Source organism: Enterobacter cloacae complex sp., from assembly GCF_900322725.1.
Classification (GTDB): domain Bacteria; phylum Pseudomonadota; class Gammaproteobacteria; order Enterobacterales; family Enterobacteriaceae; genus Enterobacter; species Enterobacter quasihormaechei.
This window is the reverse complement of the sequence record NZ_LT991958.1, coordinates 170,679-228,349: the sequence shown is the minus strand read 5'-3', so window position 1 is coordinate 228,349 and position 57,671 is coordinate 170,679. Positions and strand designations below refer to the sequence as shown.

Genomic DNA, 57,671 nt, shown 5'->3' with positions numbered 1-57,671 from the left:
CTTTGAACTCACCGGCCGTAAGGGGCTCATTCTTGACGCCTACTGTGCTCATGATCTCTGACAGATTCCAGTGGTCCATACGCACACCGATAGAACCGATCAGGGCATTACTGTCGGCATAAATTGCATCAGCGGGCGATACCGCGTAATAGCATGCGGATGCGCATATGCCTTTCACACTAACGATGATTGGTTTATATGAGTCTGCGATATCAGAGAAAAAACGACCGGTACCGCTGGAGAGTACTTCGAGGGAGTTTTGCTTCGACCGTGCTTCATCGCCACGTTCTGTGCTCCCGGTTTTGTTACTCTTGTCAGCGGCTACAGATGAAAGAGAGCCACCGGCATCTGATACGCGTTCAATCTGTGGCTGGTGGTTTTTAAGCGCGTTTATCTGGCGGTAAATAATGATGGCGTCAGAGGGACCACCACCACCTGACTCTGCCTCGATAATAACTGCTTTGGCATGGGGATTATTGTAAGCTTTGGCAAGAGCTGTTGCGATCACTGTTCCATCGCCCGTTTCCGAGCCGGTACCCATCTCGCCAGAAATCCGTATTACAGCTATATGGTCTTTCTTCCCTTCAGCGTCCTGCCATTGTTCGTAAAGATTGTAGAAAGAAAACCCTACAGCGGTCATGGCAATTAGCGACATAGCAACTTTTGCCGTGGTATGAATGCGAAACATCTTATAAAAACGGTCAGCGTTATCATTGAGCGATTCTTTGATATTTGTAGGGGACTTCCTTTTTTTACTGCTTAACATCTGACCACCTTTACATGAGTTTTTGAAAGTTAGACCACAAGCGATTCAATGCAATTCCCAGTATCAATAAAGCGACTGGTGGGAAAAGTTGAGCGATATTGTTAAATAGTGACATATTTGGCATGACCAGGTAGACCATCGTTAAAGCACTGATCACCCAAAATGCTCGAAACCAAATACGATAAAACTGAACTGTAACCTTACCAAATACGTACCTCTTCAATTTCCACTGGTACATTCCATCTGCTAGCATGGCAAATAGATAGGGCAGAAAAACGATTAGCCACCCCAGGATTAAGTTCCACCGGAAAATGGACTGATAAAGTAAGAGGGGTATGTTTTTGGCCATAGTGTAATTAATAGAGGTAAATTTTTCAGCAACAATGTTAATACCTCTGGCTGGTTTTTTGGTGTCAGGGATCAGAATAGTATTCAGATAGTCAATTAACTTATAGTCATGTACCAACCAATTTAAAGTCGCTTCACTATTTGCAATGACAGACTTCCAACGGTCATTTGATATGATGGACCGGCTTGCATTAACCTCCTGAGTAATCTGATATTTGAGCTCCTCAGTATTCTGGAAAGCCAAGCTGTAACCAAAATAAATGACCATGCCAAAAAAAAGCATTGTTCTGAGCACTGCTGCCCTGCTTGTATTATCCGCAGCCATTGCTTTCCCTCCATTCACGAAAAAGAGCTAGCCTCTGATCGTGATTGCAATAGTTGTTACGCCACATCGTCGGGATACCCAGGAGCCAGTGGTACTGTTTAGGTATGATTTGGTCGATGAGGCTTAACTCCGCCAGTTCTTTATGCTCTGCGCTTTTCCACTCGATCTGTCCCACATCAGGAACAAATACAGCGGTCCTTGCTTTTGCGGCCTGGCGGGAAAATTCTATAAAGTTGATGCCCCACGGCGTCCAGTATCTGTACTGCTCGTTTAGGCCGATGTTAAACACCGGCAGAGAAAGAGTTGAGTCGGCAAAAGCCGAAATCACATTTTTGCAGACTCTTGGACTATCTATTTTTTCCTGTTCGGTTTTGAGATGAGTCAGCAGTGCACGGTCAATAATGCTGTTAAAGGTGTTTGTATAAAGGCCATTAGGGTCAGGAAGCTGATCTATGGCAGTAATGATTTTAAATTTTAACCGAGAAAGAAAGGGAGAGTCCTCAATAGTAACTATATGACTATGTGTTGTTTCTGGATGAATCTGGGGTTTGATGCGCTGTACTTGTTTAAAAGAGACACTACCTGGCAAATTAATGAATGCGCCCACCGTGCGTGTTAAATCGACGAAATAAGGCAAAAGATAACAACCAAGCATACGGGCATTCTTTTTTACAAGATCACACCGTACGTCATTGTTATCGAAAGAAATACGGAAACTAACGAATTTACGTTCAGGACCTTCGCTGGTGGTCAGTGATTGAATCCATTCATGGCATGATCCTTGTGGTACCGACCAGTAGCTGGTTTCACGGTCCCCAAAGGGATCAGTCGTGATCAACTCTCCCTTTAAAAGGAAAAGCTCAGACAGGGTATTTGCCATGGAGAATAGGGAATCGATATCGTTGCTCTGACAAAATTTTCCCAAATGATGAAACGCGTTTTTTTCTATCATAGTTAGCCGATCTCGAACTTCCTGAGAATCTGCGTACTTTAAACCCAAAGACTGAAAGCGCCTTTTTACGAGCGAGCGACATTTGCTGACTTTTAGTGCAGAGCTTAAAATTTGCTGGCGCGTCAGGACAATTTTTTCATCCATCAATGCAACTTCCTTAGAAATTTATTAAGATTTTTGATATCGAGATTTTGACGCAAAGTAACTTTTCCGGCCTTCTTGAAAAGCATTTCCGACAGAGTTGTGTTTGGCTTCATTTGTTTCTCAGCAACAGCAATAGGGATTTGGCCTACAACCTTCCTGCCATCTTGAAGCCTGGCAACTATGTGAAACATAGGGACCTGACCCAAGAGATCCTTTGGAATACTCTCTTCTAAAGTTGTCTGCTTTCTTTCTGAGATTGAACCTGAGAAGTTATTATGCGGCAAAGATGTTTCTGAACCGGTCGTATAAGTGACCATATTTGTGCTTATCGCACTCTTACCAAAGTTCTCTACAACAAGCGTCTGAGTAGGAGTATCGTTGACTCGCAAGCTTATATAATTGTTGCAGAGCCCCGTAATTCGATTGGCAGTTTCAACACTTGCCGCAGCAATAAAGTCGGAGATGGTTTGGGTGCAAATAAACAGTGCAATTTTCGCTGCACGACCCTGCGCCAGAAGGTTAATCATAGGGTTGTTAATGGCTGAGTGTGCCTCATCAACAAAAATACTTATCCTGGAATTAGCTGACATATCACCATCTTGAGCGTTGTAGCGACTACCGGCACAGGAGGTCAGATCTGACATTATTAATTGAGAAATAGCAGCTGCTGTATCGGGGTTTGAAAGGCCATCAAGCGAAATGTATAGCACCCCGCCAGTGCTGAACATCCCTTCGCTTGTTACAATTTCTCTTGATGATACTGAGTTCGGGTTAGGAGATAAAAGCTCATTTAAAGGTTTTTCAATGAGCATATCGAAAACAGGCATAATACCTGCGGTCATTTTAGCCATATGCTCTGGGTCGGACATTGAGTAATCAATAAGCTGGGAAACAGTATCTAACCAGTCTATTTGTTCGGACCCCTCGTAATTCATGAAATGAGCCGTAAACCATTCAGCGAGACGCTTGAAACGTACCGGCAAGGTATCGTTAGCGACGTACTTAACTTTTTCGGTCCAGACATCGTAACCATAATATCTCGCGTAACATGACTCCATTACCTTGACTGTAAGATTCACAATAGACATGTGGCTTTTCATGTTCTTGTGAATCAGATAAATAGAAGGCTTTTTCTCTATGTAAGAAAGCCCGGAAATCACATTGGAAACGAGAGCCTTGGCATACTGAACGAATGGGTTAACCTCACCGGGAACTGTCACCAAGCTCAAAAGACGAGATGTTAGGTCAGAAACATTAGTATAGGTGTTGCAGACATCAATACAGACCGAAGATGCTGGCTGGCCAGGATGAAATTTATAGAAAGGAAGACCGAGGGTCTTAGCCTCTTCCATTAGAGATTCTCGCCACTCTGCATCGTTCTTTGGATCTATGACAACAACAACATGACCAAGATGAAGCATGCTAATGCTTAGTAAACGCTGTAGCACCGTTTTCCCGGTACCCACGTTTCCGGTTATCAGAGTATGACCAAACCAATTGTCTTCAGTTACAAATATGGGTTCCCTACGTTCCACAGCAAAAATTGCATTGCTGCCGCCCATCTTACGAGCCATTGCGTCAAAATGTCTCTTAATTGGGTTGAAGACGAATGGCAACTCGATCTCACGTTTATCACTGGAGAGGTTAGCTATTTGATATGCCCGATCCGCATGTTCCGGACCCCACTCAAACCCATCACAAAAATAGGACTTTCGCTCGGGTATATCCTTATTTTTATTTTGATAATCCTGAACCAGTTGACGATACTTTCGCTCATTGGAGAAAAAGTTACTTTTGTTAATTACACGCAGTGAATCAAGACTAACGAACATGAAATGTCGCTTGAATACACGCCAATGAGCCATCAAAAATGGCGCTGCTGTTTTGCAACGATAAAGGCACAGCAAAAAAAGCAATATTGAGGTGAACAGAACTATTGGGGCGATGTCCAGTCCGTCTGAAGAAAGTCCCATATAAAGCATAGAAACCGAACAAATCAAAAGTATTGAGGCACTACGATACTCAAGAATAGGCCGATAAAAATTCTCTTGTGCATGGAGGTTAGTCCTCTTCGAATCTGACATTATAGGTTCCCAGCCTCTTTCAGGTTATTGATAATTCGTTCAATGTCCACTTTCGCCCGGTCTGATGCGGCCAGCAAAGTAGGCATGTTAAATGCATGGCATTTTGTATTGATCACAGCACCAGAATTAACGAGGTACTGAGGAAGCTTATTGAAAAGATCTTGAGCCTCTAACTGCGACCCAAATTTTTCCACGCAAGATTGGGTCAGATAGAGAGTATTAGGAGTACTTACCATAAATCTGTTTTTGCGCTTTCTTTTAAACGCCACCTCCATTTTGGACAGAATTTGATGCAGTACTAACGCAATTTCTACAAATTCAAGCTCTGTAACGTCACCTTCGCTTATAAGCGAGAATTCACCATTTTGGTCTGATTCAGTAGATGCAAAGACTTTACTGTTCAGATTGTGACCAGAAACAGGTGATGCTGGTTTTTGTACTTCTGCTTTGTCCGATGATTTATTCCGGTTGCGCTTGGGATTTTGTTTTTCTACCGGTGCTGTTGGGGCGAACAGTCTGGCCAGTGCTGGCGAAAGATGATGCCCCTTAGCGTCTGTGGGCGCATGCTCTCCATTTGATTCTTCAAGTACAGGAGGTAAGGCGGGCTCTTCACTTGCCATCACACTGGTTGCGGCTGCTTCGGTCTGGGAATACACAACTTCAGCTGGTGGTGGGCAGTTACCCTCAGTATCTGGTTCTGAGTTTTCTTGTCCTACAGAAACATCCATAGAGCGTTCATTCGTACCCTGGGGATCAGCGTTCTGTTCTCGGTTAAGTTCTGGTAATTCTGACGGCTCGGAGAGAAGCTTTTCATTATGGACCGAAGAGCTTGTTGCACAACTACCGACTTCTGGCCGAGAAACACTAAGCTGTGAGAAATCGGTATAATCAATGATCTCATGCTCTTCATCTTCTTTCTCAAAAAGATGTTGATAATGTTCATATTCCACAGCCTCAGTTTTCAGCGGACCAGTCGCGGATGCACTATCGGTTCCATGATATTCCACGTCGCCAGAATGTTCTTCGACTGCATTTACACGTGGGGGAGGCAGCTCAAGCGTTTGCTTTGGACGTGGGGCAGAGTTTTCAACAGAAGACTCATCATTAATCACTAATGCCTGATACATAGAAGTATTGAAAAGTGACTTTAAAGTTGTTGGCCTTCTTGGCTCATGATAGGTGAGCTGGAACCCGGCGCAGTTATCGCCGAGCTGGACTAAACGCAGATCGTCAATGTCCCTTACTATCCACATTCCATCGAGAGAGCCTTCTCTGAATGTCAGTTGGAAATAGGGCTCTTCACTGAATGCTTTTTCATCTAATCCCGGCAGCAATGCCATAGTGGTATCTATGTTGAGGTAGGGGACAGCATCAACACACACTATATAGTCATTGGAAAGTGGAGCGCTTAAAAGGAGTTCATGAAGTTGGTTGACCAGGACATGGGATTCCGTGTCCTTTGCCGATTCATCTTCACTTTCTTCTATATCAGGAATGACAGGATCAGCTGCTTCCTCACCCTCAGATTTAACTATCTGCGTGTCATTATCAATTTCATTATCACTTTCGGCTTTCTTCTCAAAATCGTCGGATGAGCCTTCATTTTTCTTAGAATGTATATCAACATCAATAGAGGCAGAGGAGCGGCCTAAATCATTAACCTTAAGAACAGCCGTCTCAACAGTATCAGTAATTTTAGTTATAACGTCCCGACCGGGCACTGGTCTTCTGTATTCAGTAACTGTTTTTTGCTCGTCAATGTAAATAAAGTCTTTATTGGCATTAACGCTAAAAAGACCCGGCACTGAGTCAGGGATTTTATAAGAATCAAAGATTAAACCAATCCACCTTAGCTTAAGAAGGTTATAGAATTCTAGTTTCCCTATCCCATTTCTAAAGATGTTTGATATTTCGTTTTCCGAATAGATACCCGGAATGAAGTAGTGAACGACACGCTCATCATCATAGGGCTCGACGTAACCACGTTGAACTAGGGATTCTACCAATACGGTCTTACCAGCCTCTCCCTGAGGGAAGTTATATTTATGTAATTCGAAATCATTGAGAACAAAATCAAGGAATGCGTTCTCGTTAAGGTATACCTCACCATTTACGATAATGATGTGCATAGGCTTAGCATTGTAATTGTTGATATTGATACTGGTAAAGTTGTGCTTGATGGTACTAATGGCCCTTGCTGCTGCATCATTAGAACGCAGACCCATGATAGGGTCACGTAAAACATTAAGGTCTGTACCAGTAGAATAGAAATCAGCGGTCCTCACGCATTTAGACAAAAAGTCATTCCCATCAGTATAAACGTTTAGGGCGGTGATCATTTTTGAATAAACACGTTCTTTATTTACCCGATCCAAAAATGCAAGACATACCGGGTTTAGGATTCGCTCAAGGAAAACGCTGGACCAGATATTATGTTGATTATGAATACGCTTTCGCCAGTGGATTTCGTATTCAACCACGTCATTTTCACGTGCCCAGTCAAGAAGACTTTGTGAGCTTGGCGTCCAAATGATCGGACTAGCTAAATTCAGGCTTACAATGTCGAGATCGTAAACCTTTCCGGCATCATGGACTAAACCACAGATAAACGCAGCATAGAGATATACTTTTCTACGGACTACTTCTTCATCTTGATATCCGATTGGTCTCAGTTCTGAGTGATGCGCATTTTTTAAAGAGAGTATGGCCACTTCCAGGCTGTGAGAAAGTAACCCACCAATACCATTATGATGATGATTTTCGGAAGCTGGCAAAAGATGTATCCAGCGAACATATTCAACCAAGGGCTTTAAAACTAAATTAGTAAATGTATATGCATCGTCCCTGATGTCGCTATCGCTGATAGCTAACATCATTGAAATTGAGTGCAGCTTTTCCCGATACAGAGACAGGATTGACTGTTCATTAAATGTCTGTATGCCCGTCGGACGAGTTGGATACTCGATGAATTTCAGGACTTCTGGATTTGGATGATCAGGAACAGTGTACTTCTGATCTCCTAGAATCTGCGCAAAAGGAGAGAGGCTTGATATATCCTCAATCATTACAGAGGTTGCATCATTCTCCTGAGATGAGAATATCCCCAAAATCCGTTTAATACATAAATACAGCGCCCTGAAATTCATCATCATACCTTATCGACGTTTGCCTGACAGTTCGGCTGCAATGTATGCCTGCACACTTTTATATTGCATTACTTTGGTGATGAACTCTGCTGGACTGTATGGCCCATCCTTACGGCGAGAAACATTCAGAGTCTTTTTCACATTCTCAACATATAAATTAATACTCTTTATAATGTTGTGAGACATAACCGGATAGTCGCTTACAGCCAGTAAACCCAATGAGTTGTACTCATACATTGTGTTCATGAGCTGGTTCATCTCGAAGATGTACTTGTAAAACCTCATGGTGTTGTGGTTATTGAAGTTGAGTTGTACTGGTTCAAAACTGAAAGGTACAAACTGAGTTGATGACATGAATGAGTCATTCTTGTCGAACTCAATTGACTTAATATAAGCAACAAGATTTTCTTTCATCTTATTGTTTTCTTCATGCAGCTCGTTGAACCAATCCTGAATAGCCTGAACAAGGTCAGGATGTTTAACTGCATCAACCGTTTTAAAGAGAGAGGAAATAGCGATACTCACATCATCAAAACCTCTGATGACTGCTCCATTTCTGGCAGTTAAAAACCGGTTAAAGTCTGGGGTGCCGGGGTTAATAATAACTTTGGCCATACCCTGGTGCTCTGGTCTACGTTGAGTAGAAGTTTGAGCGTTTACGCCTTGCTTTTTATTTGAACCTTTTACCATTACATCTTTTGGTTCAATGTTAATACGCTCATTGTCCGTGATAATTGCGTCGTTCATTGTGCCACCTTAGTTTTTGAGTATTGACGGATTTTTCGTCCAAGTTCGATATATGCTGAATGATAGAGCTCAAGCATTTCTCTGTAAGGCTCCAGCAATGCTTCCGTTTCAGAAATCATTTCGTATTCCCAGCTGGCATGGTTTACAAAACAGTTCTTAGAATATTTTCCACTTTTCATTGGTTGCACCCGTTTTGACATGTGGCTAGGCGCTCTTGTTTTATAAGGGCTGAACTGATGCCAAGTGATCGTTACTTTTCTGGCATTACCAATTAGCTCAACTTTTGGTGCGTAAGAACCCAGGTACTCCCTCTTTGGAACTTTGCTATGTCGGGTAAGGTTAATCTCTTGGTGGTTTCGTTCCTTCCACTTGATCCAGTATTTTGTAATGAGATCTTCAGCCTCAACACGCAAACCTTCAATCTGAGCACGTAAATTTTTACGTGTTAGCTCTATAGAACTTATAAGATTTGAATTACTCATGACGCCTCCTGATGTGAAATTACTATACCGGAGGAAATTTCCGTTTTTTTTCACGAACAGAAGATTTTTGAATGCTCTTTGATGAGGGAATTGAACAGATGTAATGCACTCGCTGTTTCCCCCATTCGGGAGGGGCCTTCAGAAACAGTAACAGCGAGTTTAGCCTCACTTCCATCGCTACCCCCTAAAGTTACTTTTGACAGAATGACCATTGTGGATTATTGCTTTTGATAATGTGCATTGCTCTATTAAAGTTATACATATATCTAGTGCCACTTTTCCAAAAAAAATGACCCTATGGAACTTTGTCCATAGTGACACTTTTATAAAAAGTGACCCTATGACGACATTACATAGGGTCACTTTTCAAACATAAGTGACCCTATGTGAGGCATTCATAGGGTCACTTTTCTTTGTTTAGTGATCCTATGTAAGCATGAGGTTGATGAAAAGTAAAAATGTCAGTTTATGACGGTCAGTGAAAGACGTCGTTATTCTAATCCAACGTTGGGAGGGGCTGGATTTAGGTTTTTTTTTAATCGCTTCACATTTCGTTAGCATGCGCAGGAATTTTTGATAAAATTCTGGTTAGTTTGGTTAAAAAGTGTTACAAGTAAGCGGTGTGGTTGAAGGGATAGATTTAAGGCTTATTCAAGCCTTAAGAAAATACTAAAAGTTACTTTTCACCCTACCGAACACCTAACAAAAAATCCATGTTGAAGATTTGAACAATTGTAATGGCGCAAGGACAATCAGCACATGTCAGAATCTGATAATTTAACTCGTAGCTTACTCGGTAAACTTTTCCGCACTGAGATTTCGCTTATTCGTAGTTACCGTGCATTTTTAATGTTATTGCCTGTGCATGGATCTTCTGCATATCAAACTGGGACTCCTCTTCTCCAGCGTCGCCTATTTGGGAAAGGATTTAGTACAGCCGCTGATTTAGCTTTTGAAGTGGAAACACGTCCAGGTAGTTTTTTGGTTCCGCGTACACTCGGAAAGGAAATTACATGGGAGAGGTTTTTTTCTGCGGTCTTGGACGGTGATTCCAATGTAATTCGTGAATATGATACAAATGATATTGACTATGGTATTTACGATGCCGGTGAAAAAGTGACTTTTCTGAATGGTACAGTGGATATCTATAATCCCAAGAAGATTCATGAGTTGCGTTCTAAATGTGTTGATATACAGAATGACTACTTTATGCAGGTGTTCTTTATCTCAATGCTCGCACCAGAGTTTGTAAGTATTTTCTTTGGTTTAAAACCAACTACAGCTGATGCTATTAAAGACATTGGTTATTCATCGTTAAAAACAATTAACGATGTCGTTCTTTTCCCACGTATAATTGCTTTCTCACAAGGGCATATTGAAGAGAGTGTTTCACTTAAAACGAAAGTTTTTGCCTGGGCTTATGAATTGTCTGCTGACATCCGGTTAGGAAAAGTTAGTGATGATTTGATGGAACTATTACGTTATGACACTATGTTCACCAGTCACCGTCAGGATGTGTTCAACACTTTAACAAATAAAGTTATGTTAAAGGATTATTGATATGGCAAAGGTCGATCAAACAAAAGCTAATGCTCTATTGCGAGCAGCAAGAACTATGTCGCTTGGGGCAAATAAAAATACAATACGAATTTTGTACGGTAATCATGTTGCTGAAAATATCGATTTTGAGCCTGGTGCAAAAACAAAACTCAAAAAAGGTATCCGGGGCTGGAGCAAACGCACAGATAACCGCCGAGCCTTTTCTGCTGTTATTGATGTCGCAGTTAACTATTTTGGTTTTGATCCAATAAATCCGGAAGCGAGTTTTCGGCAAATTGACTTCAACCGAATAATGAGTGTCCTTCATAATCTGGGATACTTTGTATGCGCACCGGAAGTTAATAAAATAATAGAAATCCTTACTTCTATGAAAGAAATTGAAGAACTAGGTGCCTGCGAAAAATGTAAACGCCCATACATTGTGCCAGTGACAAATGATGCTCATTGTCCACGTTGCAGATTATCTTCAACTGCTTCAGCCATAGAGAGGTATTCTCAAGAAGAATTAGATTAAATTTAAAAAAGATATCGCGAAACTTGCCTTGTCTGAATCTAAATATTGACTTAAGTCAAATTCTGTTGTTTGCTTTACAATCAAATATTAGTTACAACTTAAATATCAACTCTTGACAAGTAAAGATATAATTTGATTTTTCTTTATTCAGTTTTTCTTCGTTCCAAAAATGTGCACCTTTTTTTCTGTTGAAAACGTAAAACTACTTAGGTTCTCAAAACCTTCTATGCATGACGACTTCTTAATCGCTTTCAATTAATATATTTTATATTCTTGTCTAAGTTCGCTTCTTTGATCCTTAGCTATTCCTTTTTTGAAATATAGAAACAGCATTACTTGTGATGATTTTTTTCAGCTCTAAATACACCTGTTTTCAAAGCAATATTTGCTTTTAGATATTCGATAAAACCATGTTTTTGTTACACCGGATTTTTGACAACGTGCAAGATGGATGATCTTTCCATCACCGAGACTATCTTCTTAGTCAGCACTCCTTTTCCGTCCTTTTCAACATAAAAACGACCATGCTATACGAGCTCTAACCTTTTTTTTGTATGCCATCATAACCGCATCAGAAAAGGAGAACGGTCTATGACTCGTATTGCATTAGCGCCTTCAAAGATGGTTTTGCTTATGTCTTTGGTAATTACTGGTGCCCACGCCAGCCCTGAGCAACCCCTAATAAAAGATACGCCCTTTGTATCTGGCCAGGCTTATAAGAAGGGTTTCTTCTGGTATGACGATCCTGCTAAAAAAAGCGAAGCTGAAGAAGAAGAGGTTTTGCCACCAACCGGTGCTGCTAGCTCGCCTTCAAAAGAGGAAATGGTAGATTTAAATTCAAAATGGCTAAAAGAGAATATGCCTCGACTGTTAACGCAGGCAATGGATAACCCTACCGCAGAAAATCTATCACGTTATTACACGGCGCAAAGGTTAATGCTGGATATCAGTACGCGTTTTTCTGACAAATCAAAAGATTATTTTCTTAAAAACCCGATGATGTCTGAAAAACGCAGGCAACCAGTGGAAAAGGTGGCACTGGATGCTCACCGCACTGTTGTTGAAAAAAATCAGCAAACGGTAATGAAAGATATCTTTACTAAGTCAGGTTTATTTTTCTTTTTCCAGAGTACTTGCCAGTTTTGCCACGAAGAAAGCCAAATACTTCAATTTATGCAGAACTATTATTCGGTAGATATTCTTCCAATCAGTATGGATGGAAGGCCATTGCATAATGGCCTTTTTCAGGATTTTAACATCCCCAACGCACAAATTATTGATCAATTTAAAATTCGAGAGGTACCTACAATTTTCCTGGTTTCAAAGGATGGGACATCAGCTCAGCGCATTAGTGAAGGCATGATCTCCGCTGATGAATTAAAGAACACTATTATACTTGCCGCGAAGGGCATGAATCTGATCGATGACGCTTCGTTCCAGTCAACTCTAGATATTAAAAGGCAATATACCATCGGCGATGATGGCGTTATTACCGTTAATAAATCCGAAATGGAATCAGACCCATTCCTACTTCAAAAAATAATGGACCAAAAACTCGAAGGCTATGACATGCCTACGGCCGATCCGGTCAATTATCTCAATGCTGGCGGCAGTTTTGGAGGCACTTATGCGCAGTAATGCCGTTTTCAACTTCAAAAAGTTACTTTTGTCTCTTTCTGTTTGTGCTGCAATTTTAGCCCCGACTGCAAATGCAGACAACGCAATGCGTAACATTTTCAATGGCATGATGACGTCTACCAGCCCGGCCACCTTTTCCACAGCAACCCGTACAGGCATAGTTGGCGGGTCAATGTCTTACCGAACAACAAACGTTAATACCAACCTTGTTTCCATGTCGTTTCCAAAAGCTTCTGTCGGTTGTAACGGTATTGACGTTTTTCTTGGGTCCTTCAGCATGATCAACGGGGACCAGCTTGTGCAGGTGGCCCGTGGTATTGCCCAGGGTGCGGCTATCTATGCTTTTAACGTTGCTGTTTCAGCTATTTGTGCTGACTGTGCTGCAACGATTAATGACATCCAAAACAAACTGCAAGCGCTAAATAAATTTGCGAAAGATTCATGCAATGCAACTTACTCTTTCCTTTCTGAAAACGTGGGTACGCCAAGCCAGTTCGCTAACTCAGTTAGCTCTGGACCAGCCTCAATTCTGGGATCGATTAATGGTCTTATTCCTGATTTTGGCTCATCGATGACAAAGTCACCTGAAGCTGTCACTTCTCAGGTTAAAGCAAAGGATCCCGAAGAGTTCGCTGAAAAATTCAGTGGTAACCTCTTCTATATGTCGTTCATGGATATTGATAAGGGAACGATGAACATCGGAGGGGTAACGGAGTTATCCGGTTATAAACTGGCAGAACAACTTATGTCTCTCGTAGGTACTGTCATTATCAACTGGGATAGCAAAGGCGAAAAAGCGGGAATGGAAGTCCGCCCGTCTACCATGACTGTCACGGATTACATCATGGGGCCACCAGCTGGCGGATCAATTAAAATGCTCAAGTGTTCTCCGGCACCAGATCCATCATCCCCACGAAAGGCTCAGTGCCTTGTCATGTCAGAAGTTAATGACGGTGGTTTTAAGGGATTGAAGGATACCATTTCTGATCTTCTTTTAAACGTACAGAAAAAAATCATCAACGACGTTCGTGTTTCAGATGATGAATTACGCATTATCTCCTATATCGGCATCCCGACCATTATCGACTCTTTGCAAACATTCGAAGCACCGGAAGGGTACGCATACATTCAGGACATCAGCACTATTGCTGCGACGAGCCTCGTAATCAACATGTTGCGCCAGGTTGAGGCCAAAATTTCAACCATGAGCATACCGAGTGAGTCGCTGTCGGGTAAAAGGGATGATCTCAACCGATTAACAGACAATCTCTCAAAACAGGTTAAAGCCGCCTATGAGCTATCGCACAGCCAGGTCGGTACCAGCTCGGACGTCATTTCAACCTGGGATAACCGTCGCCTGCAACGGAAGGCTTTCACTGAAAGTATTCGTGGCACACGTAACTGAGGTCTGACATGGATTACAACATATATACCCTGGGTGATATTGATTTTGTCTGGTCGGCTTTTACCGGTATTGCCCTGATCTTTTCTCAATATACTGGTGTAAAAGAGTTCCTGACCACGGCCGCCGTTGTAGCAGGTGTGAGCCTATTCTATAAAACGTGGCTATGGCTTCAGGCTCCGACCAAAAATGAATTACCGTTTTTCTCCTGGTTTTTGGGGTTGATCCTTTTCATGATGGCAATGGTTCGAGTGGATGTAACTATTGAATCTGTAAAGTCGGGAGAGGTCAGAAACGTCGACGGAATTCCAATTTTTATTGCTGCGATGGCAACCGTCACCACTAACTTAAGCCAGGGTTTGCTGAAGGATTATAAAACAGCGTTTGATCCGCTTTCTCCGGTGGACCTGTCTGCAACAACTCTGGACGATGACATCACCCTCGGTCCGATGATCCGATTCGTGAAGTTTTTGCAATGGGGCGGCGATAGCCAGGGCTACTGTTCCGCATTTCCTGAACCGGCCAGCGGGCTAGGGCCAATGAACGTATGTGCTACCGTTCAGTCTCTTGCATACAACTGCCTGAAGGCTACCCAAAACTCAAGCGCAAATATTGCCGGTAAAGAAACTATTTTTAACGATATTTTCTCAGCTAATCTGGCAGATAGCATGGACCGGATTAATCAGGCGATGAAAGGCGCACTGAAGAATGCCTCTGCCAGTATTGTTGGCGCTAACGGTTCAAAATCTGGTACGTGTGATGAGGTCTGGTCAACTGTGAAACAGGTTACCAGTACAGCTGAAGCTCGCCAGACTATTTCCCTTATAGGACAGACAAACGGCATCCTTACTCCAGACGAAGCAAATGGTGCACCTACCGGCGCAAGCTTTACTGATGTTATGGCGTCAGCAAATGGTATGTACGGTAAGGCTATTGGTTCGTATGACGCCACCCTGAACCTGTTCATTATGAATGAGCTCAGAAATGGCGCAAGCAAATATAAGACCCCACTCGGTCTGGCTTCCGATATGCAGTTGTTTGAGGCTTCTCTGAAGCGAACCAACACAATGGCTTCACAGGGCCAGTTGTGGTTACAACTGTCGGGAGCAGCAATCGCATTCCTTGAAATGTTTGCTTATATGGTTGCTCCATTTGCTTTGCTTATGCTGCTGGCGTTAGGTGGTAATGGTGTTGCCGCTGCGGCGAAATATTTGCAACTTATCCTCTTCGTGAATATGTGGCCGCTTACGGCAGTAATGGTCAACGCGTATGTGAAGAAAGTCGCGACGGCCGACTTGGATACCTGGAGCACCCTCAACAGCCAGAATAATGCCGTCACGTGGATGGGACTCCCAGGGCTTGCGGAAACATACAGTTCATACCTGTCTGTTGCTTCCGCCCTCTATGCTCTGATTCCGGTACTCACATTATTCCTGATGACACAGTCGATTCACCCGATGATGAATGCGGTTAAGGGAGTGACCCCCGATGCGCCGGTGGATACTGGTCATGTAACGCCCAAAGTATGGGATGGCCCTAACAGCGGTAAATCTTCATTTGGTGACGTGACACGAACCGCCTTAACCAGTACCGGTCAGGGATACAGCGATGGCGGCGCAGTTGATTCAAGTAATTTCCGTCTTGGAATGTGGAATGCTGGTTCAAGTATCGCTAACAGCCAGGGACAAGGATCAGCTGTAACCTCATCAGTTATGAGTGCGGCAAGTAATTCATTCCAGGCTGGTTACAGTCAGATGAGCGAAATTGGAAGGTCAGGACAGTCGAGCCAGCAGTTCTCAACCAACCTGCAAACAATGAAGCAGATCTCGGATAAGATTGGTGCCTCTGTAGCAGAAGGTATTGCAACGAAACATGGGGTGAGTGCGTCTCAGATGGCCAGCATTGCTTCAAATGTTATTCTCAACGCTGGGCTTAATGGAGGTGTTGGAACTGGCAATGGAGCCGGGCTGAAAGCGGCTGTAGCAGGGCAATTGAGTAGCGGTGCATCTAAGACCAATACAGGCAGTGACTCGCTTTCAAATGACCTTTCAAAAGCAATCACGAATCAGCTTAGCCAGGATTCTGCGTTAACTGACCAGTTCAGTAAAGCGGCGTCTCAGGTAAGCAGCGATCAGATATCCAATACTAATGCGTTTAAAGAAGCATCGTCGAAAATGAACCAGGCGACACAGACGATGGCGCAAAATATTTCTACATCGGTTTCGACTAACGCAAGCTCCAATAGTGGAATGAGCCTTGATTCTAAACAAAGCATTAACCTGGACAGGTTCTCCGATTCTATTCGCAACAAAAACTTCAGTGATGATGATGTAAGGAATTTTGCTCGTAAGAATGGGCTGGATGAGAATGCGTTTATGGAGAAATTCAACTCCTATAACGATACCTTCAAGGCCAGTAATCAGCTTGGATCGCAGCTTCAACGTACTGACGCGCTTGTGGCTGCAACCCGAGATTTCAGTGAGCAAAAAATTGCGATTGATACCGCCCGGGGAGAGACGGCCGAAAGTAATAAACAGGATCTCCGTGAAACCTCCAGCCTGCTTAAAAGTCTGGTTTCCGACTTCGGTGGTAATGCACAGCAGCTGCTACCTATCACCAATCAGCTCGACAGAATTTCAGGTGACGGGTCAGGAATTAATACTATCACTCAGGCACAGGATAGAACTCCTGACAGCGTAAATACGTCTGGCGTGATGAGTGCGTCACGCGTAGGGGAACTGGGTGGAAGTGTAGATTCGCAGGCTAAACTCGGTCTTTCCTCCAACGCTCAGGACGCGACACAGCATGTCCCTGGAAAAAGTGAAGCTGGCTTTACTCCGTATAACCTTGATAACGCGGGCAAAGGCGATATTCAGGGAATACATAACAACAACGTGGGCCGCACTTATTCTGATGAAGAAAGGAATGTGCTTAATTCTCTCGAAAAGAATGGACCTGTACTGAATAATCAGGGTGTAGAGAAAGTCGTCAATTCGGGTCAGGATGTCAGAAATGCAGAAGGCACATTTAACGATCTGGAAAAGGTTGGAGGTCGGGTGGTTGGTGATGGAATGGATCAACGAGCCACTGCTTTGAACAGTATGTATCAGAGCGGGCAAGTTCGTGGCTTATCTAATAACACTGATAACTACTTTAGTCGTGTTGCCAACAACCCGAACTTAAGCCGGGACGATAAGCGAGCTGAATTGGCACAGCAAGCTGTCTTTACCTATGGTGCCAGCACCATGGCTACCGGTGCCGAAAGAGAGCAGCTCAAAGCGGATACCCAGAAGATCCTTAATGAACTGGGTAACTATAACGTTAACTGGAGTATGAATGACGTTAAGAGCATCCATAGCAGTTTCAACACTCATAACAGAGCTGATGGTTCACTTGAGTCAGTCGTACGGGCAAACCTGGGAGAAGGTGGGTCGGGCGGTGGTCTCGTTGGTAACCGCACTCAGACCGTCACAGATCGCTTGGTTGGGGAAAAGATAGAGGCCAACACTGAGCGGGGCGCGATTTCTGGTGCGCTACTCGGGGGCCAGCAATTTGTTTCGGATACGCTAACCAGCGTTGGGGCGAAACCGGTAAATGAGATGCTTACGGGAGCGGGCATCCTTCAAACCCAGACATCGATAGCAAATGATGCCTCTAACCCTGCAAATATGCCTGATTCTCTCCAGGGTAAAGTCCTTAATCACATGCAGATGTCTGATGGCGTCGCAGCTGTAAGTGACCGGTATCAGAGTATTAGCAGCGACGGCGTTTCGACTTATGCGAATGCAGCGCAGAACTCTGAAAGGGCTATCCGGCAGCAATTGACGGATGACCCACGCTTTGGGCCTCAGAAAGCAGATGAATTCATTCAGTACATGAAGTCAGAGCTGAGCAACACAAATGAGCCTTACCAGTCACGTGTCGATAAAGCGGATCAGTGGCTTAATGAAAATAAAAAATAAGGGAGGTTGAATATAACCTCCTGAAATGACTATCAATAGATTGTAAATTACTGCTAAACAATTAAGGCCGCAAAGTATGTGTTTGCGGCCTTTTTTTCAGAAGTACCGCTCTTGCGGAACATTCAACTGACGGTTTGAATCAGTGAAGACAAAAATCTATCAAACTCTGTATGAGATTCAATAACATAATCAGTAGATGCTTTGTCTCTTATCTGAAAGCAGTCGTCTGCAAAACTATAAGCGAAAAGTGACATGCCATCTTCTCCGATTAACACCTTATCAGTGAGATTTGGGTCAACGTAGATTTCATTGTCTCGTGCTTCAAAGTTGCGTATGTAAATATTTGACCACAATAGATTTTCGTTCTCTGCCTGAACAAGGTTATAAAACGTAAGTCCGTTGTACTCAAAACCATCCATAGCATTAAACACTTGGGCATAATCAAGCCTGGTTTTAATGAGTTTCTGTATATCTATATAGGCGCTCTTTTTGTGATCTGCCCACTCCACTGGAGGCGGATTGCAGATTAAGTCTTTCAAGACTTCCGGGGCTACCGGGCTGGCTAAAGGGTAGTGATCTGCAACCATCAACCTCTTTAAGCTGCTGAGTAGTTGAGTTAAATCTTTCATGAGCGCCTCTTACTTTCCTACCGGGTAGATAACACCGTTCGGCGATGGCCATAGAACTTTGGTGCTTGAATTATACGGTAGATCCTTCGTAATGATGGATTGTGCTTTCGACAGTGCTGAATGGTATGGTGAATTCTGAATAAGTACCAGGTTGTCTATAGCGTTTGTGCCACCATCATCAAGAGGGATCTTGTGGTGAACCTGCCACCCAGAGGGGACCTTGCCTGTTGCAAGTTTCATCAAATCGTTAGGTTCAAACGTAGCCAGGGCATCTGGGTGGTCTGAAAGTGATTTAAGGAAGTTAGGGCGTACAGTATTGTTGAATTGTCCACGGAGAGCTAAATATTCAGCTCTGTCTCGGCGCATGTAGTTCAATTCGCTAACATTCATATCATCGAGCAAAACGTGTGCTTTTTTGTACTTGCCGAGATAACTTGTCAATTCATCCGCAGACCTTGGATTTCGGATAACCAGAAGTGAAGCCGCTGCAACCAGCATACCTGAAGTTGTTTCGTTCAATACCTGGTCATAGCCTTCAACAGCTTCGCCGCCAAGTTGTTCAGCCGTATGTCGAAATCCCTCCACATTTCCATTATAAAGCCCGCCAGCTGCGAGAAGACGACCAGCCGCTTTGGAATTAATGGTTTTTGTTGATTGGGCGTGCTGTGCTGGTGTCGTTGATCGAACGTAATACCCCGGGCGTTTCAACTGACGAGAGATGATATCGCGCAGACGGGTAAAGAGGGACAGGGGCAGGTCATTGCGTAGGTTGCCATTTGATATAACCCCCGGCCCGGCATTGCCGGTTATGTCTTTTCTAAGCAGAACGATCTTACCGTATCTGATGTCGTCAAGCGTATCGCGGTAAGCGAGCCAGGGGCGTTGATGGTGGAACTGGTGATACCGGCTGACAAACTGTGTATATCCCTGCGGTAAATTCCATTCCTGAATAATCCGGTTTGGCAGGGCGGTATCTTCGAGGTCATGTACCGCCGTGGCCGGATGTATGATGTGGGGAATATCCTCAAGGTATATGTCATCCAGTGACTTAGCCTGACAGTGATGCAGCATAATGTCCCTTTCTTGTCGAATTCATATGAGACATTATTGCGTATGGTATAAAACAATCAATCCTAAAGTGGATGGGCGTACGAGATCAGCAGTGACAGGGTAAAAGGAAAGTTACTTTGTTCATCAGCGTCCCATGAGCTGATGGTACCTTGCGTTAAGAGCTGCAAGGTCAGATTCGGTGAGGCCCGTGTAATAATCGGTTTTGTGCAAATGCGGATAACCGGCCGGAAATAATGATTCGTCGTCATCAAGGCAGATAAATGCTTTAACTCGATGTGAAAAGACAAAGTCCTCACACTCGGCAGCCCGCACACCAGTCTGTCCGTGTTTTAAATATACCGAACCGGTTGCACCTATGATTTTGTCTCTATAAGGCACCCGGAACAGAGATTTCAGATAACTTGTATTAGCGCACTCACGCCATGAGCTGGAGATAACAATCACCATGGCAGGGCAGTTATCCAGCAATTTCTCTAACAGTGGCATTCGCTCAAAGGTTTCATTTTTACACCTGTGGCAAACCCCATCGAAATCTAAGAAAAGCACGACATGCGAATCAGGGAGAGGGGCCCATAAACCAGCTGTTGTTTCTTCATGAACACATACTTCTTCATGATGAGGGTTTTTCTGGATCAAGAAAGAAGAGAGAATCTTAAATAAATTTCTTGCAGAAGAAGACAATATATTACTCCTGAGTCAGTGTGAAATATTTGTGGTGGTTTACCCAAGCCACTCGATGATCTTCTGTAATATCGGGTTGTATTTATTTAACAACAGGAGTCGGGTTTTGCTCCGGGACATTTTTAGCTATATGGCCATTGTATCGAGGAGGTTGCTGGGTCCATTGATAAAGCTCACCCATCCCGTTACGCTGCTGGATCCGGCGATTGTACTTTACCATGAAGTTAAATATGTACTTTGCACGTACCTTTGGGGTTTTGCTGTTGTAATCTGCAATCCCTTCAAACACATTGCCCTTGCGATCAACAATTTTTCTATAGAGCCACCATGTTCCAACCCAGAAACTTGCGCAAGCATCGTAAGCCAGAACCCGCCACGTTACCGTCGGGAAATGCTTTTTTATTTCAGGTAGATTGGATGAGTTGATCTGCATTGGGCCAATATCATAAGTGCCGTTAGTATTCCTGCTGAAAGTACCAACCTTACCGCCTTCATTGTCAAACAACGTAAAAACCAGTTCAGCATCAATTCCGAAGTAGCGGGCGGCATCCGTAATGCACTGAGTGTAAATCTCATCAGGAACGGGAATAGGTTTCACATCATCTGCTGGTGGTGTAAACACAACGATTTCTCCACTGAATCTACGTTTTATCTATTCTCCCATATATCTATCGACTTTCTTTCGGCTTTACCCGTTGATTTAAGCGTTTAAGCAAAATTCTGGAATTTTGGGGCGTGATAATATTAGTGCTCGATTTAAGGAGCGGAAATGAAAAAAATTATTAAGGCATCGGTATTACTTCTTTCATTAAGTACCGCCTTCACGATGAATGCCGAGCCGGTTAATACAATGGTACTGCCAGATGCAGCCCGGGATAAGCTCAAAGCCATTGGGCTTTCAATCGAGCACGTCGAACCCTCGCCAGTAAAAGATATTTTTACGGTGATTTCCAGGGAGGGGGTAAGTTACGTGAGCAAAGACGGAGATTACATTTTTACCGGAAGCTTATTCCACGTGAAAGGTAAAGATGTGGTAAACACCACTGAGCAGGCCATTTTAATGGGCGTCCGGGAATTCGCATCCAAAACAAAATCCATCGACTACAAATCACCAAACGAAAAATACCGGCTTGCTATCTTTACCGATATAACCTGTGGATACTGCCAAAAACTGCATCATGATCTGAAGTCTTATCTTGATGCCGGTATTTCGATTAAGTTTCTTGCATTCCCACGTGCAGGACTGAACTCGGTAGTAGCCGGGAACATGGCCAAAATCTGGTGTTCAGCAAAGCCAAACGAAGCTCTGGATGCAGCGATGAATCCGGTTTCAACTATCCCGGAAGGACGTCCTGATGAGGCTTGCTTAAACATTATCAAATCGCATTTCCAGGTGGCCTCAACAATCCCGCTGCAAGGTACTCCTACCATGGTGACACTAAGCGGCAAACCGCAGTTATTTACGGGGTGGCTGAGCCCGGAAAACCTGGTGACCCAAATGGGCGCTGCGCAAAAGTAACTTTTCCGACTGTAAGAGGTGTGTATGAAATCTACTTTACTGAGTACGTTAATGCTGGTTGCTGTAGGTGTACAGCCCGTTTTCGCTGCACAATGTCAGTACGGAGCCTGTGGAACGGAAAACGATCCCGGAATCGGATTTCTGATGTCATCGGTACAAATGGATAAAGGTGAACATCTAAAGGAACTCTCTGGTGTTGCGACCACAGGTGACACCATCTCTAAAAAGATGGAAAGCTACCTGGGAAATAAAAAGCTCAAGGTAAACACCGACAGTACCCGCAAGGGGCCGGGTAATACCACCATCAGGCCTACAGATGAGCTCGCCCCAACGAGGCAACTAAAAGTTATCCGGCCCGAACTGGTAAAAAATCCCGATTCGCAGCTCGTGGTAGCTTTCAATGAGCGCCTGGCCTGATTTATTGACTGAGAGCGTCCAGAAGGAAAAAAGATGTCGATACTCAGTAGCTTCGTCATCAGAGCAACGGGGATACCTGACAAAAAGTATCTCCGGGATCCCGTAATAAAACGTTGTTATAAACGTCTGAGTCGTAGGGTGCCTGCTCTAATGACGGGGTGGCTTCTGTGCATTCTGGGTTCAGGGTATGTCAGTATGGCACTGGAACAGCCTGATAGCACTGTATTACTCAGTCTGCTGCTGTTGTATGTTATGTCAGGCATTTTACTGATGCAGTTCCAGTATATGTATTCAGAGCGAAGCATAGGCTACAAGTTCTACCTGGAAGTGCTTATGAATGCAGCTGCCAGTACTCAACATAAAGAACAGTTACAGTATCTGTTCATTAATAAGCCCAATTCCATCACGATGGGCGATCTTTACCGACTTTATGATTTTAATGGGGGAGGGCGATAGCCACGTTAATGTGCGTGTCCAAAAGTCACTTTTGAACATTCTCTTCCCGCCGTCTGCTTTCAGTTCCAGGGGATCACTGCAACATAATTTCCGGAACGCAGCGGCGCATCAAATTTATCAGTAAAGGCGTCGATCATTGCTGAATAAGCAATGCTGTCTGACGGCACAGGTGCATTGCTTTGCATACTCACTTTCAGAACCTGCTTTGCTCCTTTCGCTGACGGGTATACCTCGACATCCAGCTGTCGCATATAGTGCATCTGCGACATCGTCTCAGTGCCTATTACCCCATCGACTGGCTTGTAGTCATAGTCAGTATGCAATTCGCCATGCTTGTCAGTTCTCGTTGTCTTTTTATCTACAACGTAGCCTGTCACCCCAGTAAGAAGCTGCTCGCTATACTGCATGTTCTCCTGTGAGCTGCTGATTCGGAACCTGAGCACATAATCTGGCTGGTGAGTGGAAATAATGACTCCTTTTTTTGCTAATCCATCAGCAAAACGGCCTGAAAACATTCTGGACTGAATACTTTCGTCCGGAGGGACTATCTGAAACCTTTTATTTGTAACAGGACGAGGCATTAGATCGTACGCATCTACCTGGTTTGCGAAATGATATCCGCATCCACTCAAAAGCATTGCGGTTGTGAGTATAAAGCCCTGCCTAATCATCCTTTAATCTCCAAAAAGCATTGTTTCACGAATAATTCCGATTTACCGGGCCAGTATAATCCATCGCAGGTTAATAACTAACAGGCTGAAAAGCATAAAGGTAGCTATGTCTAAAGAATTTTATTTAAAACCGATGGCCACGATTTTAATTTCTGCGGTTATTGCTACCGCTGCCTCGGCGTTAATCACGGCAACTTATTTTAAACCGAAGGTGCTCAGTGAGGAAGAAATTGGCAAAATTGCCGCTACTTACCTGGTAAAAAATCCCCATTATTTAGTGGAAGCAGGTAAGGCGCTGGAAAATCAGAACGTGAGTGCCTCAGTGGAACGAATAATTCCATATGCGCCAGCTCTGCTGGATACCAAGGAGACGCCAAACATCGGCCCTGATGACGCCGACGTCGCGGTAATCGAGTTCTTCGACTATCAGTGTATTTACTGCATGCGGGTTACACCTGTTGTTGAATCGGTAATGAATCAGAGCAAAGATGTAAAATTCTTCTTTAAAGAATTCCCGATTTTTGCCGGTTCAAAACCTGTATCTGCCATGGGGGCCGCTACGGGTCTGCACGTCTATCAGAATTTCGGTGCTGAAGCCTATCGTAAGTACCACAACAACCTGATGGCTGTGGCTCATACCTTCATGACCTCTCAACGCAAATTCGAACTCACTGACTTTAATACTGTGGTGGAAAAGTCAGGGTTTAACAGCACGTTTTCTGACAGGGAAAAAAACCGGTATGAAAACGTGATCTCCGGCAATATGCAGCTGGGCGAAGCGCTCGGGATCACCGGCACACCCGGTTTCATCATTATGAATATGAAAAAGCCGAATGCGGCGACTACCACATTTATCCCCGGGGCTATGGACGCAGCAACTTTGCAGGGCGCAATCGAAAAAGCTCGCGGGGCCTAAAGTTACTTTCACATTTGATGAGTACGGCCATGCCGGTCATGGCCGCTACGCTTTTACAACGAGTAATTCATCCCAGCGGGTCGTATATCTCGGTGATAGCATGGCCTGCTTCATACGAAAATCCTGTTGAATGCCTTCCCCCAGTAAAAACAGAGCTCCGCGCTTTTCTTTATTGAACCGGTCCATAACTTTCATCAGTGCCTGACTGCCAGGCCTGGCCGGGCGAGTATCAAACAGGCTGAGTTGCTCTGTGCCGTCAGTCATAGCGGAGAGCATTACCCCTGCTTTCGCATACGCTATCCCGGGTCTGTAAATGCGGTTCAGGATGGTCATGGCTGCATCAACCAGATCGCGGGTGTCCTGTGTAGCGGTAAGCGGCTCGATACCACAATTGCTGTAGCGGTTTTCACCTTGCGCATAATTGCTACTCTGAATGAAGACTGTGATTTGACGGGTCCACGAGCCATCCTTGCGCAGCTGCTCTGCCGCCCGGGCGGTAAAAAATGAAACTGCCTCATGTAGCTTGCCTATCTCATTAAGGCGCTGACCAAAACTTCTGGAAACGATAATCTGTTGCCTGACAGGAGGAGACTCGTGCAGCCGGAAACATGGTTCGCCATGCAGTTCCCGCCAGGTACGCTCGATTTCAACGCCAAAGCTTTTACGTAAAAAGCGAACGTCGCTATTATAAAAATCACCGGCAGTGATGATCCCGAAAGCCGACAGGCGTTCACTAATCTTTCGACCAATACCCCATATTTCTCTGGTACTGATCAGGCTCAGGAGCTTCCTGATCCTGGCCTGATCAGTCAAAACTACAACCCCGCCTGTAGCTGCCCATCGTTTGCTCGCATAGGTGCATAATTTAGCGAGGGTTTTGGTGCTTGAACAACCCACACCACAGGTAAGGGACAGATTATGAAGAAGTGTACTTCTGATCAACCGGCCGTAATCTTCATAATCTATTATCTTGTTCATGTTTTTCAATAACATGAAATTTTCATCTATGCTATATCGACTCGATTGAGGCGCGAAGCTTTCCAGCGTTTCATGGAAGCGATTTGAGTAGTCTTCATACAAAGTAAAGTTAGAGCTCCGGACTTCGATCCGGTGTTGCTGAATCAAATCCCTGCACTTAAAAATTGGGGTCCCACGCTTAATACCAACGCTTTTAGCCAGTTTATTCATTGCAATGACGGACGAATCGTTATTGCTGGCTATGATGAGCGGCTTTTTTGACAGCTTGGGATCCATCGCACACTCAAATGCCGCATAGGCTCCGTTAATATCAACGTGCATGTACATGGCTGAACTGATTCAGTGCAAAGGTGACGACGCCCCATATCTCAAGGGATTCAGGATTTACACGTATCGGCTTATAGGCTGGATTAGAAGGCATCAAAAGCAGCTCAGGATACGTGTGTAAGATCTTTACCGTAAACTCTCCATCCACCAGCGCAACGACGATAGAGCCGTGTCGTGCTGTTAAAGACCGATCCACAACCAGTATTGCTCCATCATTGATACCGGCATTGATCATACTGAGGCCCGCCGCCCTGACAAAGAAGGTTGAGGGGCGGTTGCGGACTACATATTCATGCAAATTTAATTCATTATCTTCATGCCCGGCGCACGGACTCATCACTCCACAGCTTAGTAAATCACTGAAAAAAGGTGCCATTTCGTAAGGCTTGTTGCTAATGTGCTCAAGGATAACAGACATAGCTACACTCGAATTCTTGTACTGTATGTATAAACAGTATTGCGAGTTGAAGAGAAAAGATCAAATCTCTCCGGTAACGCTATCAAGCCTGACGAAAAATTAAGCTTTATCATAAACATCAAAAACCATCTTTTACCGATAATGGCGAGCTGGCCTACGAAGAAGGTATACAAGCTAGGATGAAAGGATTCTGATGCTCCTCCCACCAAATTTTTTATCTCCTGAAGACCAGGCTGAGTACGATGCTTATATGGCAAGGTTCAGCGAGGTAAATCACTATTATGAGCATTGCACTGTCCCCGTGATTGACTGGTTTTTTAAACAAGCAACCGAGGCGCTGCATCATGGTCTATGGTTACCGGCCTGTACGAGCTTTCTGAATGGGATCGAAACATCACTCAGGGTTACGCTGAAGTTGAAATCAACTGTTAACGTTCAGCAGTCAGTTCCTGTACTGGTGGACTTAGATGGTACGTCAGTAATGAGTAACGCTTTAATGCGAAAGGCTAAGCAGGAAGGGATGCCGATAGAATTACTGTCATTTCCAGCCGAGAAGAATATGTTGGCAAAGATAGACGCTGGTAAAAAACCTGAAGCAGATATCGTCAGGCTTAGAAATAGTCTATGCCATGGCAACATTCTGGAGTTCATTATGAGTGTTAAAGTCGGTTCTCCAGATCCCATACGAATTTTTACTCCTGGTAACTGCTGTGGTTTAGCGCTTTTACTTTCGGCCTTATCGAAGAAATGGACGGTAGGCTTGCATCAATACTGGATCGACAACAATCTGACGTCCTGCTGAAACCTCATAAATCATGCCTACTAAAGTCACGTGCAAAAAAACGTTGTAGCATGATATGTTTAAAGTCAAAACAGTGGGTTCTATGTTTTGACGGCAAACATGATATAACTAATACTTCATAAGTAGATATCAATAGTCATAATGGAGTGAACTATGAAATTAAAAAATATTCTGCTGTGTGCGATGATGTCAGTCGCTTTTGGCTCCTCTGCTAATACTACACATAAAGTTGAAAACGAACCTATCCCAAACATTATTCTTGATGGTAAGGTTGATGATATTTGTAAAGATGCAAGCATCCGAACTGAACTTAATCATGATAAAGCAAAGGAACTGGTAACCACCAACCTGAAGCAGGCATTACCATTAAATACGGTACCGGATAAGTTGGATGAAGTTGCAGAAGCCTTTGTAAACCGCGACAAAGGCGCTTCAGAAACAGCAGACCATTGCCTTGTTAATGTACGTAATAAATACTGGGAAATGTATCCCTCTGAAGATAAGTAGCATTTATTATTAAAGGCTTCACTTAAGAAGCCTTTTTTAACCCTTTGCGAAACCTGCTTTAAAAGCAATGCGCTATTCATATCTAAGAATCTATTTAATTAATGAATAATAGTGGACGGATTCATTTCTAGTGAATGCCGAAGTTGGTGTTTTTTGAGTTATTAGACGGTAAGTGCAATCTGGTATGATTCACCTAACATACGAATCTGGAAGGAAAGGTATATGGGTGACCTGGTCAGCAAAAATAACATTGACCGTTTAGAGCGATTTCATTCTTTGCTGGCGGGTCAGTACTGGACGTCCACTGACAGCATCCCTGAAGAGGGTATTGTGGCAGGGGATACGCTGCTCATTACGTCTTTGCGTTACGTTGAAGATAAGCTGCACACAGTGATTCTACGCGCCCATCCCCGCGTTTACGGTCAGACTGTAGCTATTGTCACTGAAGACAGCAGCGGCAACCGTAGGGAACGTGGCAAAGAAATGCGAGAGCATCGCTTCCTGGTTAAGGATTTTCTGTCCAGTTTTGTATTTGAACCCGACCATAAGGTAATCCGGGATGCTGAACTCAGACAAGCTCAGGAAGAAGTGAATAGCCTACAGGCATCGCTTACAGCCCTCGTGAGCGATGCTCAGGGGCTCCGTGACCTTGCGATTGAGCAATTAGGTACAGATGACCGTGAAAACCCTGTGACGGGCCTTAGCGTTGCGTTAGTGCCCCCACAAGAGCAGCAGGCGGTAACCTCACTGGCGATTGGATCAGTTCAAAATGCTCTGTCCTCTGGTATTTCAGATACCCGCATTGAACAAATCAGAGAAGCGGCCTTAAAAGAAGGGCAGATCAGCACAGCCATCAGCAAAATCATCACACAACGAACGCAGGCAATCGCTAATGCCAGCAAAAGAATGCTGCCCTATTTCGAGGAAGTTGCAGCGGCAAGTCTGGCCACTACAGAAGAAGCCATGGAATATGTGAAGAAAATCCACGATGGCGTTGGCAGTCTGGAACTGTATACCGGCAAAGACGTTGAGGTAGTGAATATCGTGAAGGGTGAATCCGCTCCATCACACCTCCCGCTCCAGGTCGTTCAGGCAAAGCTGATGGTGGATGAAGAGCTGGCCGTATGGTGCGATCTCGATAGCTGGTTCGACTTCTCTGATATGGAAAAATTTCATGAAACTTTACGAACCAGCCCCGGGCTGGTGGAGCAGATTTTTCCGTCCGAACGTTCCATCGTATGTATGGCCACAACACGACGTTATATCGATTACCGCGATCCCTGGGAAAATCATGTCCGCAATGACAGGAACCGGGTTGTATTCCTTCTGGTCCGGGACGGTCAAAATATTCATCAGGTTTACTCTTCGGTAGAAAGCCATCTTGGGGCTTCGCAGCTATTCCCTTCCGCCAGCGAACAGGAAGCACATTTCCAGGGGATTGATGGCAGCACCATAAAGTTTGAGGACGTCAGTTATACCGACCGACTGAAGCAGCATGATCTTATGGCACTTCACTACCGTCGTTTCCTGATCCTTATCTGCGGCCTCGATCACCGGCTCAAACTATTTGGTGATTTCTATGATACCAATACCCCTTACAGTTTTCTGAGCCTTGAGTTCCAGGAACGGTACTTCCAATTTCTGCACGACAAAGACGGTTCTGGCCTTTTGGGTATGGCTGAGACACGGCCGTCTCTGCAAAGTTATCTTGAACAGGCAAACTCATGCCTTCAGTCCGGATCCCGGGTAATGTGCAACTGGGATTCGTTGATGAACCCAGTGACAGCACCAGGAGCAGTTCAGGAAGACAACAGCTACTCTGGCTATAAATGGCTTGGGAGAACCCATAAAAACTATGAGCCGGTTATTGCATTCCGTCAGGGAGACGATATCTGTGTCAACGCAACAGTAAACAGATACTCAACGGATCGAGATTTCAATTGTAAGGTGAATTTGTCTTTATTTAAGGAGTCCAGCAGGAATGATGCTGAACTGGGTTTCCTGTGCATGGATACCATTAAAGCGGAGGAGCTCGAATGGTACATTCACAGACGTAAATTCAGGTCTAATCACCTGTTTTACATTCGCTTCTTCAAGATGGCTTTAAATTATATTCGTGCCGAGCGTGAGGCAGAAGAACCTTACCGGCAGATGCTGAGCCAGGCTCTGGCCGATGGAAATATTGGCCAGCCTAATCTGAGATCAGAGTTGATAGATCGATGCATTGTAGCCTGGCGAGCTGATAACAGGGGGGCGACGCTGGAAGCTGCCATGAGTACAGAGAAGGGCTCCAAAGAGCTCCTGAACCAGCTCTATATGCTCGCTGATGTGGGGCTCAAACATCTTCCCGGGGTTCGTAATTTTATTAGCAGCAAAGGCTATGAGCTGGTCAGGTTATCGGTAAATGCTTCAGGGAAACTTGTTGCATATGCCGCACCAGCAAATTTTGAATGCGACAACCGGATGGAAGGGCATGCCTGGGTTCATCGAATGGTACTTGCTACATCCCGAAATGTCTTAAACGTCACTCATCAACGTTTTGCGAAAATGAAACACTTCTTACCAGCTGAAAACACCCTGTTCGAAGATGAACAGCTGGTGGCCACATGGTCGGGCAAAAAGACTGCTTTCAAAAGCTTCGAAGAGAAGCAGCGTTATTTTGATACATGCTCCCGTGGCGCTCAGGCTCTTAAGCAGTTTTTAAAGCTGAACGATCCGGTGATTTACACCAATCTGCTTGGCCAGTGGATTGAGGCCTATGAAAGTATCAATGAAACCAGTGAGTACGTACAGCAAGTAAGCCTAATGGCTCCTGTTGCGGTCAAGAGCGAAAAAGGTAAAGCCAGCCTCATCTATATTGGCACTAAAGACCTGGCCGACTGGTTTTATCAGAAAGCGCCGACACCCGAGTTGCAGGCGCTGTTCCTTGAGGAATACCTGTCCAAATTTGAAAATAAAGAGGTCAATAAAGAAAAGCTACTTTCACGCAGAAATACCGCTCTGTCTCTCAGTTTTTACACCATGGACAACGGGGAAGTACCAGATGAAATCCTCGTCACCAAATCAGTTGATAATGCCAGACGGTGGTATTCAGGAATGTTCACAAGCATGCCAACGATGTTAAATGACCAGTGGTCCTGCCATGTTGCGCATTTTTCCCGTAACGGAAAACTCTATTTGACGCCTGATCTGGTCACTGATGAAGGGGAACCTGGTTTTGATGAAATACTCGGGTATCCGCGCCCGGAGGGGCTGGTACCGGTAACCGTGTGTGAGTTTGAAATTGACCACTTTAACCGACGTGGCATTGATGCGAATGGTGATAAGGTGAATATTACACAGTGGGTCGATATTTATCAGGGTGAGCGTGAGGTTACGGAACTGCTGGGGCCTATTTCTGAAGAAGGGGTGAACATCAAAACCTACAGGATGGACACTCTTGAGCAGGCGATGAAAAACATCTCCCGGGGCTCGACGCGCCTCAGACCGTCAACGGAGAATAGCGAGTGGCAACAGCCAGCAGAAGGTGTGAGCCGCTATGTACTTCGGTCATGGTAAAACGCGGGGGCAGGTGCCATCAAAACATCAAACAAAAAGCCATTACAGGCTCAAAGACCCCTTATCGCTCAAATTTGAAAGAGATAAGGCTTTATGATGGCAACGAGGATTATCACCCATCTCGCCGGAGTAACTGGCATAAAAATTGTTTAATCTTTATGCCAGCGCTTCGGCATTTGCTGGCAAGGAGACAGTGTTGAAAGACCATATCGTACCCCCACGAAAAACTAGCGCGAGTTTATCTTATCAACTCAAACGTATTGGGCGCATGCTCCTTCTTTTACTGAGCTTGGCTTTTATAGTTTACGGATTCGTACTGGCTTTCCATCCGCCGCTAACAACCTGGCTACTTCAACCCGGTGGACACTTTGCCCCAGATGACCGATTCATACTGGTTAGTGTTAAGGTTCAGTTTACAACCGGAATAATGGGGCTAATTGTTTGGCGCTTATGGTAAAAGTGGCAAGCAATGATGGGAGAAGGATAACGTTGCTCAGCTCAATCCGGTTTACTGATTGCTTAAATAGAAGGCAGTCATGCCTACATCAGAAAGGAGAAGCATAGATGGTAGAAGCACGTTATCAAGGCAAGCCTGTTAGCAGTCTTCCTGAAGAAGCTTTTGCTGAAGGGTTATCGCGATCCGGTTTAAGCCCCGTTCTGCTACTGGCATCCCCGACCACAGTACCCGTTACCACGGATGAGCGCTGGTGGCTCGCAAAGGAAAACGTGTCAGGACATTACGGCAGGATTTTTTATGCTGCGGTGCGGGAGTTGGTCATAAGGTCGGATATCATCTCAGTAGTGAGAAGTATTGCAGATGAGAATTTCACGTCCGAACATATGGGGTACTTCGAGCGACTTACCTCTGATGAAAAAGAAGTCGTGTTTAGTGATTACCTGCGCACTCTCGCTGAAGGCGGTCTTACCTGCACTGAGAAGAATCTCGTCAAACTGACGCAAGATTTATACCCGATTGATGCAACTCCTGACAACATTAGAAAGCTATCCACGGACAGGGATGCACTGAACGAACTACACATCGATGGTATGGTACTTTTTATTACCGGCCCTGCGCTTTGATTATGGAGATAATACATGCGGTGTTATCCCTGTTAAGGGTTAAGGTAACATTCTTCTAGAATTACAGAAAAATAGAGGTCTAACATGATAGTAAATAAAAACAGGTTTATGCATAAAAACGGGAAAAGGTTTAAGTCCATCGGAAGGTATTTAAGATTTTGGCAAGCAGTAGCGTCCTCTGGTTTACCCATGGACATGGTAATACGGGAAAAACCATATCAACTTATGGTCGCTTTGATTGCTTTATATACGGCCATCCCTGTTGTTACAATAGTAATTTTATCTGGTCAGCAATCGCATAAGTTGGAACTAATTGCTGTGCATTTCAGTACAATTATCACGATGGTGTTTGTTTTGCGTCGAAAGATGGGGAAACGTTGGCTGGATTTATTTGAAGAAAAATTAGCCATTTATAAACCTAATGATAAACTCGCGCTTAGCGAATTACACGAAAGCATACGTGAGAAAAATGGGCTAGACTTGCAGGATTTACAAGATTGGTACTGGAAAGAGAAGATGACATATGAGTATCACAAAGAACGTAAAACAACTATAAGCTATCAAAAATTCAAGTAGCGTTTTAAAATGACAGGGGAGGGCTATTGTGATTTATTAAGTCGGCAAGGTTATTAGGTAGGGGTGTTCAATATGATAAATTCTTCGAGTGAGGTTATTTCAAGAGTTGTTCTGGGCCTTTGAGATAGCTAATTATCATTACAGACTTTATCGAAAGGTATGAATTATGAACATTACCGACAAAGAACTTAGCTCAAATACAGTGAGACAGTATGGATGGAACTTAGGAGAGTTCAATCACTCAACGCCTTTTACATCTCATTTTATTTATATCACCGACTATCATAAAGATAATACATGGATGATTTCACTTTCGCAGGAGGATTTTAATACAACCAAAATTTTAACATCGTTAAGTCTAGGGAAGGTGCGAACAAGTTCCTGATATGAGATCATCATATTCATCCGGAGCGCATCCCAGAGGGACATCATGAGCCATCAACTCACCTTCGCCGATAGTGAATTCAGCACTAAGCGCCGTCAGACCCGAAAAGAGATTTTCCTCTCCCGCATGGAGCAGATTCTGCCATGGCAGAATATGACCGCTGTCATCGAGCCGTTTTATCCCAAGGCGGGCAATGGCCGACGGCCCTATCCGCTGGAGACCATGCTGCGTATTCACTGCATGCAGCATTGGTACAACCTGAGCGACGGTGCCATGGAAGATGCCCTGTACGAAATCGCCTCCATGCGCCTGTTTGCCCGATTATCCCTGGATAGCGCCCTGCCGGATCGCACCACCATCATGAATTTCCGCCACCTGCTCGAGCAGCATCAACTGGCCCGTCAATTGTTCAAGACCATCAATCGCTGGCTGGCCGAAGCAGGCGTCATGATGACCCAAGGCACTTTGGTGGATGCCACCATCATTGAGGCACCCAGCTCTAGCAAGAACAAAGAGCAGCAACGCGATCCGGAGATGCATCAGACCAAGAAAGGCAATCAGTGGCACTTTGGCATGAAGGCCCACATTGGTGTCGATGCCAAGAGTGGCCTGACCCACAGCCTGGTCACCACCGCGGCCAACGAGCATGACCTCAATCAGCTGGGTAATCTGCTTCATGGAGAGGAGCAATTTGTCTCAGCCGATGCCGGCTACCAAGGAGCGCCACAGCGCGAGGAGCTGGCCGAGGTGGATGTGGACTGGCTGATCGCCGAGCGTCCCGGCAAGGTAAAAACCTTGAAGCAGCATCCGCGCAAGAACAAAACGGCCATCAACATCGAATACATGAAAGCCAGCATCCGTGCCAAGGTGGAGCACCCGTTTCGCATCATCAAGCGGCAGTTCGGCTTCGTGAAAGCCAGATACAAGGGGCTGCTGAAAAACGATAACCAACTGGCGATGTTATTCACCCTGGCCAACCTGTTTCGGGTGGACCAAATGATACGTCAGTGGGAGAGATCTCAGTTAAAACCGGAAATAACGCCAGAAATGGTGGAAAAAATAGCCTTAATAGGCTTATTCGATGTGTTTGCGGGAAAAAAATCGGCCCAGATCCGCGAAATTTTAATCAACGAGTCAGCTTGGGAAGAAATGACCTGCTTATTCGCACTTTCCCTAGATGCCTGTGTATCCATGCTCGGAAAGATACTAAAAAAAATGTCTAACAAAAACGGTATCTCACAAACGGAAGAATCTGAATTCGCATTTCTTTTAACAAACTATATTAAACAGACTTTGACTTTTAGAGAATGGCAACGCAATGCTGACGGAAATCAACGACTGCACTTTCTTATTAATATCTACGGTGCAAAAGAAGACGGTGGCGAAGTGGTTTTAAGACCATTTATTGTAAATCCTGATGAATTAATGCTTACTCCAGCGGATGTCGTTGAATTTAATTCGCAGGTTATCAACGTTGATCGGCAGCGTCATCCTGAGTGGTTCCGTTAACTGGTCACAAGGGTTAAGAGCCTGAAAGGCTGCGATAGTGTATACGCAGCCTATTCTGTATAGCCGTCGCGTAATAATTGTTCTAAATGACTATCGACCGTTTCCTGATCACCAGGAATATATCGTGGCCATCCTGTTATATCGTTGACGCGTTTCACTATGTATGGATGAAACCCAAACTGCTCGGAAGTGATGTCAATATAATATTGCACTTCTTCGAAGTTCAATTCACACCAATAATGGCCAAAGCCACCACTCTCTGTAAATATACCGCCATCATCTGCACCGTTACCCCCACGAACAACAGCATCTAGACCTTTAGTTTTTGCTAAATAACATACAAGATAGCTTGCAAAAAGGCATGTGCCTTTCGTCTTCTTTGTGCCGCACTCCGTCAAAACTGAAAGTAGCTTTTCATGCGCCACTCGTGCAATGCCTGATACCAATTCCGGGGACATGTCTGCTCCAATGAAATTATTAGATCGACTTAAACAGGTAATATGTAATTAGGCATTACGATAAGTCGTGCCCTATTGGTTGGTACATCGTAAGAAAAGTAACTTTTCTAATCCCAGCCTGCACTCCGGGAATGCTTCTAACCTGAATAAATCACGGGGGCAGTGCTGGATACTTGTCAACTGTATTTGGATTCACAGGCTAACTATTTTTATACAGTTTAAGTGAATAAAACTTACTTAAAGCAGCGAACCACGCCGAAAGTGTAATGAGGAATACCGCCAATTCATCAGAACCATTTTTGATAGCACTGAGTAGAGCGATTAGTCCAAGGAACACCGAAAGAAAGACTAGTATTGCGGGTAAAAGTTTATACATGATAGACGTTCCTTTTAAAGGTTCAGATAGGTAGACCAACGCAGATAACGTCGGAATTGCCTGTTGTAAGATTACGCTCATTTAATTATTTTTATAACCTATGAATCCGCGTATAATTTCATTTGTAGTAATCTTCGTAATATATATCTGATAGACATTGATCTTTTTAATGTCTTGTTGACTCACAACACCATATAAGCAACTCTTAGATTGGTTTAACACAGCGCTTCCACTAACTCCATTTTGATAAAAAGCAGTCAAACCATCAGAACCAACTATTCCTTTATAATAGTAGGTTGAGTCGGGGGAAGCATACGTATTTGAAAGCGTATTATACATTCCCGATAGAACCCAAACAGACTCACCTGGAGCTAGAACATTATCACATACTGGAAGCTTCCAATTAGGTGGGGCTTTGACAATAGTATTTTTTTCTACTTTTAAAAGAGCGAGGTCCCGGTTCTTAGGATCATCAATATTGATAACTGTTGCTGGTTGGCTCCCATTCCTTGTTATTATACTTAGACTATAATCCTTGCTTGCATCAAGCCATAAATGTGAAGCTGTAAGAATATGTTGTTCATCGATCCAAGTACCTGAGCCGGAGATTGTCTTATTTCCAGACTTGATTTGAATTTTTACAGCTGAGTCCGAAAGCTCAAAATCATTGTGGTGCATACTTTGTTTATGAGGATTATCGGTGGAACAAGCAGAAATCAGTAAGGCTGAAAGAGCTAAAACCTTTCTATACATAGTCAGTTTCCTTCGAATAAGGCGAGTTTGGTTTCTAGAATATTTTATCCAGCGAGGAATTCTTCTAACGTGCTATCTTGGTACTGGGGATATATCTGCTTCATCATGCCAAAAGCAGCAACCGCTACGCTTTCTAAGTCGGAATAGAATTTAGGCTCCGTATTAAGATCATCACCATTCTTCAGAACGCCCTCGAAGCAGCTATAATCATTTCCGAACTCTTGAACAATAATCCAGCGCCCATCACGGAAACCTACGAGCATAACCGCTGAATTAGGATAGTCGCCAGCAGGCGTTAGCCAATCAAAGTGATAGTGCTTTATCGTATCATATTTCAGATGTACATTCATTATTCCTCCGTTGGCGATTACATTATTTGAGTTTTTTCATGGACTCTAAAGAAGCGAGGTAGGAATTATAGCGATCACCAAATTTTTCTTTCGCACGCTTAACGCGCATTTTCTCCGCGAGCTCAGTCTTGTTTTCTGCCTGGTAGGTCCTATTATTTTGCGTCTTTACTTCGGCCCCTGGGCCTGCTGCGTACGTTTTGTTTTTCTCGCTAATACACGCTCGGCATTTACTCTTGAGGCCAAACTTGCCCTTGAGCTCTTTTCCAAACTGTTCAAAGGGTTTAACTTGCTGACATGATTTGCATTTTTTAAAGCCCGGGGGGAGGTAGGTGTCAGCCATGAGCTGCTCCAGTAGGTATTGATTATAGGTGATTTTAACTTAAAGACGACGTCACTTTCAAATAAATCGACTACTTAACGCTGATCTTACATAATCCTGATTATGCGCACTTAAGTTGTTAGAACCATTTAGTAATGTCACTTTTTATCCAGATAGAAACGTCACCTTAGAGTAAGCTAAACTGAATGCAATTCTAAGGGGCTCAACGCATGTTGGTGACCATGTCAGATAAAGAGATCCACCGCCTACCGGTGATACAGGCAGTTTGTGAAAAGCGTCTACGCCGTCGTGATGCAGCATCACAGCTTGGCATTTCAGAACGTCAGGCGCAACGACTTATCAATCGTTACCGAGTTTCTGGTGCTGAAGGACTTGTCAGCCGCAAACGCGGCCAGCCCAGCAACCGCCGGTTGACCGAATCTCTCAAACTACGAGTACTCACGCTGATACGTGAAAACTACAGTGACTTTGGGCCCACACTGGCCGCAGAAAAACTCAGAGAGCGCCATAATATCCGGCTTTCAATCGAGACCGTCCGCAACTGGATGACGTCTGACGGACTCTGGGTCCCGCATGCTCGCCGTAAGTCACGGGTTTATCAACCCCGACATCGGCGTGATTGTCTGGGTGAACTTATCCAGATCGACGGCTCCCACCATGACTGGTTTGAAGGCCGTGCGCCAAAATGCTGCCTGCTGGTCTTTATCGATGATGCCACCGGGCGTCTGATGCATTTGCGGTTCAGCGAGTCAGAAACAGCCTTTGACTACATGCTGGCAACCCGGGAATACATCGAGCAGCATGGGAAGCCGGTATCGCTGTACAGTGACAAACACGCAATATTTCGCGTCAGTGGTCCGGAGAAACGCAATACCACCGTTACCCAGTTCGGACGTGTGCTTTATGACCTGGCAATCGAGCTTATTTGTGCCAACAGCTCTGAAGCTAAAGGCCGCGTGGAACGTGCGAATCAGACACTTCAGGATCGGCTGATCAAAGAAATGCGTCTGGAAGGTATAACCGGCATTGAGGCCGCAAATGCCTGGCTTGCCACTTTCATCGCTGACTTTAACAGCCGGTTTTCACGACCGGCTAAGTTCCCCAAAGATTTGCATCGTCCGGTGCAGGAAAGCCCCGATGAATTAAGAGACATCTTTGCCTGGCATGATGTTCGTACCGTGTCGAAATCACTGACCTTCCAGTACGATAAGATCCTTTATCTCATGGACACCACAGAAGAAAATAGCCGTCTTGCCGGTGAAAAAATTAAAGTACTGGATTATCCCGATGGCACCCTCGCCTTCCTCTATGGGCACCGGAGCCTTAAGTGCCAGGCATTTGATAAGCTGGCCTGTGTCGACCAGGGGCAGATTGTTGATAACAAACGTCTCGGGACTGTACTCCGACTGGCTCAGGTAAAACAGGATGAGCGGGAAAGCGAAGGCAAACGGGAACGAAGCAAAAAATCGCCCAGCCGTAAGGCTCAGGTGCGCATCCAGGAACAGCTCCGGGCTATCAATCCCGTTCTGGCAGACCCGAGCTTGTTTGTGGCAAGTTCAAAGCGATAGAATCGACCATCAGTGCTGCAAAGTACCGGAACAGTGAGTCCCCAAAAGGATACTTGAGATGATTAAATTCCCGACTACAAAGCGCGTTGATTTGTATAAAACTGCTGTCAGCTCTGAGCAATTACATCTAGATCTGGTTGCGGCTCAGGAGTTCATGTTCGATGCCTGGGAAAATGATGACCTGGAAGTTGTGCTGAAACTCATCAGAAAAGCTATCAAGAAATCCCCGCTCTGTGCTGACGCATACTCATTCTACTGCGAGATATCTCAAGAACCTCCTGAGTCAAAAATCGGGAAGCTGGAGACTGCTTTGTACGCAGCCAGCATTGCACTTGGCGAGGATTTTCAGGAGTTCGCAGGACGTTTCTGGGGATTTGTCGAAACACGTCCATATATGAGAGCAAAAGCAGCTTTGGCTGAGGCCTTATGGGAGTCTGGTAATTTTTATCCGGCTATGGCTCATAGCCGCGAAATGCTGAAGCTCAACCCGAACGATAACCAGGGGATTCGTCATTTATTAGCGAACTATTACCTTGAGCTTGAAATGGTGGATGATCTGGCCTTGCTACTGGACGATTATCCTGGGGATATGCGTTCGTTTTTTCAGTATACACGCGCCCTACTCGCCTACCGACAGTCATCCCCGGATGCCGATGATATCGCTAAAGCTGCGATTGATTCTAATAGACACATCCCCGGCTTGTTATCGAAGTGCAGATTACAGATCAAGTCTAACAGTGGATATATCACGTTAGGTGGAATGGATGAAGCCATTTATTATGTGAATCATAATATAAAGCCTTGGATTCGCACCTCTGGCGCAATTGATTGGATTGTAAATAATTCATTAAGTAAAATATAAGGATTTAGTTTTAATGTTTAATCTAATTATGGGCGGAGAACCTGACTATTTTGAACATTGGCCCATGTATGAACGGGTTAGTGGGAGTTGTGATTTTCCTATATCACGTATGTTAGAAGGCACCTCTGATGACATCCGGTTGAAGTTAACGCCTTTGAATGATAAAGCATTATCTTATATTGAGAAATTACCTACGCTTTTTATGTCAGAACTTTATTCCCGAGACAATGTTGAATACATTACTTTGCGACTTGGTGTAATTTCAAATCTACGAACAGTTAACAAAAATGTTGAGTTTGATTTCAGAATCACTCACTCACAAGATGATGTCGTAGTGATAAACAAAGAGTTATATCAAACAGCTTTAGAATTAGGTGCATATGGGCTGAAACGGACTCACTGGGGAATAAAAGCACGTGATTTAAATCAAACATTAGCACTTCTAAATATAACGACAAGAAGTACACCACTTCCTCCTACTGAAGCACTTCCTGATGAAGTTGATAACTACCCAATAATAGATAATGTTCAAAGTTTCATGGCGCGTGTTTTAGAACAAGATCATGAAGAAGATGCAGAAATATTTTATCGTGGACATTCTGATGTATCTTACGAGTTGGCTCCATCAGTTTTCAGGAAAAACAAAAAAGGTAACTTCAAGCATTTGCACAGTGAATCAAATTTAGTCCGTGAAGCCCTAACAGCAAGGCCAACTGAGTTTGTTGATGATAAAACAATGCTAGACAAGTTAGTAAGGATGCAACACTACGGACTACCAACTCGTTTGTTGGATATAACATCAAATCCACTAATCGCTCTGTATTTCGCTTGTTGCGACATTAGTAATAATGAAAATACAAATGAGGTTGATGGACATGTTATTATTTTCAAAACAAAAAGGGATCGTATAAAATTCTTTGACTCTGATACAGTAAGTTGCATATCAAATATATCAATGCTAAGTCAAACACTGAAAGATCAGCTGGATTGTAAAATGGACAAGGAGGCTTTCAATAAAACTGAAGCTTGTCAAAAACTCATACATTACATTAAAGATGAAAAACCTTATTTTAAAGATGTAATTATACCATCAGATTTGGAAAGGTTAATTTTCGTTAAAGGAAGAAATAATAATGAAAGGATGTCATCACAGTCAGGTGCATTCTTATTATTTGGGAATAATGCTGTTTATCCCGATTTAGTTTCAAACCCTGATGATGCTATGCAAGAGTTTAAAGTAGAAAAAATAGTGATCAGAAACAAAGCTAGAATACTTAAGGAACTCGCAAGGTTAAACATTACAGATGCGACAGTTTATCAAGGCATGGAAAGGACAATGAAACTAATTGCGGCCAAATTTTCCGCAGGAGATTGATCTTCATGTGGTTTTTTGACACACTAGCCTGTCGCTACTGGCATTGGTCCCTTGTATGCTAAGCATATGAACTCTGGTGTGTGTTGGACAGGAGCAATTAACCAGTCGTATAGTAAAATTTGAATGTAAAAATATAAAACAAGGAGTTGAGAATGAACCCCATTACTTTGAGTGAAATGAGTGATGAAGATGAAGAGGTAAAAATCATTTCTTCATATGAACCTCAAGATGATGAGATTGCGATCGTTTTTGATAGTTCAAAAATTACTGGAGGTAATGCACTGGATTTTTTCCAGTTCACCAAGCAATCACATTCTAATGTTAAAGTGTACGGAGATTCTAATGGTGTTTCGTACCTGCAATTAAACAGTATAACGTTAGCGTTAGGCACTTTCTTTGCCACATCAGTAATGATACCTTTTTTAGTAAATCTTGTTTCAAATTATATTCAGAAAAAAATTGATAACTTTGGAACTAGAGATATAGACGTTAAAGTCTCTATAATTAAAAAAAATAAATCAGGAAAACATGTGAAATACACTGTTTCTGGAAAAGTAGACGATGTTTTAAAAGTAATTAACAAAATCAAATAAAAATCTATATAGATATTATGAATATTCACGAAAAGTTAAAGCGTTGGATGTGTATTACTCAAGAAGATAGTGCTATTCTTGATTATCTTAATGCTGAGTTAAAAAAAGCTCAATCCTTGAGCTTGAATAATGAATCAAACAGATTGTTTTTATACAAAACAATTTTACTAGCCCATTTAAAATATATTCAAGTCATTAATTTACTTACAAGAGGTGATTTTTATGAAGCATGGGTAGAACTTGAAAGGATAGAAATAGATTTAATACATATTAAAGAAAATAATGAGTTTCTGCCTGAGGTTAATTTCTATGGTGTTAACTTCTTAGCGAGAATGGTATGTAATTGGCAGGCGTTATTCCCATATAAAATCTTCGGTAGTTCTCGTGAAATAATAAAAGAAGTGAAATGTTCAGTATGTAATACAACCCGTAGTTTTATTAATGATTGTGGTCATGTTAAAAATAAACTTTATAATGGAGTTCTTTGCTTTGATGAAGTGATCGATTTTGAATTAATTACTTATGACATAGTTAGTAATCCCGTTAACAAATGTAGTGTTTTTTTCTCCAATGATGGTGATCATTATAACTATTCAACTTTAATTAGTGTTGTCAAATACATACAATCCCCACATCAAATTTTCAATATTACGACCTGGAGATTTAAGGCGAAAGAACATGATGGAGTATTATCGCCAGAAAATATTTGTCCATGTGGAGATTCTTTAAAAAAATATGCAGATTGTTGTTTGCCACGTAATGGTATTTATAAAAAACATATAGATATTTGGTTTCCCTTCCCGTTGAATGTAGAACCTATTTAGAACCAGATATTCAATAACTAAAGATCCCGTTGACACAGATATTTCCATATTAAGATGTTTTCGTTATATTTTTATTCCAGTCTTTCATATTTAACTTTTGCTTTATTAATTGGTTGAGTGGGATAACGCAGCAGTCACATTAATATGATTACATAGGCTGAAAGTGCCCTTTCTATCTTGCACAAAGAGGTGACATTTTAAACTTGCTTTGACATAAGTTGTAGTAGCAAAGTTGTAATGTCCGATAATGGCTAAGTTAAGATGTCCGGCGTGTATAATCAAGTAAGGATTACCATGACGGCTCTCGCAGCGGAGTTTTTCACATTGGATGAAGTTAACCGACTCAAAATCATTCAGGATGTCATCGACCGGCGTCTGACAACACAAATGGCAGCTCAGCGGCTTGGTATCTCCGACCGTCAGTGCCGTCGTCTGCTTGCGCGTTATCGTGAAGATGGTCCGATTGGCATGACCAGCCGCCGTCGTGGTAAATCCAGTAACAACCAGTTGCCTCAGGGACTGGCCGCATACGCGCTGAACATTATTCGCGAACGCTATAACGATTTCGGTCCGACGCTGGCCTGTGAAAAACTGTCTGAGGTGCACGGTGTTCATCTTTCCAAAGAAACCGTCCGTAAGCTGATGACTCAGGCCAGTCTGTGGGTCCCACGTAAGCAACGTGCGCCAAAAATTCAGCAACCTCGTTACCGCCGTGCCTGTGCCGGTGAACTCATACAAATCGACGGCTGCGACCACCACTGGTTTGAAAATCGGGGACCTAAGTGTACGGCACTGGTTTACGTTGATGACGCAACCAGTCGTTTAATGCAGCTTCTTTTCGTGAAATCTGAGTCTACTTTCACCTATTTTGAAGCGACCCGGGGCTATATTGAAAAACATGGCAAACCGCTTGCGCTGTACAGCGACAAAGCCAGCGTATTCAGGATCAACAATAAAAATGCAACCGGCGGCGACGGCGATACCCAGTTTGGCCGTGCGATGCATGAACTGAACATTCAGACCATTTGTGCAGAAACCAGTGCTGCCAAAGGCCGCGTTGAACGGGCGCACCTGACGCTTCAGGACCGACTGGTCAAGGAGCTCAGGCTCCAGGGCATCAGTTCCATGGAAGCTGCGAACGCATTTGCCGAAGAGTTCATGAACGATTACAACCGTCGTTTCGCAAAAGCGCCTCGCCAGGCGTTTGATGTTCATCGGGAACTGGATGTCGATGACGATCTTGATATGGTATTTAACTGGCATGAAGCTCGTAAAGTGTCGAAATCACTCACAGTGCAATACGACAAAGTCCTTTATCTGATTGAAGACAGCGAATTCAGTCGTCGGGCGATTGGTAAATACATCGATGTCTGGCATTACCCGGATGGACATAAAGAGCTCCGGCTTAATGGCGTATCACTTCCCTACTCCACCTATGACAAGCTTTCTGAAATCGATCAGGGGGCCATTGTGGATAACAAACGTCTGGGGCGGGCCCTGGAAATGGCGCAGCTGGTCCAGGCCGAGCGGGATAATAACCGGTCGCAATCCGTACCATCCGGAGACGGCCCTTCTCGCAGGCGTAAAGCTCCCACGACGAAGAAATCCCAGCGTTCCCTGGATCAGGACGATATGTTCAATGCCCTGGTGAAACTTCAGTCACGCTCTGAAGAGATATTTGGGAAGAAACCGATTTAAAGCCCGGTAATCCATCCGGGCATGCCTGGCTGTCAGATTTTGGCCTGATTGACCCGTGCCGCGAGCTCCTGATGACTCTCTTTCCTTTCGCTGTAGCGGTCGGACAGGTAGGCTGTGTGCCCTTTCAGGAGTAACGTCATTTTGAACAACTCTTCGGTAACGTCGACAATCCTGTCATACCAGGGTGAGGGTTTCATGCGCCCTTCATCATCAAATTCCTGCCATGCCTTTGGCACTGACGACTGATTGGGGATGGTGAACATCCGCATCCAGCGGCCAAGTATCCGCATCTGATTGACCGTGTTAAACGACTGTGAACCACCACAAACCTGCATGACGGCCAGCGTTTTACCCTGGGAAGGACGAACAGCACCTTCACTCAGGGGTATCCAGTCAATCTGGGCCTTCATCACCGAGCTCATGGCGCCATGTCTTTCCGGAGAACTCCAGACCATTCCGTCACACCACCTGACCAGCTCGCGGAGTTCAAGCACTTTGGGGTGACTTTCGGGCGCATCATCGGGTAACGGCAGACCGGATGGGTTAAATATTTTCACCTCAGCCCCCATCTTTGCCAGCAACCGCCCGGCCTCTTCCGCTGCAAAACGACTGTAGGACCGCTCTCGTACTGAACCGTACAGGATGAGAATTCGCGGCATGGTTTCGTTGTTGCCCGTAAGTTTGCTGGCAAGCGCATCATCAAAATAAGCCGGTTCGATTGCTGGTAAGTCGGTCATAAAAAATCTCCATTTCATAAGCTATGCTTTAAAAGTTATCACATATGAAATACCATATGTATTGTTATTTTTTTACGAGGTTAAGCATGCTACAGCCTGTTCAGCTTTTTAAACTGCTCGCCGACGAGACCCGTTCAACTATCGTGATGCTTCTCAGGGAGTCCGGTGAAATGTGCGTCTGTGACATCTGTGCGGCAACCGCAGAGTCTCAGCCAAAAATTTCTCGCCATATGGCCCTTTTACGTGAAGCCGAGCTGGTCATCGACCGTCGCGAAGGAAAATGGGTGCATTACCGACTGTCGCCACACATGCCAGCATGGGCTGCGGGTATTATTGATACAGCCTGGAACTGTGAACGAGAAAACATACGCAACAAGCTCAGTAGCGTGGCATCTGTCTCCTGCTGATGGCGATATATATATCCGAATAAACAAATGTGAATGGAGTTTCTGATGTTACTGGCTGGTGCTATCTTTTTATTCACGCTCGTCCTGGTTATCTGGCAACCCAGAGGGCTGGGGATTGGCTGGAGTGCCTCACTGGGCGCAATTCTGGCATTGCTGACTGGCGTCGTTCATCTGGGGGATATTCCGGTGGTCTGGCAGATAGTGTGGAATGCGACCGCCACCTTTATCGCCGTGATCATCATCAGTCTTCTGCTCGACGAATCCGGCTTCTTTGAATGGGCCGCGCTGCACGTTGCCCGTTGGGGGAATGGCCGGGGGCGGCTGCTCTTCACCTGGATCGTCCTGCTTGGTGCGATGGTTGCGGCACTGTTTGCCAACGACGGTGCGGCACTGATCCTGACACCTATCGTTATCGCGATGCTGCTGGCGCTGGGATTCAGCCGGGGAGCAACCTTAGCGTTTATCATGGCCGCAGGGTTTATCGCTGACACGGCAAGCCTGCCACTGATTGTCTCAAACCTGGTGAATATCGTCTCGGCGGATTTCTTTAAGCTTGGTTTCTCAGAATATGCCGCCGTGATGGTCCCGGTTAACCTGGCCGCGATTGCGGCTACGCTGGTGATGCTGCATCTGTTTTTCCGTAAGGACATTCCCGCCGTTTACGACGTTTCTCTGTTGAAAGAACCGAAAGACGCTATACGTGATGTGAATACCTTTAAAACCGGCTGGCTGGTTCTGGTGTTGCTTCTGGTGGGATTCTTCGGACTGGAGCCGCTGGGCGTACCGGTCAGTTTGGTCGCAGCCGCTGGTGCATTGCTTCTGTTTGCTGTTGCGAAAAAAGGGCATGCCATTAACACCGGTAAGGTGCTGCGTGGTGCGCCCTGGCAAATCGTTATCTTCTCGCTGGGGATGTACCTGGTGGTCTACGGCTTACGAAATGCCGGTCTGACCCACTATCTCTCTTCCTTGCTGAATCAGCTGGCAGAGCAGGGATTGTGGGCGGCAACGCTGGGTACGGGCTTCCTGACGGCCTTCCTGTCATCAGTGATGAACAATATGCCGACCGTGCTGGTCGGGGCGCTGTCGATTGATGGCAGCACAGCGACCGGTGTTATCAAAGAAGCGATGATTTACGCCAACGTCATCGGCAGCGACCTGGGGCCAAAAATTACCCCTATCGGCAGTCTGGCAACGTTACTGTGGCTGCACGTTCTGTCGCAGAAAAATATCAAAATTACCTGGGGATATTACTTCCGGGTGGGCATTGTCATGACAATCCCCGTGCTGTTTGTCACGCTTGCAGCACTGGCGCTTCGTCTGTCTTTCACTTTGTAATGAGATACTGATATGAGCAACATTACCATTTATCACAACCCGGCCTGCGGCACGTCACGCAATACCCTTGAAATGATCCGCAACAGCGGTACAGAGCCGACCGTTATTCATTATCTTGAAACCCCACCATCACGAGCTGAGCTGGTAAAACTCATTGCGGATATGGGGATCACGGTACGAGCGCTGCTGCGTAAGAATGTCGAACCTTTTGAAGCGTTAGGGCTGGCGGAAGACCGCTTTACTGACGAGCAGTTAATCGATTTTATGTTGCAGCACCCTGTTCTGATCAATCGCCCTATCGTGGTAACGCCGCTGGGTACCCGGCTATGCCGCCCTTCTGAAGTCGTGCTGGATATTCTTCCCGATGCGCAGAAAAGCGCGTTCACGAAAGAGGACGGTGAGAAGGTAGTTGATGAAAAAGGTAACCGGCTGAACTAAACGTGTTCTTGTGACGAAGGGCGAGAGAACTCGCCCTTTTTTATTTAAGATAATCAGTGCTAACGGAGGATAAGAAGCGGTTGTTGCGTCTTTTGCAGCATTTCGGAGGTATGACTACCGATAAAGAACTGCCGCAACCTGGAATGACCGTAGGCCCCCATCACTATCAGATCGACAGCATTTTCCTCGGCGTAACGAATAAGCGCGTCCCCGACTGATTGCCCGGTAAGATGTGTTGTGCTGTTTTCTATATCCGCGTCACGTAAAATTTGCTGTGCGGTCAGCAGCTCTTCCTTCTTACCGTTTACCATGACAAGGTGGCACTCCAGCCCCCTGAGTAAGGGACTCATCGTCAGACGTTCCAGGTTACTCCTGCTTTCTTCACTGCCATCATAAGCCAGCATGACTCTGGAAGGCACTGAGTAGTTCTCCGGAACAACCAGTAGGGGTTTCTTTTGCAGACGAATAACGCTTTCCAGATGAGAGCCTACCGGATGCTGGCTACCCCGACGCCCCAGCACCATGAGACGAAGGTCGCTCAGCTCTGCCAGAACTTCATCCGGTGTACCGTGTTTTTGCATCAAAAGCACATCCGGGCTTCCCTGTTTTTGAAGCAGTTCAGCACAACTTTCCAGTATTGCTTTCCCCTGGGCCATCAGCAGGCGATTACGTTGCCCTTCAATTTCTACCAGCTCATCGGTCAGCAATTGCTGACTGTCTATGCCGAGAGTGCCGGTCAGGTCTGACACTACCGGGGTGCTGTCTTTTTCGATAACGTGCAACAGTGCTAGCTGTGATTGCAAAGTGCGGGCTGCCCACGCCGCATATTCACACACTGACCGCGTTGAAAGTGAACCGTCCACACAGGCTGTAACAGTATTATTCATAGTTTTCCCTCCAGTCTGTTAATGACCGCCCATCAGTTTTTCGACTTCTTCAGGTTTATCGTGAACACCAAACCGGTCAACGATGGTGCGGGTGGCTTCATTCATCCCACGTATTTCAACCCCGGCGCCCTCTCTACGGAACTTAATGACCACCTTATCCAGGGCGCTGACGGACGTGATGTCCCAGAAATGGGCATGTGAAACGTCTATCACCACATTCTCAATCGCTTCACGGAAATCAAAGTGGCTCGTAAAGCGGTCTGCTGATGCAAAGAATACCTGGCCGGTGACGGTATACGTCCGGCTCGTCCCCTCCAGAACTGAGGTTACACGCATGAACCGGGATACTTTAGTGGCAAAATTGAGCGAAGCAATCAGTACACCGGTCAGCACACCGAAGGCCAGATTATGTGTTGCCACCACAACCGCGACGGTGGCAAGCATGACCACGCTGGTTGAAAGGGGGTGTGTCCGCAGGTTGGCAATGGAGCGCCAGGAGAATGTCCCGATGGAAACCATAATCATCACCGCGACCAGCGCTGCCATCGGAATTTGGGAGACCCAGTTGCGCAGGAACACAATCAGGCAAAGCAGCACCACGCCCGCCGTGAGGGTTGAAAGTCGTCCGCGTCCACCGGATTTTACGTTGATAACAGATTGCCCAATCATCGCGCAGCCTGCCATTCCTCCGATAAAGGATGTGCAGATGTTCGCGATGCCCTGAGCTTTGCACTCCCTGTTTTTGTCGCTTGGCGTGTCGGTCATGTCATCCACGATAGTGGCGGTCATCATCGACTCAAGCAGGCCAACCACCGCAAGCCCCGCAGAATATGGCAGGATGATGAGCAGCGTCTGAAGATTTAAAGGCACGTCCGGGAGCAGGAAGACCGGCAGACTGTCGGGAAGTTTCCCCATATCCCCGACGGTTCGCACATCCAGATGCAGCCACATGGCAATCCCAGTCAGCACCACGATGCACACAAGCGGTGAAGGAATGGTTTTGTTGATATAAGGGAAGAGATAGATGATCCCCAGCCCTGCCGCAGTCATGGCATAAACATGCCATGTCACATTGGTCAGCTCAGGCAACTGGGCCATAAAAATCAGTATTGCCAGTGCATTAACAAACCCCGTGACCACTGAGCGTGAAACAAAACGCATCAGCCCGCCAAGCTTCAGATATCCGGCTATCAGCTGGAATACCCCGGTCAGTATGGAGGCAGCCAGTAAATACTGTAAGCCATGATCTTTCACCAGCGTCACCATCAGGAGAGCCATTGCACCGGTGGAGGACGAAATCATCGCCGGACGTCCGCCAAAGAAGGCCATAACGAGAGGAATACAGAACGCCGAGTAGAGGCCCACCTGGGGATCAACACCGGCGATAATGGAAAAGGCGATCGCTTCTGGAATGAGTGCGAGCGCGACAACAATACCGGCCAGAACGTCACCACGGACGTTACCCAGCCAGTCCTTACGCGTCGAGGACAGCAACATAGTAATTTCTCAGTTTTTAGATACAGTCAGCCCTGGAGGGCTACATTTTTACGTACGGTAAAGCACATCCGCAGACGGGATGTTATTGAGTGCGTGCTGAGGCTTGCTCAGTACGACAGAGGAAGGAAAAACTCAGGGTGGCGTAATACGCATAGCGGTTGTCAGATTCTCCATAGCGGATGTGTATATATTGTCGGCTCTGTTGTCAGGAAGAACTTACAGAACACGTCGCGTTTGAACATGAAACACTTCAAAGCAGCCCAATACTACAAATAAAGCGAATACGGGGTCAACCCAACAAGGTACTCAAACGAAGAGGTTAAGATGCGATTTTTATCCAGGAATTCAATATTATCAAAGGACATTTGAACTTTGCCCCACCCCGGACATCTCTACTTAGCTTTGACATAAGTTATTGATTCATATGTGGTTATTTTTTAACATTTACGTTTCACGTACTGATAGATTGCCTTTGAAGCCAACGCTGACCGTCATTCATCTTGATCAGGAATTTGGGCATCTTCTAAAAACACCTTTGTACGGTAATCATCTTTCCAGCCTAACCAAACTGAATCTTCACCACCGGAAGAAACAACTTTACGGTTTCCTGTGAGATTATCAGCCTGTTCTAAGCATATTGACTGCATATCAATGAGCAAATCAGCTTCTGCGACTTCCGTGCCGCCGATCGTTTCATAGCCGGAAATCAGAACAATTGCCTCAGGGTCTCTTTCGTTCAGCATGGCGATCAACTCTTTCACTTTCATTTTAAGATACCAGTAGTTTATTTGTGTGCATTGCTGATGGATTTTATAGTGCTGCCGACCTTTTTCAAGGTGCTTCCGTTGCTTCCAACGATCATGCTAACGACCTTGTTGTCTGACCTGGTATTGCCGTGGTCATCCTTTTAGAGAAATGCTCCAAAGATCAACATGGCGGCATAGGTTTTCCAGCTTGACCAATCAATCGTGGAACCAAGCAACAGATAGAATGCCAGGGCTACCAGCCCCAGCTTTACTACTAGCGCGATTATTATGGTGAAGATAGACTCATCGCGTTCGCCTTTAAGTATTTTATACCGCGTAATTAAACTGTCGTTTTTCATGTAGCATCCGTTATAGTTATTAAAGTCCTGCATTAGAAGTTGTTATTTGCCGAAGTTACCTTGTATGAGTTAACTGTGGATCCAAAAATACAAAATATAAGCTGTGCCAATTGAAAGGATTAGAAAAGCACAGTTACTAATAAAATCTACTAATGCTTGTAGCTTCTTTATTCTCACAATTGCTGGACCGTGTTCAGTAGAGGTACTACTCAGCCCTTTTGTTCTGGCACTCTCTGCTTTTCTGAAAAAATTGTAATGCAATCCTGACCGCAAGCAAAACCATGCCAAACCAGTCGTTATTACGATATTTATGTAGAAAGCATATTGAATCATTTGTTCAGTTTCGAAGCTTTCCATTGAAAACCCTTTGTTGAAATGTTGAATAAAATTATTTTTAGTAAATGTAAGCAATAAATAGAACGAATATTAATAGTGAAAGATGCAATGCCAACATCTGCTTATGATGCCTTATGAGGATTTCTTCCTTCGCATTCATTAAATCGTACATCTCATCAATATTTTTATTGCTGGTATATTCGAGACGTTCATCACGAAGTAATTTGAACTTTACCAATACGACAAGTGATTTAATAATAAAGCTCGTAAGCATAACAGTTATAGACAAAAATAAAAAATAGGCCAAATTCATATATCACTCCATGGAGATTAATAGAAAAATTTATAATAAGTAATCTCATAGAGCATTACTTGAATCTTCTTCCCATACTAAGGACTCACCGAGAAACTTAGTTAAAGATGATTTGGCATACTGTGGTTCGGAAAAAAAACGTGGGAACCAGCCGTCAAAGCTTTGGGTACCATTGTGACGATTTTCAGGCGAGACTGATAAGCGGTACCCGTCTTCGTAAGGTGAAATGCTAAATGTGTATCCATCATCTGTCTTTGAGATCAGCGTTTTGCATGTCATATGACTGTTTGCTCACAAAGTTACTTTTCTAAGATATCGAAAAGTGTGGATTAGATCATCATTCAGATAGTCTTTTCATCACAAACTTTCCTGCCCACATTATCACAATTATAAAGGTAATAAAACCGATCTGCTCCCAACGTAAATTGGTTTGCTGTTCGGAATCATCCAAATGAATTGCATAAATGTAACATCCGAAGGTAAGCGTGAGTGGAACAACAAGCATCCCTACCTTTTTAGTAATATTTCCAATAAACCACCAATAAAGAACCCAGGAAATAATAGAAGAATAAAAAATTGCTTCTGAAACTATCATATGTAACCTCTTGAATTAGTCGATGCTGTGGGTAAATAAACCCGGACCGTCAAATGATGCAATTGCAAAATATTTAGTAACCATGAATCCTTCGGTTATCTATTTCAGCCATGTATGCAGTAGGCTTTTTTAAGAGATAGATTGGTGAAACGACATTCGTTTTGACTTTATAAGCCAGAATGAAAACACCTGCGGAGCTTGCCATAAGTACCGCAAGAAGAATAGATACCGTTAACTCCTTTGGTGTTTGTATCACCGAAAGAAGAAACAATGCGCTTATGGCTGCAAAAATCCAGCAATATAATGATGCATCCATAAAACCAGCTACAACACTCGATCCAAAAAAAAACCAAAATAAACTTATTAAGATTACTGAGTTTTCATTCATGTCTGTTCCTTGTTATTACTAATTATATTATGCTTTATAGTTGACCGTCAGACTACCCACGGGTTTTGACGAACAAAGTCACGCACTCCATTTATACATGCTTTTGAGATGACTTCAAAATAAGGATGGTTTGATGGAATCATATTCCCGGTATTATCAAGAAGCATAATAGTCCCTAAAGACCGAACCAGTTGATATTCATTGAGCTTACGCTTTAGCAAAGTTTGCAATCTATAAATTGTCTCACCGGAACTGTTACCTTCGATACCTACAACAGAGACCGTACAGTTCACTTCCTGATTATCAGATTGATAATCGAACCAGTAATTTTCGTTGCAATTTCCTTTTTGCGCATGCTCAATTTTGCCAGGCCATTTTACCCATAAAGAAGAGTTGTTTTTAGATCGTAAGATCTGCTTCAGCGTTTCCAATGGATTTTTTTCATCAACCTCAGACCAGGCCGAAATAAATTCTTTCTGCATTGCCTTAGGGTCTATAACGGCAATGAAATCAAATTCCTCTTTATTGATAGAGTTGGCTCGATCTTTGAGATAAAACAGACCGAGTTTATATCCCTTTTCACTTTTCCAGTTTGCTCCCACAGGCTGATAGTCTGTATTTATAAACGGTTTGAAAGTGTGAGTGTCGGGAGAAAAAATTACTGAGGGTGCCAGCACCCGGCCTCGGTATCGTATTGGATTTACAAATATTTTTTCCCCGTCACATAACATTTCAATAATTGCTTTTGTCACAACTACTGAAATAGAAGGTCTACATGTATTTTGATTTATTTCCCCGAGGTGCGCCAAACTTCCATCCTCACTCTTCAACACCTTTGTAAGGCAAGTCGGGCAATACTGTTGATCTCTATAATAAACAGGCATGGTTAGACGACCGGAATCGTTTAGTACCAACTGAAGTAACGGATGAGGCTCTTTCATCATGGTTATTTCTTCCCTTTCACCTTTCTGGGCTTTTCGTTTGCCTGTCTCCACTGCCATGGTGGGACAGGGTTGGTGTCTGCCCATAACCCTTTTGCCTCCTTTTGTGCTGCGGATTCATATTTGATATAGCCAGGGACAATGGCGTTATCTTCGAACCGATAAACCCACGCATATCCACTGTCCACCATAGAGGCATTGATATCATATCCATCTAACCAGATGGTACCTAACATACGGCCATAGATATCCGTACCATGGTCTATCACGGTAACGATTTTAGTTGCTATAGCTGTGGTTAAGGCCTGTTTTGCTTTTTGGCCAAAAGCCTGTTTAGATTCAGGAGCGTCTATACCATACATCCGTATTTTGATGGTTGTGTTTTGAGCATCCAACGCAGTTATGGTGTCACCGTCAACAATCTTAACCACCTTTGCCTCAAAAGTTGTTGAGTTCCCCCAGGACGCCACTGGGAATACAACAATCATGATGGGCAAAAGTAACTTTGTTAAAAAAAACATCATTTCACCTTGATTTGTTGAGTACAGACATGTATCCACAAGCCTATTTACAGGCAGTATTTTAACAAGTCATTATTTCATGGGCGGGCTTAAAACCAATCTTTTTGCAACTTAAAGGCAGAATAATCACAATAAATTTAGAACCTGAACCAAAAAATAATCCAAATTAAGCGTGTTAATCTATCTCAAAGATATTATTCCTGAGAGAGTTTGGATGAAACGTTACACTCATGATCTTGAGACAGACCTGAATGATGTGGATAAAACACCATCTCTGATCCACAAAACTTTGTTAACAGCTTCGACCATTTATGACCTGAAATATCTGGCTCAGGTATTAAATGATGAAAATGGCAGTAATTGGTCCCGTGCATCCCTTAAACGTCAGGTTACATGCATACCTGAGCATTGTGAGCTGAGTATCGCAGATGGACGCTATCTACAGACTTTAATACCTTCACGACCTGCTGATTATGAGGACAGGCACTTTAGCTTTATCGATCTGTTTGCAGGGATAGGTGGACTGCGAAGCGGATTTGATGCCATCGGTGGTAAATGTCTTTTCACGAGCGAATGGAATACTTATTCCAGCCGTACTTACCGGGCGAACTGGTATTGCGATGAGAACGAGCACCGCTTCAATTCAGACATCCGTGACATCACTCTTAGCAACCGGCCCGAGGTTACTGATGACGAGGCATACAAATTTATCGATGCCTCTATCCCGGATCATGATGTTCTTCTTGCGGGATTTCCATGCCAGCCATTCAGCATCGCCGGTGTCAGTAAAAAGAACTCTATGGGTCGCAAACACGGTTTCGAGTGCGACACTCAGGGTACGCTCTTCTTTGATGTGGCCAGGATCATCCGGGCAAAACAACCTGCAATTTTTGTTCTGGAAAACGTAAAAAATCTGAAGAGTCACGATAAGGGTAATACCTTTAACATCATCATGAAAACGCTCGATGAGCTTGGCTACGACGTCGCAAACAGCGAAAGCACGGGCGCGGATGATCCTAAAGTCATCGATGGCCGTCATTTCCGACCCCAGCACCGTGAACGTATCGTCCTTATTGGTTTTCGCCGCGACCTACGTCTGAAAGACGGTTTTACTCTGAGAGACATTAAAGACTTTTATCCGGACAAGCGCCCTTCTCTCTCAGATTTACTGGATCCGAGCGTAGATAGTAAATACATCCTCTCCCCTAAACTCTGGGAGTACTTATACAACTATGCAAAGAAACATGCGGCAAAAGGCAATGGTTTTGGTTTTGGACTAGTAGATCCTTCCAATGTTAATAGTGTCACCAGAACCCTCTCAAGCCGCTATATGAAAGACGGATCTGAAATTCTTATTGATCGGGGCTGGTCTCATGAACTGGGAGAAACTGATTTCCATAACACATACAACATGGACCGTCGGCCACGCATGCTAACGCCACGTGAATGCAGCAGGCTAATGGGCTTCGATAAACCCGGGGAAAGTGTTTTCCGTATCCCTGTGTCCAATACACAGGCTTACAGACAGTTTGGGAACTCCGTGGTCGTTGATGTCTTTGCGGCCGTCGCCAAACTGCTGAAGTCACGAATTGAATTTGCAGCCTCCCAGCGCTTGCGGCAGTTTTACGACGAAGTCAGCTGACCTGAGCTCCTTCATCAATTTAAATGCTTAAGATTGTTGTAATAATGTCAGAGGTCAACCATGACGTATTTCGAATCAGCTGAAGGTGAGACGGTATCTAAAGAACGAGCATTACAAGAACTGTCCAGGCATTGCGTTCCCGAAACAGATTTCGAAGAATTCTTTAGCGACATGGGCGTAAAGGAACAGTATGACGCTCAGGAAGTGTTGCTCTGGTTGGGATATTAAACTTCCTGTTTAGGAGACTACTATGAGCCAAAAATTCGCAGTGATGATTGCTTACGACGACGATCCAAACGTCAAAAGGTATTCACCTGACTTTCAAACGCAGGATGAGTTTGCTAAAGGGTGGCAGTCGGCTCTTAAAAAGGCACACCACACCTCAGGTCAAAAATCAGTCATCACCTGCGGATGTCGTGGAAAAGGAGAAAAGCGACTTTATGTTCGTGCTTTACCGAACGGTGATGCCTTTATTCTCGTCAAAGCCGCTAACACGGGCATTGAGCATGATCCTTCCTGTGTATTCTTCTCCCTTGATGCCCGGCATACCGGCCTGAAAGGATATGCGAGTGGTGTGGTCCGGATTACAACCGAAGGTGATATGGCTGTAAGGCTCGGTATCGGTATGACAGAGAAAGATCCTCCTGAAAAATCAGAAGTGCCTCCCCTGCCCCATGTTCAGCGACCAGAAGGAGGTCAGGCCTCAATGACCCTCCTGGGCTTGCTTAGTCTTTTGTGGACAGAGTCTGGTCTGAATGTCTGGTACCCGAAAATGGCAGGGAAACGTAACGATTCACTGGTACGGTATCGTCTGCTTGAAACCGCTAAACAAATTCGTACCGGCAGAGCCTGCATAGGTGACCATTTATTCATTGGTGTACCTGACCCGAAACAACCTGTCGCTCAGTCGCAAATTCAGCGTCTTTCATCACAGGCGATGAGTGATAAACGTCTCATGCTCCTGTCAGTTTTACCTCGCTACGATGCTGAAAAGCATGAGAAGCCACTTAAATTTTTACCCCTGCGGAATTTTGGGGGGCTACCGCTGATTTTTTTCAATTCAGAAGTCCATTGGGATAGCGTAAAGAAACGATTTTCATCGGAGTACGCAGCATGGAAATCCGGGGCGAAAATAGTTGTCTTTGCGTTGACGTCACCAGCTGCGGTAACCGGCAGAGGCCCTTCTGTAAGAGCTCATCAAATTGTGCTGATGCACGTTAGCGAGAACTGGATACCTCTGGACTCCTCCTATGAGGCGGTTGTTGCAGAAAAGCTGGATGCAGAGCACCGGCAGTACGTTAAGCCCATGCGTTATGATGCGAGTATTAGTGAGGTGTTCCCTGACTTCTACCTGCTCGACACAAAAAGCGATAAGCCGTTCCCGATGGAAGTATTTGGTATGGCCACTCCTGCTTATCTGGCCCGAAAGCAACTCAAAAAAGATTATTACAACCGTGAATATGGGCCTTATGGATGGTGGCACTGGGATGCGACCACAGCATCTGAAACTATGGTGCTGCCTCATTTTCCAGAATCACGCAAACCTCTTTCAACTGACACACCTGCTTAAAATGGAGAAAAAATGTCCTACATGCTTTCGCTAAGCGAACAGACAAAACTGAACGCTTTCCTGTCAGGGATCCTAGATGATTACAAGACTGGGGTTATCACTCAGATACAAGCTGTTGGTAGAATCGGTAACGTGTTTTCTGCTCTGGAAAGTGGAGACTCAAAAAAGGTAGTGCATTTGTTGACTGAAGGACGAAAACTCCTGCGGACGGGCTGAATGTCCGCAGAAGTTCTTATGTGCCAGGGGATGCAGAGAAGTGTATCAACCTGGCTTCATTTATCATGATGTTTTTCTGCTACGCGGCTGTTTTGACTTTCCAGTACCTCCCCCTGCCATTGCACCAGTTAATGTATCAATGGTGCCTTTCAGGGATTCTGAGATTGTTTTCTCCGCCTCCAGGGTAGCTTCCAGCTTCATTACTTTGGCCTGGAGCGTTTTGAGTTCATTGCTTTGTTCAGCCACTTCCGCTTCATAGCCCTGGCTGACCAAAGTTACTTTATTCAGGTCGGCGCTCAGCGACTCGTTTAGTTTATGGAGTTCAGTAAGCTCGGCATTCACCGCCACCAGGTCACCCTCTTTCCCGGACAGTGCACTTTTCAGCTCAGTACAAAGGTTCTGTGCAGCAATCAATTCCTGTTCAAACCTGTCCCTCTCTGCCTTTGTATCTGACACAGTCTGACTTAACTGGTCGCATTGTCTGGAAAGACCGGCGTTATCAGAACGCTGCGTGTTGATCTCTTCGTTCAGCTTTTTTTGATATTCAAGGTGACCAGCGATCTCTGTTTTACGTTCAGCCAGTTGCTGGGAGAGTGAGTCATTTGACTGCTGTGCGAGGCTCAATTCATGCCGTGTGCTATCTAACTGGTGATGGCAGGTTTCGAGTTCTGCTTCGGCAACATTCAGCCTTGTTTCTAACTCCTTGACGGTACTGTCCCGGATCTCTAATCGACCCTGTAGTGCCTGATTCTCAAGTTTCAGCTCATCCATATCGGTAGCGCTTTGCTCAAGCCGCTGTAACAGCTGCGTTACCTCCTCCTCCAGCTGCATGCTACGTGCTTCAGCTTTTTTAACACTATCATTCTGTATTGCGGTATAGCTTCTACGGTAGTGCCAGGTGATGTACGAGATAATATCGCCGAGTGCAACCTTTACCTCATCGGGTATATCCAGGTAACGGGCCTCTTCAGGAACC

The 57,671-nt window shown here is 44.6% G+C and carries 55 protein-coding genes and 1 pseudogene (2 of these 56 cut by a window edge); 28 read left to right on the top strand and 28 right to left on the bottom strand.

The features are described from left to right. The 7 genes in view from DBR02_RS24805 to mobI are tightly spaced (at most 10 nt apart) and all read right to left on the bottom strand, a layout consistent with a single transcriptional unit that may run on beyond the window. A protein-coding gene (locus DBR02_RS24805; RefSeq protein WP_000952985.1) for a S49 family peptidase crosses the window boundary here: on the bottom strand, window positions 1-766 show its 5' portion. Its footprint begins 416 nt before the window's first position; 766 of the gene's 1,182 nt are visible here — the first part of the coding sequence; it begins with the start codon at window positions 764-766; its stop codon lies off the left edge, out of view. Window positions 767-776: 10 nt separating this feature from the next. Further along, complete coding sequence (locus DBR02_RS24800; protein WP_000718549.1) at window positions 777-1,439, bottom strand: DUF4400 domain-containing protein; 663 nt, start codon at window positions 1,437-1,439, stop codon at window positions 777-779. Continuing rightward, window positions 1,426-2,535 carry a hypothetical protein gene (locus DBR02_RS24795; RefSeq protein ID WP_000343600.1) on the bottom strand — a complete coding sequence of 370 codons (1,110 nt, stop codon included), beginning with the start codon at window positions 2,533-2,535 and terminating at the stop codon, window positions 1,426-1,428. Before DBR02_RS24795 ends, DBR02_RS24800 begins: the two co-directional genes overlap by 14 nt. Continuing rightward, the gene (gene traD, locus DBR02_RS24790; protein WP_001284073.1) at window positions 2,535-4,619 is read right to left on the bottom strand and encodes a conjugative transfer system coupling protein TraD; all 2,085 of its coding nucleotides are present in this window, start codon (window positions 4,617-4,619) and stop codon (window positions 2,535-2,537) included. Before traD ends, DBR02_RS24795 begins: the two co-directional genes overlap by 1 nt. After that, on the bottom strand, window positions 4,619-7,765 hold the full coding sequence (mobH, locus tag DBR02_RS24785) for a MobH family relaxase (RefSeq protein ID WP_001011152.1): 3,147 nt from the start codon (window positions 7,763-7,765) through the stop codon (window positions 4,619-4,621). Before mobH ends, traD begins: the two co-directional genes overlap by 1 nt. Before the next feature lie 9 nt (window positions 7,766-7,774). Continuing rightward, the gene (locus DBR02_RS24780) at window positions 7,775-8,512 is read right to left on the bottom strand and encodes a hypothetical protein (RefSeq protein ID WP_000995978.1); all 738 of its coding nucleotides are present in this window, start codon (window positions 8,510-8,512) and stop codon (window positions 7,775-7,777) included. Further along, window positions 8,509-8,994, bottom strand: coding sequence for a conjugative transfer protein MobI(A/C) (gene mobI, locus DBR02_RS24775; protein WP_000071885.1), 486 nt, complete (start codon window positions 8,992-8,994; stop codon window positions 8,509-8,511). Before mobI ends, DBR02_RS24780 begins: the two co-directional genes overlap by 4 nt. A gap of 759 nt (window positions 8,995-9,753) precedes the next feature. Between mobI and DBR02_RS24770 the strand changes: the two genes are divergently transcribed. From DBR02_RS24770 to DBR02_RS24750, 5 genes are all read left to right on the top strand, one after another. Continuing rightward, the gene (locus DBR02_RS24770; RefSeq protein ID WP_107535691.1) at window positions 9,754-10,554 is read left to right on the top strand and encodes a trhR; all 801 of its coding nucleotides are present in this window, start codon (window positions 9,754-9,756) and stop codon (window positions 10,552-10,554) included. 1 nt (window position 10,555) lies between these two features. Beyond that, window positions 10,556-11,068 (top strand): hypothetical protein, encoded by a 513-nt coding sequence (locus DBR02_RS24765; protein ID WP_001140952.1) that lies wholly within the window; start codon window positions 10,556-10,558, stop codon window positions 11,066-11,068. Window positions 11,069-11,659: 591 nt separating this feature from the next. Further along, window positions 11,660-12,706 carry a thioredoxin family protein gene (locus DBR02_RS24760; protein WP_000196727.1) on the top strand — a complete coding sequence of 349 codons (1,047 nt, stop codon included), beginning with the start codon at window positions 11,660-11,662 and terminating at the stop codon, window positions 12,704-12,706. After that, window positions 12,696-14,111 carry an IncHI-type conjugal transfer protein TrhH gene (gene trhH, locus DBR02_RS24755; protein WP_001257292.1) on the top strand — a complete coding sequence of 472 codons (1,416 nt, stop codon included), beginning with the start codon at window positions 12,696-12,698 and terminating at the stop codon, window positions 14,109-14,111. The genes DBR02_RS24760 and trhH overlap by 11 nt, the downstream gene beginning before the upstream one ends. Before the next feature lie 8 nt (window positions 14,112-14,119). Beyond that, entirely contained in the window at window positions 14,120-18,070 is a 3,951-nt protein-coding gene (locus DBR02_RS24750; protein WP_000386160.1) for a conjugal transfer protein TraG N-terminal domain-containing protein, read from the top strand. Between the two features lie 122 nt (window positions 18,071-18,192). Here DBR02_RS24750 and DBR02_RS24745 read toward each other — a convergent pair whose 3' ends face one another. The 4 genes from DBR02_RS24745 to DBR02_RS24730 form a co-directional block, all read right to left on the bottom strand. Then, window positions 18,193-18,699, bottom strand: a complete 507-nt coding sequence (locus DBR02_RS24745) for a YrhA family protein (protein ID WP_000654195.1) — start codon at window positions 18,697-18,699, stop codon at window positions 18,193-18,195. Window positions 18,700-18,708: 9 nt separating this feature from the next. Continuing rightward, the gene (locus DBR02_RS24740) at window positions 18,709-19,770 is read right to left on the bottom strand and encodes an HNH endonuclease signature motif containing protein (RefSeq protein ID WP_000902297.1); all 1,062 of its coding nucleotides are present in this window, start codon (window positions 19,768-19,770) and stop codon (window positions 18,709-18,711) included. 123 nt (window positions 19,771-19,893) lie between these two features. Then, the gene (locus DBR02_RS24735; RefSeq protein ID WP_001371950.1) at window positions 19,894-20,451 is read right to left on the bottom strand and encodes an HAD domain-containing protein; all 558 of its coding nucleotides are present in this window, start codon (window positions 20,449-20,451) and stop codon (window positions 19,894-19,896) included. A gap of 82 nt (window positions 20,452-20,533) precedes the next feature. Further along, on the bottom strand, window positions 20,534-21,073 hold the full coding sequence (locus DBR02_RS24730) for a lytic transglycosylase domain-containing protein (protein WP_000494968.1): 540 nt from the start codon (window positions 21,071-21,073) through the stop codon (window positions 20,534-20,536). 147 nt (window positions 21,074-21,220) lie between these two features. Between DBR02_RS24730 and DBR02_RS24725 the strand changes: the two genes are divergently transcribed. The 3 genes from DBR02_RS24725 to DBR02_RS27055 all read left to right on the top strand — a co-directional run bounded on the left by DBR02_RS24725 (window position 21,221) and on the right by DBR02_RS27055 (window position 22,843). Continuing rightward, window positions 21,221-21,970 (top strand): thioredoxin fold domain-containing protein, encoded by a 750-nt coding sequence (locus DBR02_RS24725; protein WP_000720274.1) that lies wholly within the window; start codon window positions 21,221-21,223, stop codon window positions 21,968-21,970. 24 nt (window positions 21,971-21,994) lie between these two features. Beyond that, window positions 21,995-22,387, top strand: coding sequence for a hypothetical protein (locus DBR02_RS24720; RefSeq protein ID WP_000843243.1), 393 nt, complete (start codon window positions 21,995-21,997; stop codon window positions 22,385-22,387). Between the two features lie 195 nt (window positions 22,388-22,582). Beyond that, window positions 22,583-22,843, top strand: a complete 261-nt coding sequence (locus DBR02_RS27055) for a hypothetical protein (protein ID WP_001439466.1) — start codon at window positions 22,583-22,585, stop codon at window positions 22,841-22,843. Window positions 22,844-22,902: 59 nt separating this feature from the next. On the opposite strand, the gene DBR02_RS27050 is transcribed toward DBR02_RS27055, so the two are convergent. Next, entirely contained in the window at window positions 22,903-23,250 is a 348-nt protein-coding gene (locus DBR02_RS27050; protein WP_121343843.1) for a hypothetical protein, read from the bottom strand. 370 nt (window positions 23,251-23,620) lie between these two features. Here DBR02_RS27050 and DBR02_RS24705 point away from each other — a divergent pair, with 370 nt between their 5' ends. Then, window positions 23,621-24,430, top strand: coding sequence for a DsbA family protein (locus DBR02_RS24705; RefSeq protein WP_000031378.1), 810 nt, complete (start codon window positions 23,621-23,623; stop codon window positions 24,428-24,430). Window positions 24,431-24,475: 45 nt separating this feature from the next. Here the strand turns inward: DBR02_RS24705 and umuC are convergent, their stop codons facing one another. Together umuC and umuD are read right to left on the bottom strand one after the other, a co-directional pair. Beyond that, on the bottom strand, window positions 24,476-25,729 hold the full coding sequence (gene umuC / locus DBR02_RS24700) for a translesion error-prone DNA polymerase V subunit UmuC (protein ID WP_001371894.1): 1,254 nt from the start codon (window positions 25,727-25,729) through the stop codon (window positions 24,476-24,478). Further along, window positions 25,719-26,153 carry a translesion error-prone DNA polymerase V autoproteolytic subunit gene (umuD, locus tag DBR02_RS24695; RefSeq protein WP_000111290.1) on the bottom strand — a complete coding sequence of 145 codons (435 nt, stop codon included), beginning with the start codon at window positions 26,151-26,153 and terminating at the stop codon, window positions 25,719-25,721. Before umuD ends, umuC begins: the two co-directional genes overlap by 11 nt. A 193-nt stretch (window positions 26,154-26,346) precedes the next feature. On the opposite strand from umuD, the gene DBR02_RS24690 reads away from it, so the two are divergent. The 7 genes and pseudogenes from DBR02_RS24690 to DBR02_RS27190 all read left to right on the top strand — a co-directional run bounded on the left by DBR02_RS24690 (window position 26,347) and on the right by DBR02_RS27190 (window position 34,284). Continuing rightward, entirely contained in the window at window positions 26,347-26,955 is a 609-nt protein-coding gene (locus tag DBR02_RS24690) for a hypothetical protein (protein ID WP_000926374.1), read from the top strand. Window positions 26,956-27,108: 153 nt separating this feature from the next. Continuing rightward, window positions 27,109-27,462: a hypothetical protein gene (locus DBR02_RS24685; RefSeq protein WP_000769182.1), complete on the top strand. Its 354-nt coding sequence runs from the start codon at window positions 27,109-27,111 to the stop codon at window positions 27,460-27,462. A gap of 222 nt (window positions 27,463-27,684) precedes the next feature. Then, window positions 27,685-31,020: a hypothetical protein gene (locus DBR02_RS24680; RefSeq protein WP_000502666.1), complete on the top strand. Its 3,336-nt coding sequence runs from the start codon at window positions 27,685-27,687 to the stop codon at window positions 31,018-31,020. Window positions 31,021-31,584: 564 nt separating this feature from the next. Continuing rightward, on the top strand, window positions 31,585-32,100 hold the full coding sequence (locus tag DBR02_RS24675; RefSeq protein ID WP_000228894.1) for a hypothetical protein: 516 nt from the start codon (window positions 31,585-31,587) through the stop codon (window positions 32,098-32,100). Window positions 32,101-32,184: 84 nt separating this feature from the next. Further along, window positions 32,185-32,676 (top strand): hypothetical protein, encoded by a 492-nt coding sequence (locus tag DBR02_RS24670; RefSeq protein WP_000636790.1) that lies wholly within the window; start codon window positions 32,185-32,187, stop codon window positions 32,674-32,676. A 430-nt stretch (window positions 32,677-33,106) separates the two neighbouring features. Then, window positions 33,107-34,081: pseudogene (locus DBR02_RS24665) on the top strand (IS5-like element ISKpn26 family transposase); the annotation flags it as partial. Further along, window positions 34,069-34,284: a hypothetical protein gene (locus DBR02_RS27190; protein ID WP_122966916.1), complete on the top strand. Its 216-nt coding sequence runs from the start codon at window positions 34,069-34,071 to the stop codon at window positions 34,282-34,284. The pseudogene DBR02_RS24665 and the gene DBR02_RS27190, both read left to right, overlap by 13 nt. 336 nt (window positions 34,285-34,620) lie before the next feature. Here the strand turns inward: DBR02_RS27190 and DBR02_RS24660 are convergent, their stop codons facing one another. The 4 genes from DBR02_RS24660 to DBR02_RS24645 form a co-directional block, all read right to left on the bottom strand. Continuing rightward, window positions 34,621-35,028 carry a hypothetical protein gene (locus DBR02_RS24660; RefSeq protein ID WP_001371904.1) on the bottom strand — a complete coding sequence of 136 codons (408 nt, stop codon included), beginning with the start codon at window positions 35,026-35,028 and terminating at the stop codon, window positions 34,621-34,623. Window positions 35,029-35,485: 457 nt separating this feature from the next. Next, window positions 35,486-36,157, bottom strand: a complete 672-nt coding sequence (locus DBR02_RS24655) for a S1 family peptidase (protein ID WP_000285959.1) — start codon at window positions 36,155-36,157, stop codon at window positions 35,486-35,488. Window positions 36,158-36,201: 44 nt separating this feature from the next. After that, the gene (locus DBR02_RS24650; protein ID WP_001100610.1) at window positions 36,202-36,507 is read right to left on the bottom strand and encodes a hypothetical protein; all 306 of its coding nucleotides are present in this window, start codon (window positions 36,505-36,507) and stop codon (window positions 36,202-36,204) included. Between the two features lie 22 nt (window positions 36,508-36,529). After that, entirely contained in the window at window positions 36,530-36,847 is a 318-nt protein-coding gene (locus DBR02_RS24645; protein WP_000785965.1) for a hypothetical protein, read from the bottom strand. A gap of 221 nt (window positions 36,848-37,068) precedes the next feature. Here DBR02_RS24645 and DBR02_RS24640 point away from each other — a divergent pair, with 221 nt between their 5' ends. The 6 genes from DBR02_RS24640 to DBR02_RS24615 all read left to right on the top strand — a co-directional run bounded on the left by DBR02_RS24640 (window position 37,069) and on the right by DBR02_RS24615 (window position 43,767). Beyond that, window positions 37,069-38,415, top strand: coding sequence for an ISNCY-like element ISLad2 family transposase (locus tag DBR02_RS24640; RefSeq protein ID WP_076611902.1), 1,347 nt, complete (start codon window positions 37,069-37,071; stop codon window positions 38,413-38,415). A gap of 58 nt (window positions 38,416-38,473) precedes the next feature. After that, the gene (locus tag DBR02_RS24635; protein ID WP_000589340.1) at window positions 38,474-39,277 is read left to right on the top strand and encodes a hypothetical protein; all 804 of its coding nucleotides are present in this window, start codon (window positions 38,474-38,476) and stop codon (window positions 39,275-39,277) included. A gap of 13 nt (window positions 39,278-39,290) precedes the next feature. Further along, window positions 39,291-40,652, top strand: a complete 1,362-nt coding sequence (locus DBR02_RS24630) for an FRG domain-containing protein (RefSeq protein ID WP_000482601.1) — start codon at window positions 39,291-39,293, stop codon at window positions 40,650-40,652. 152 nt (window positions 40,653-40,804) lie between these two features. Beyond that, on the top strand, window positions 40,805-41,245 hold the full coding sequence (locus DBR02_RS24625; protein WP_016239970.1) for a hypothetical protein: 441 nt from the start codon (window positions 40,805-40,807) through the stop codon (window positions 41,243-41,245). A 17-nt stretch (window positions 41,246-41,262) separates the two neighbouring features. Further along, entirely contained in the window at window positions 41,263-42,069 is an 807-nt protein-coding gene (locus DBR02_RS24620) for a hypothetical protein (protein WP_016239971.1), read from the top strand. Between the two features lie 294 nt (window positions 42,070-42,363). Next, window positions 42,364-43,767, top strand: coding sequence for an ISNCY family transposase (locus DBR02_RS24615; RefSeq protein WP_044704760.1), 1,404 nt, complete (start codon window positions 42,364-42,366; stop codon window positions 43,765-43,767). Between the two features lie 32 nt (window positions 43,768-43,799). Here the strand turns inward: DBR02_RS24615 and arsH are convergent, their stop codons facing one another. Further along, the gene (gene arsH, locus DBR02_RS24610; RefSeq protein WP_000130816.1) at window positions 43,800-44,504 is read right to left on the bottom strand and encodes an arsenical resistance protein ArsH; all 705 of its coding nucleotides are present in this window, start codon (window positions 44,502-44,504) and stop codon (window positions 43,800-43,802) included. 86 nt (window positions 44,505-44,590) lie between these two features. Here arsH and DBR02_RS24605 point away from each other — a divergent pair, with 86 nt between their 5' ends. The 3 genes from DBR02_RS24605 to arsC are packed head-to-tail and all read left to right on the top strand — an operon-like array spanning window position 44,591 to window position 46,684. Then, window positions 44,591-44,911, top strand: a complete 321-nt coding sequence (locus tag DBR02_RS24605) for a transcriptional regulator (protein ID WP_000941305.1) — start codon at window positions 44,591-44,593, stop codon at window positions 44,909-44,911. 45 nt (window positions 44,912-44,956) lie between these two features. After that, the gene (locus DBR02_RS24600) at window positions 44,957-46,246 is read left to right on the top strand and encodes an arsenic transporter (RefSeq protein ID WP_000922628.1); all 1,290 of its coding nucleotides are present in this window, start codon (window positions 44,957-44,959) and stop codon (window positions 46,244-46,246) included. Window positions 46,247-46,258: 12 nt separating this feature from the next. Beyond that, on the top strand, window positions 46,259-46,684 hold the full coding sequence (gene arsC, locus DBR02_RS24595) for a glutaredoxin-dependent arsenate reductase (RefSeq protein ID WP_000065802.1): 426 nt from the start codon (window positions 46,259-46,261) through the stop codon (window positions 46,682-46,684). Between the two features lie 59 nt (window positions 46,685-46,743). On the opposite strand, the gene DBR02_RS24590 is transcribed toward arsC, so the two are convergent. From DBR02_RS24590 to DBR02_RS24540, 8 genes are all read right to left on the bottom strand, one after another. Next, complete coding sequence (locus tag DBR02_RS24590; RefSeq protein ID WP_001066652.1) at window positions 46,744-47,571, bottom strand: universal stress protein; 828 nt, start codon at window positions 47,569-47,571, stop codon at window positions 46,744-46,746. 18 nt (window positions 47,572-47,589) lie between these two features. Then, window positions 47,590-49,068 (bottom strand): SulP family inorganic anion transporter, encoded by a 1,479-nt coding sequence (locus DBR02_RS24585; protein WP_000927306.1) that lies wholly within the window; start codon window positions 49,066-49,068, stop codon window positions 47,590-47,592. A 491-nt stretch (window positions 49,069-49,559) separates the two neighbouring features. After that, on the bottom strand, window positions 49,560-49,835 hold the full coding sequence (locus tag DBR02_RS24580) for a hypothetical protein (RefSeq protein WP_000864986.1): 276 nt from the start codon (window positions 49,833-49,835) through the stop codon (window positions 49,560-49,562). Between the two features lie 140 nt (window positions 49,836-49,975). Further along, entirely contained in the window at window positions 49,976-50,173 is a 198-nt protein-coding gene (locus DBR02_RS24575; protein ID WP_001371914.1) for a hypothetical protein, read from the bottom strand. 986 nt (window positions 50,174-51,159) lie between these two features. Beyond that, on the bottom strand, window positions 51,160-51,417 hold the full coding sequence (locus DBR02_RS24555; protein ID WP_000637193.1) for a hypothetical protein: 258 nt from the start codon (window positions 51,415-51,417) through the stop codon (window positions 51,160-51,162). 73 nt (window positions 51,418-51,490) lie between these two features. Continuing rightward, window positions 51,491-51,805, bottom strand: coding sequence for a hypothetical protein (locus tag DBR02_RS24550; RefSeq protein WP_001005009.1), 315 nt, complete (start codon window positions 51,803-51,805; stop codon window positions 51,491-51,493). A gap of 47 nt (window positions 51,806-51,852) precedes the next feature. Beyond that, the gene (locus DBR02_RS24545; RefSeq protein WP_000975181.1) at window positions 51,853-52,749 is read right to left on the bottom strand and encodes a hypothetical protein; all 897 of its coding nucleotides are present in this window, start codon (window positions 52,747-52,749) and stop codon (window positions 51,853-51,855) included. A gap of 2 nt (window positions 52,750-52,751) precedes the next feature. Next, window positions 52,752-53,267 (bottom strand): thermonuclease family protein, encoded by a 516-nt coding sequence (locus DBR02_RS24540; RefSeq protein ID WP_031942328.1) that lies wholly within the window; start codon window positions 53,265-53,267, stop codon window positions 52,752-52,754. A gap of 214 nt (window positions 53,268-53,481) precedes the next feature. Between DBR02_RS24540 and DBR02_RS24535 the strand changes: the two genes are divergently transcribed. Genes DBR02_RS24535 through DBR02_RS24530 form a run of 3 tightly spaced genes read left to right on the top strand, consistent with a single transcriptional unit; the run spans window position 53,482 to window position 56,479 of the window. Further along, the gene (locus DBR02_RS24535) at window positions 53,482-54,909 is read left to right on the top strand and encodes a DNA cytosine methyltransferase (protein WP_000833382.1); all 1,428 of its coding nucleotides are present in this window, start codon (window positions 53,482-53,484) and stop codon (window positions 54,907-54,909) included. 60 nt (window positions 54,910-54,969) lie between these two features. After that, window positions 54,970-55,137 (top strand): hypothetical protein, encoded by a 168-nt coding sequence (locus DBR02_RS26815; RefSeq protein WP_000220758.1) that lies wholly within the window; start codon window positions 54,970-54,972, stop codon window positions 55,135-55,137. 22 nt (window positions 55,138-55,159) lie between these two features. Further along, window positions 55,160-56,479: a DUF1173 family protein gene (locus tag DBR02_RS24530; RefSeq protein ID WP_000078514.1), complete on the top strand. Its 1,320-nt coding sequence runs from the start codon at window positions 55,160-55,162 to the stop codon at window positions 56,477-56,479. A 279-nt stretch (window positions 56,480-56,758) separates the two neighbouring features. Here DBR02_RS24530 and DBR02_RS24520 read toward each other — a convergent pair whose 3' ends face one another. Then, window positions 56,759-57,671: the 3' portion of a hypothetical protein gene (locus DBR02_RS24520; RefSeq protein WP_001572381.1), read on the bottom strand. The gene runs 293 nt beyond the window's last position; 913 of the gene's 1,206 nt are visible here — the last part of the coding sequence; the start codon falls outside the window, past its right edge — the gene reads right to left on this strand; it ends in the stop codon at window positions 56,759-56,761.

Bases quoted from the DNA above. Each gene is read 5' to 3' on its own strand.
- DBR02_RS24670 (WP_000636790.1), top strand. From the start codon at position 32,185: ATGATAGTAAATAAAAACAGGTTTATGCATAAAAACGGGAAAAGGTTT.
- DBR02_RS24740 (WP_000902297.1), bottom strand. From the start codon at position 19,770: ATGCTGCATCACTGTCAGGCTAAGTCACTGGATGACATATACCTTGAG.
- DBR02_RS24800 (WP_000718549.1), bottom strand. From the start codon at position 1,439: ATGGCTGCGGATAATACAAGCAGGGCAGCAGTGCTCAGAACAATGCTT.
- DBR02_RS24655 (WP_000285959.1), bottom strand. From the start codon at position 36,157: ATGTATAGAAAGGTTTTAGCTCTTTCAGCCTTACTGATTTCTGCTTGT.
- DBR02_RS24760 (WP_000196727.1), top strand. From the start codon at position 11,660: ATGACTCGTATTGCATTAGCGCCTTCAAAGATGGTTTTGCTTATGTCT.
- DBR02_RS24645 (WP_000785965.1), bottom strand. From the start codon at position 36,847: ATGGCTGACACCTACCTCCCCCCGGGCTTTAAAAAATGCAAATCATGT.
- DBR02_RS24620 (WP_016239971.1), top strand. From the start codon at position 41,263: ATGAATATTCACGAAAAGTTAAAGCGTTGGATGTGTATTACTCAAGAA.
- mobH (WP_001011152.1), bottom strand. From the start codon at position 7,765: ATGAATTTCAGGGCGCTGTATTTATGTATTAAACGGATTTTGGGGATA.
- DBR02_RS24555 (WP_000637193.1), bottom strand. From the start codon at position 51,417: ATGATAGTTTCAGAAGCAATTTTTTATTCTTCTATTATTTCCTGGGTT.
- DBR02_RS24650 (WP_001100610.1), bottom strand. From the start codon at position 36,507: ATGAATGTACATCTGAAATATGATACGATAAAGCACTATCACTTTGAT.
- DBR02_RS24675 (WP_000228894.1), top strand. From the start codon at position 31,585: ATGGTAGAAGCACGTTATCAAGGCAAGCCTGTTAGCAGTCTTCCTGAA.
- DBR02_RS24530 (WP_000078514.1), top strand. From the start codon at position 55,160: ATGAGCCAAAAATTCGCAGTGATGATTGCTTACGACGACGATCCAAAC.
- DBR02_RS24550 (WP_001005009.1), bottom strand. From the start codon at position 51,805: ATGAATGAAAACTCAGTAATCTTAATAAGTTTATTTTGGTTTTTTTTT.
- DBR02_RS24795 (WP_000343600.1), bottom strand. From the start codon at position 2,535: ATGGATGAAAAAATTGTCCTGACGCGCCAGCAAATTTTAAGCTCTGCA.
- DBR02_RS26815 (WP_000220758.1), top strand. From the start codon at position 54,970: ATGACGTATTTCGAATCAGCTGAAGGTGAGACGGTATCTAAAGAACGA.
- DBR02_RS24640 (WP_076611902.1), top strand. From the start codon at position 37,069: ATGTCAGATAAAGAGATCCACCGCCTACCGGTGATACAGGCAGTTTGT.
- arsH (WP_000130816.1), bottom strand. From the start codon at position 44,504: ATGACCGACTTACCAGCAATCGAACCGGCTTATTTTGATGATGCGCTT.
- DBR02_RS24770 (WP_107535691.1), top strand. From the start codon at position 9,754: ATGTCAGAATCTGATAATTTAACTCGTAGCTTACTCGGTAAACTTTTC.
- DBR02_RS24540 (WP_031942328.1), bottom strand. From the start codon at position 53,267: ATGTTTTTTTTAACAAAGTTACTTTTGCCCATCATGATTGTTGTATTC.
- DBR02_RS27050 (WP_121343843.1), bottom strand. From the start codon at position 23,250: ATGCAGTATAGCGAGCAGCTTCTTACTGGGGTGACAGGCTACGTTGTA.
- umuC (WP_001371894.1), bottom strand. From the start codon at position 25,729: ATGCACGTTGATATTAACGGAGCCTATGCGGCATTTGAGTGTGCGATG.
- mobI (WP_000071885.1), bottom strand. From the start codon at position 8,994: ATGAGTAATTCAAATCTTATAAGTTCTATAGAGCTAACACGTAAAAAT.
- DBR02_RS24625 (WP_016239970.1), top strand. From the start codon at position 40,805: ATGAACCCCATTACTTTGAGTGAAATGAGTGATGAAGATGAAGAGGTA.
- DBR02_RS24535 (WP_000833382.1), top strand. From the start codon at position 53,482: ATGAAACGTTACACTCATGATCTTGAGACAGACCTGAATGATGTGGAT.
- DBR02_RS24630 (WP_000482601.1), top strand. From the start codon at position 39,291: ATGTTTAATCTAATTATGGGCGGAGAACCTGACTATTTTGAACATTGG.
- DBR02_RS24690 (WP_000926374.1), top strand. From the start codon at position 26,347: ATGCTCCTCCCACCAAATTTTTTATCTCCTGAAGACCAGGCTGAGTAC.
- DBR02_RS24580 (WP_000864986.1), bottom strand. From the start codon at position 49,835: ATGAAAGTGAAAGAGTTGATCGCCATGCTGAACGAAAGAGACCCTGAG.
- DBR02_RS24545 (WP_000975181.1), bottom strand. From the start codon at position 52,749: ATGATGAAAGAGCCTCATCCGTTACTTCAGTTGGTACTAAACGATTCC.
- DBR02_RS24615 (WP_044704760.1), top strand. From the start codon at position 42,364: ATGACGGCTCTCGCAGCGGAGTTTTTCACATTGGATGAAGTTAACCGA.
- DBR02_RS24635 (WP_000589340.1), top strand. From the start codon at position 38,474: ATGATTAAATTCCCGACTACAAAGCGCGTTGATTTGTATAAAACTGCT.
- DBR02_RS24725 (WP_000720274.1), top strand. From the start codon at position 21,221: ATGAAAAAAATTATTAAGGCATCGGTATTACTTCTTTCATTAAGTACC.
- DBR02_RS24605 (WP_000941305.1), top strand. From the start codon at position 44,591: ATGCTACAGCCTGTTCAGCTTTTTAAACTGCTCGCCGACGAGACCCGT.
- DBR02_RS24585 (WP_000927306.1), bottom strand. From the start codon at position 49,068: ATGTTGCTGTCCTCGACGCGTAAGGACTGGCTGGGTAACGTCCGTGGT.
- DBR02_RS24660 (WP_001371904.1), bottom strand. From the start codon at position 35,028: ATGTCCCCGGAATTGGTATCAGGCATTGCACGAGTGGCGCATGAAAAG.
- DBR02_RS27055 (WP_001439466.1), top strand. From the start codon at position 22,583: ATGGCACTGGAACAGCCTGATAGCACTGTATTACTCAGTCTGCTGCTG.
- DBR02_RS24575 (WP_001371914.1), bottom strand. From the start codon at position 50,173: ATGAAAAACGACAGTTTAATTACGCGGTATAAAATACTTAAAGGCGAA.
- DBR02_RS24600 (WP_000922628.1), top strand. From the start codon at position 44,957: ATGTTACTGGCTGGTGCTATCTTTTTATTCACGCTCGTCCTGGTTATC.
- DBR02_RS24705 (WP_000031378.1), top strand. From the start codon at position 23,621: ATGTCTAAAGAATTTTATTTAAAACCGATGGCCACGATTTTAATTTCT.
- DBR02_RS24720 (WP_000843243.1), top strand. From the start codon at position 21,995: ATGAAATCTACTTTACTGAGTACGTTAATGCTGGTTGCTGTAGGTGTA.
- DBR02_RS24765 (WP_001140952.1), top strand. From the start codon at position 10,556: ATGGCAAAGGTCGATCAAACAAAAGCTAATGCTCTATTGCGAGCAGCA.
- trhH (WP_001257292.1), top strand. From the start codon at position 12,696: ATGCGCAGTAATGCCGTTTTCAACTTCAAAAAGTTACTTTTGTCTCTT.
- arsC (WP_000065802.1), top strand. From the start codon at position 46,259: ATGAGCAACATTACCATTTATCACAACCCGGCCTGCGGCACGTCACGC.
- DBR02_RS24680 (WP_000502666.1), top strand. From the start codon at position 27,685: ATGGGTGACCTGGTCAGCAAAAATAACATTGACCGTTTAGAGCGATTT.
- DBR02_RS24780 (WP_000995978.1), bottom strand. From the start codon at position 8,512: ATGAACGACGCAATTATCACGGACAATGAGCGTATTAACATTGAACCA.
- umuD (WP_000111290.1), bottom strand. From the start codon at position 26,153: ATGTCTGTTATCCTTGAGCACATTAGCAACAAGCCTTACGAAATGGCA.
- DBR02_RS24750 (WP_000386160.1), top strand. From the start codon at position 14,120: ATGGATTACAACATATATACCCTGGGTGATATTGATTTTGTCTGGTCG.
- DBR02_RS24590 (WP_001066652.1), bottom strand. From the start codon at position 47,571: ATGAATAATACTGTTACAGCCTGTGTGGACGGTTCACTTTCAACGCGG.
- DBR02_RS24685 (WP_000769182.1), top strand. From the start codon at position 27,109: ATGAAATTAAAAAATATTCTGCTGTGTGCGATGATGTCAGTCGCTTTT.
- traD (WP_001284073.1), bottom strand. From the start codon at position 4,619: ATGTCAGATTCGAAGAGGACTAACCTCCATGCACAAGAGAATTTTTAT.
- DBR02_RS24745 (WP_000654195.1), bottom strand. From the start codon at position 18,699: ATGAAAGATTTAACTCAACTACTCAGCAGCTTAAAGAGGTTGATGGTT.